Raw genomic sequence first — 57,315 nt, 5'->3', positions numbered from 1 at the left:
GAGCTGGGGATACCCCCGGAGCCCGGCGCACGGCCCGGGACGGCCGACACGGACCTGTCCCGCTTCTTCGCGACGGACGACAGATCCGCCTCCGCGCTCGCGCCCGACAGACCCGCCGCCACGCACCCGCCCAAGGACTCGGCCGACGACCGCCCGACCGAGCCCTCCGACGCCTGACTTCCCTGCTCAGCGCCGCGCGTGACGAGGCGTCAGAAACCCGGCGTCCCGCGCCTGCGAGATGAGCCGGAGCGACCGGCGCCGGCTGTGCCCGGTCGCGCACATCACCGCGAGGACGGGATCGGCACCCTCTTCCTGCGCGGCCCGGTACTCCTGGGCGATCAGCCACCGCCCCTCGATGCCACGCGGCCAGGCGGGCCGGGCCCGGCGCGCTCCGCCCGGCTCCTCGCCCGCCTCACCCACCGGTTCCAGGCCGCAGGCCTCGAAGAGCGGTGCCTCGATCCAATCGGCCAGCATGGTCAAGTCGTCAAGGGACAGGGCCGGTTGGGCTCGTACGTCCTCGACGGAGACGTTCTGCTCGCACACCACGGCGAGGGCGTCGACCCGGGCGCCGTCGGGAAAGGCCAGCCGGACATGGAACCAGGACGTGGCGCCGTCATGCTCCTGCACTTCCCACGCGGGCCACACGGACACCGCACCATCCGTCGGGCAACGATCAGAAAGATTAAGAAAGGATGCGTCTAGCACACACGCAACGTAACCGCATGATCACATTCCATACAAACGGACACGCGCGCCCATCCCGTACGGGTCCGCACCGCACCCTGTCAGCGGAGCATCGGTGGTGCGATCCTGGATGTGTCAGTGGTCTGGCGAATCAGCGATCTCCTGTCGCCTGACGGGTGAGGAGTTCGGCCATGCTGCGTGTCGCCGTCGTCGGCTCCGGTCCCAGCGGGGTCTACACCGCCCAGAGCCTGGTCCAGTCGGAACCCGGCGCACTGGTCGACGTCCTGGACCGGCTGCCGTGCCCGTACGGTCTGGTGCGCTACGGCGTGGCACCAGACCACGAGAAGATCAAGTCGCTTCAGAACAACCTGCGGGCCGTCCTGGAGCACGAGCGGGTGCGGTTCCTCGGCGGAGTGCTCGTGGGTCCCGGCGGACTGTCGGCCACCCGGCTGCGGGAGCTGTACGACGCCGTCGTGTACTGCGTGGGTGCCGCAACCGACCGCCAACTGGGCATTCCTGGCGAGGAGTTGCCGGGCAGCTGGTCGGCGACCGAGTTCGTGTCCTGGTACAGCGCCCACCCGGACGCCACCGCCGCCGGTTTCGTGCGCGGCGCGCGCTCGGCGGTGGTGATCGGCGTGGGCAACGTCGCCGTGGACGTCACGCGGATGCTGGCGCGCGGCACGGCCGAGCTGAGCCGTACCGACATACCGCAGGCCGCGCTCACCGCGCTGGCCGCGAGCGGGATCACGGACATCCACATGGTCGGTCGGCGGGGCCCCTCGCAGGCCCGCTTCACGACGAAGGAGCTACGTGAGCTGGGCGGCCTCCCGGGCACCGAAGTGACCGTGGACCGGACCAATTTGGCGCTCGACCCGGACTGCCTCACCCCCTCCGCACTGCCCGCCGCCCGGCGCCGCAACGTGGAGGAACTCCGCAACTGGGCCGAGCTCCCTCCCCGGGGCGCACCCCGCCGTATCCACCTCCGCTTCTTCCTCCGCCCGGTCGAACTCCTCGCCGAGGCCGGCCGCGTGGCCGCCGTACGCTTCGAACGCACCGCGCCGGACGGCCGGGGCGGAGTGCGGGGCACGGGCCAACTGATCGACATCGAGGCGCAGTTGGTGCTGCGCTCGGTCGGCTATCGCGGGGTCCCGCTGGAGGGGCTGCCCTTCGACGCCGAGCAGGGCACCGTGCCGCACCGGGCGGGCCGGGTCGTACGCGAGGGGCGGACCGTGCCCGGCGAGTATGTGGCCGGCTGGATCAAGCGGGGCCCGACCGGCGTCATCGGCACCAACCGCCCGGACGCCAAGGAGACGGTGACGTCCCTGCTCGCCGACGTCTCCCTGCTCGGAGGCGAGGAGCCGTCCGAAGATCCGCTCACAGTGCTGCGCGCCGAGGGGTTCGAGCCGGTCGAGTGGGGCGGGTGGGAGGCCATCGAGCGGGCCGAGGCGGAGCTGGGGGTCTCGCTCGGGCGGGGTGGTGTGGTGAAACTGCCGGACTGGGACGCCCTGCGCGCGGCGGCACGCGAGGCGCGTCCCTAGGGACGTGCGGGACGCGCACAGAGCAGGTGGGCAGGACACACAGCGGCAACAACCCAGACATCAACAAACTGTTCAAGGCGCCTACGGTCTCGAACTGTTCGTTCTGTTCCCCTTCCCCTCCGCCGCTCAGGAGTGTCCATGGCCACGACCACACCCGTGCATCCCGTCGACGAGGTCCCACCCGTACGGCAACTGGCCGCCTTCGGGCTTCAGCACGTGCTCGCGATGTACGCGGGCGCGGTGGCGGTGCCGCTGATCGTGGGCGGGGCGATGAAGCTGTCGGCCGCCGACCTGGCGTATCTGATCACCGCGGACCTGCTGGTGTGCGGGATAGCCACGCTCATCCAGTGCATAGGTTTCTGGCGGTTCGGCGTACGGCTGCCGATCATGCAGGGCTGCACGTTCGCCGCGGTGTCGCCGATGGTGCTGATCGGCACGACGGGCGGCGGACTGCCCGCGATCTACGGCTCGGTGATCATCGCGGGGCTCGCTATCGCGCTGCTGGCCCCCGTCTTCGGCAGGCTGCTGCGCTTCTTCCCGCCGCTGGTCACCGGCACGGTGATCCTGATCATCGGCCTGTCGCTGCTTCCCGCGGCGGGCAACTGGGCGGCCGGCGGGCAGGGGGCGAAGGACTTCGGCGAGCCGAAGAACATCGCCCTCGCCGCGTTCGTCCTCGCGGTCGTCCTCGGTGTGCAGCGGTTCGCGCCCGCGTTCCTCAGCCGGATCGCGGTGCTGATCGGCATGGCCGTGGGGCTGGTGGCCGCGGTGGTGTTCGGGTTCACCGACTTCAGCGGGGTCGGGGACGCCGACTGGGTCGGCATCAGCACCCCGTTCCACTTCGGTACGCCCACCTTCCACGCCTCGGCGATCGTGTCGATGCTGGTGGTGGCGCTGGTGACGATGACCGAGACGACCGGTGACCTGATCGCCGTCGGCGAGATGACCGACCGCAGGATCGAGCCGCGTTCGCTCGCCGACGGTCTTCGCGCCGACGGCCTGTCCACCGTCCTCGGCGGAATCTTCAACACCTTCCCGTACACGGCGTACGCGCAGAACGTCGGTCTGGTCGGCATGACCCGGGTCCGCAGCCGCTGGGTCGTCGCCCTCGCCGGTGGCATCCTCGTCGTCCTCGGCCTGCTGCCCAAGCTCGGCGCGGTCGTCGCGGCGATCCCGGCGCCGGTGCTCGGCGGCGCGGGGCTGGTCATGTTCGGCACGGTCGCCGCGAGCGGTCTGCGGACGCTGACGCAGGTCGACTTCAAGGACAACCACAACCTCACCGTCGTGGCCGTCTCGGTGGCCGTGGGTGTGCTCCCGGTCGGGGTGCCGACGATCTACGCGCAGTTCCCGGACTGGTTCCAGACGGTGATGAACAGCGGCATCAGCGCGGGCTGCCTGACGGCGATCGTGCTGAACCTCCTCTTCAACCACCTCCCCGCGCGGGGCAGTTCACCCGCCACCGCGCCCGCCGCCGTGCAGGAGCCGGCCGCCTAGCGCAGCAGTCCGGCGGGGACCGTCGCGGCCAGCACGCCGTACCCCGCCGGATTGAGATGCAGCCAGTCGCCGACCTGGAGGGCCGGGAGCAGTCGGCGCGGGTCGGCGGGGTCGCGTACGGCACGGTCGAAGTCGAGCACCGCGTCGAAGCAACCGGCGCCGCGAATCCAGGAGTTGACCGCCCGGCGAGCGGACTCGCGTTCCCCCGCCGGGTCGTCGTAGGTGTTGCCGCCGAACGGGAGGAGGGTCGCGCCGTACACACGGATGCCCTGCGCATGAGCGCGGACGACGATCTGGCCGTAGGCCGCCAACAGGTCCTCGGTGACCTGGTGTTGGGCAGCGGGGGTCGCGTCGGCGGTGCCGATGTCGTTGACGCCCTCGAAGACGATGAGTCGGGTGACCCCGCTGCGGGAGAGGACGTCGCGGTCGAGGCGGGCCAGGACGTTGGGGCCGAGTCCGTCGTTGAGTACGCGGTTGCCGCCCGCGGCCTGGTTCAGGATCGCCACGGACGCGGTGGCGGGGTGGGCGCGGAGGCGGTCGTAGAACTGGTCGGGCCAGCGGTTGTTGGCGTTGGTCGTGGAGCCGCGGCCGTCGGTGAGCGAGTCCCCGAGGATCGCTACGGCCGTGGTGGCGCGCGGCGCGAGGACCTCCACGTCGCTCAGCAGATACCAGTGGTCGACCGGGGTCGCCCCTGGCAGCAGGTCCTGGTCCTCGGTGTGGTCGCCGGTGCGGAGGTACGACGTGGTGCGTGAGCCCGGGTGCGAGGTGAGCGCGAGCGAGGGCTGGCCCGTCGCCAGGTAGGTGGTCACGGTCAGGACGGAAGCGGGACGCAGGTCCACGTCCAGCGGGTCGGAGACCAGTTGGGCGCCCACGGGGACGGTCGCCGATCCGCGTCCGGCGAAGGTGACCGGTCTGCTGCTGCCGGGCACGATTCCACTGGTCCCCGCATTGCCGCCCTGCGGGAGGGCCAGCGTCACGGCGGTGAGCGGGAGCGGGGTGTCCCCGTAGGCGTTGGAGAAGCGCAGGCGCAGTCTCCGGCCGCCGGTGGTGACGCGGAGGGTCTGGCGCAGGGTGGTGTCGACGAGAACCGAGGCGGTTCCCGTGAACGGCGCGGGCGGCAGGTTGGCGGGCTCGGTGAGCTGGGGCATCGCCGTCCAGGTGGTGACCCAGTGCGCGGCGGGCGGGGCCGAACTGCCTTCGGCGTGTGCGGGGTTGGTGGCGACCAGGGCGGACAGTGCCGTGGTGGTCGTGGCGACGATCGCGGTCCGTCTTGTGGGCTGCACGGAACCTGCCTTCCGCTGGCGGGAGTGGGGGGCTGGGTGCGCGCCGGGCGGCGGGCGCGCACCCGGGTGGGGTCAACCGACCGTGCAGGGCGTCCCGTTGAGCGTGTAGGACGTCGGCGCCGCGCTGTTGCCGGTGTGGTTCGCCTGGTAGCCGATGGTCACGCTCGCGTGCGGGGCGATGGTGCCGTCGTACGAGGCGTTGGTGGCCGTCACCGCTCCGGAGGCCGGTGCGTAGGTCGCGCCCCAGCCGTTGGTGACGGTCTGTCCGGCGGGCAGGGTGAAGCCCAACTGCCAGCCGTTGACGGGAGTTGAGCCGGCGTTGGTGATGGTCACGGAGGCGGTGAGGCCGGTGTTCCAGGCGCTGGTGGTGACGGTCACCTCGCAGGGGCCGGTCGCGGGCGGGGGTGTGGTGCCGCCGCCGGTCAGGCCGAAGAAGGTGAGGACGCGGGCGCCCATGCCGTAGGTGTAGAGGTTGTGGGTGACGCCCTGAAGGCTGATCGCCTCGACGGGGGCCTGGTCACCGGTGGCGCCGAAGCGGGTGCGGGTCCAGCCGGTGGCCGGGGAGTCGGTGGCGGCCGGGCTCTGGCCGACGCCCAGCACGTTCGTCCACTGTTTGACCTCCTCGCCGAAGTTGGGGTAGCGCAGCGTGTCGTCGGCGGTGCCGTGCCACAGCTGCATGCGGGGGCGCGGGCCGGTGTAGCCGGGGTCGGCCGCCCGGACCAAGTCGCCCCACTCCTGCGGGGTTCGGATCACGGTGCCGTTGGCGCAGGCGGTGTTCCACTCGGAGCCGTCGGTGGTGGCGAAGCAGCCGAACGGTACGCCGGCGAAGGCGGCGCCGGCCGCGAACACGTCGGGGTAGTCGCCCAGGAGGACGTTCGTCATCATCGCGCCGGAGGAGATGCCCAGGGCGTAGACGCGGGAGGTGTCGGCGGCGTAGGTGCCGGTCACCCAGTCGACCATGGACTTGATGCCGACCGGGTCGCTGCCGCCGTCGCGGTGCAGGGCCTGCGGCGAGGAGACGTCGAAGCACTTGCTCGCGCGGGTGACCGACGGGTAGACGACGATGAAGCCCAACTGGTCGGCGAGCGAGGCGTATTCGGTGCCGGAGTACATCGCCGGGCCCGATCCCCCGCAGTAGTGCACGGCCACGACGATCGCCGGGTGCGCGGTGACGGCCGCCGGGACGTACACGTACATCTGGAGGTTGCTGGGGTTGGCGCCGAAGCCGGTGACCTCGGTGAGGGTCGCGGTGGGGACGGCCTCGGTGCGGGCGGCGGCCGGGGGCGCCATGAGGGTCAGGGCCGCGAGTAACGGCACCAGCGCTCCGAAGAGGGCGATGAGTACCGAACGCGGCGGTTTTCTCAATGACTTGAGGGTGTCGGCGGCGGTGGGGCGCACGTCATCGTCCCTTCCTGATCGCGGCTCGTGCGGCATCTGTCGGGGAGAGCAATCGGCATCGTGGCATGGACATGAGTGCCATGGAAGCGCTCCCACGCTTCGAATAGTTTCTGCACAAGCGTTGACTAGAAAGCGCTTGCACCCTACGTTCCGTTCAGAAGTGTGACCGCGCGGTCCTTCATGGCGTACATCGTTCACGTACACGATCAACCCATCCCCGGAAGGGACGCACCCGCATGCGTACTCGTAGATCAGCTCTGACGGCGATCGCCCTCGCGGCGACGGCTGTACTCGTACTCCCCCACTCGGCATCGGCGGCCGACGCCTCGCCGGTCGGTTTCGGTGCCGGGACGACCGGTGGCGGCAGCGCCTCGGCGGTCACGGTGTCGACGCTGGCCGCCTTCAAGTCGGCTGTCACGGGGAGCAGTTCGAAGGTGGTGAAGGTCAACGGGCTGATCTCGCTGAGCGGTCAGGTCGACGTCGGGTCCAACACGACGGTCCTGGGCGTCGGTTCGGCGTCCGGGTTCACCGGCGGCGGGCTGCGCCTGAAGAAGGTGACGAACGTCGTGGTCCGCAACCTCAACATCAGCAAGTCGGTCGCACCCGCCGACGGCATCACCGTGCAGGCCTCGACGAAGGTGTGGATCGACCACAACGCCTTCTCGTCCGACCTGGACCACGGCAAGGACTACTACGACGGCCTGGTCGACATCAGCCACGCCTCCGACTACGTCACCGTCTCCTGGAACACCTTCAAGAACCACTACAAGGGCTCGCTCGTCGGCCACAGCGACAACAACGCGAGCGAGGACACCGGGCATCTGCGGGTGACGTACCACCACAACTGGTTCGACCAGGTCAACTCCCGTATTCCCAGCCTGCGCTTCGGTACCGGGCACTTCTACGACAACTACGTCGTCGGCGCCGAGACGGCCGTGCACTCGCGCATGGGCGCCCAGATGTTCGTCCAGAACAACGTCTTCCGCGACACGCAGGTCGCCGTCACGACGAACCGGGACAGCGACGTGGACGGCTACGCCAACCTCAGTGGCAACGACCTCGGTGGAGCCGCCACCGAGATCTCGCAGGTCGGCACGTTCACCAGCCCGCCGTACAGCTACACCGCCGAGCCCGCCTCGACCGTCGTCGCCTCGGTGACCGCGGGCGCGGGCACCGGAAAGCTCTGACCACTCCCCCACCTCGGAGAAGGAATCGGGACATGACTTCTTCCATCCGGCCACGCGCGCTCACCGGCGCGGCGGTCACCTTCGGACTCACGGTTGGCATGATCATGGCATCCGGAACGCTGTCCCCGGCCAGCGCCGCCACCTGGCCCACCGCGAGCGGCAGCCAGGCCGTCACCTCGACGATCTCGGTCTCGGGCACCAAGGACTACGGAATGCTGCGCCTCTACGGCAGCGGCGACCTGGGCACCGGCAGCCAGGACGAGGACCAGGGCCCCATCCTTGAGCTGGCCCCCGGCGCGGTCGTCAAGAACGTCATCATCGGCTCGCCGGCCGCCGACGGCATCCACTGTCTGGGCGCCTGCACGCTCCAGAACGTCTGGTGGGAGGACGTCGGCGAGGACGCGGCGACCTTCCTGGGCTCCTCGTCGTCCAACGTGTACACCGTGAACGGCGGCGGCGCGAAGCAGGCCAGCGACAAGGTCTTCCAGTTCAACGGCGCCGGCACGCTCAACGTCTCCAACTTCGCGGCGCAGACCTTCGGTACGTTCGTCCGCTCCTGCGGCAACTGCAAGACGCAGTACAAGCGGACGATCAACCTCAACACCATCGAGGCGACCTACAAGGGCAGCCGGATCGTCGGCATCAACACCAACTACGGCGACAGCGCGACCCTGAAGGCCATCACGATCGTCGGGGACACCAGCAAGAAGATGATCCCCTGCCAGAAGTACATCGGAAACAACACGGGCGCCGAGCCGACCACCAACGGCACGGGGGCTGACGGCACTTACTGCAAGTACGCGTCCTCGGACATCACCTACAAGTGAGCCCCCCACGGTGACAGCGGCCGTACGGAGCGCCCCCGCACGGCGCTCCGCGCGGCCGCTCGGGCTAGGCCGGGTTCCCGAGCACGGCCGCGGTCAACTCCCGCCGGTGGCGGGTGTACGCGGTGCGCAGGGCGGGGCCCGGCCAGTCGGCGGGGAGGAGTTCGGGGGGCAGGACCGGGTCGGCGAGCAAGTGCCGTACGGCGGCGGCCAGGACGGTGAAGCGGTCGGCCGGGTGGTCCGCGGTGGCGGTGATCCGGTCGAGCAGGGCCTCGGCCGTCTTCGCCCAGGCGTCAAGTGGCCAGAGGGTCGCGGCCAGTTGGCGGGCGGGTTCCTCGGGGCGGGTGGTGAAGTGCCGGGCGACGGCTCCGAGTTCGTGCGGTCGGGGTCGTAGGAGATTGGCCGGGCGGAGCCAGACTCCCTCGCGGAGTTCCGCGAGCCGGAGGGCGGTCAACTCGGTGCGCAGTTCGGCGCGTTCGGCCGGGCCGCGGCCGGTCGCGGTGACGACGGTCATCTCCCAGTCGCCGCCCCAGGGTCGGGTCTCGGGGTGCACGGCGGCGTCCTGGCGGCGCTGGCGGTCCAGGAGGCGGTCACTCAGGCGGTAGACCGCGTCCGCGCTCCGCAGGTCACCGGCGGCGACCATCCGGCTGAGCGCGGCGCGGAGCGTGGAGCCGGCGACACCGAGCGGTTCCACGGCGCGCAGCAGATCCCGTACGGGCAGCTCGGGCGGATGCGTGCCCAGCAGCAGGCTGAGGACGACCGACCGGGCGGACAGCGGGCGCAGATCCACCTCGCCGGTCCCTTCTGACACGTTCATCCGCATGGCCTCGTACTCTACGGCGCGGTTCTCGTGTTACATCATTGATGCGACCGCAGGGATAGTGCAACACTGCCGGTATGGCCCAGACACTCGCGCACATACCGCCGCAGCCGCGGAACGCCACGCACGACGTCACCAACCAGCCCCCGCCCCTGCCCCCGTACGACTCCTCCGAGGACGCGGCCCTGCTGGAGGGGCTGCGCCGGGAGGGCGGCGGCTGGGCCGAGGAGGACGTCCGGCGGCTCGGGCGGGCGGCGGGCAGCGAGGAGGCGCAGGAGTGGGGCGAGCAGGCGAACCGGCACGAGCCGGAGCTGCGCACGCACGACCGCTACGGCAACCGGATCGACGAGGTCGAGTTCCACCCCAGCTGGCACCGGCTGATGGGCGTCGCCGTCGCCGAGGGGCTGGCCGGAGCGCCCTGGGCGGACGAGCGTCCCGGCGCCCATGTGGCCCGTACGGCAAGGGGGTTGGTGTGGGGACACACCGAGGCCGGGCACGGCTGCCCGACGTCGATGACGTACGCCGCCGTCCCGGCCCTGCGTGCCACCCCCGAACTGGCCGCCGTCTACGAGCCGTTGCTGACCAGCCGGGTGTACGACCCGGTACTGCGCGTGCCGACCGAGAAGCGCGGGCTGCTCGCCGGGATGGGCATGACGGAGAAGCAGGGCGGCTCCGACGTCCGCACGAACACCACGGTGGCCACCCCGACAACCGAGCCCGGCGTGTACACCCTGCGCGGTCACAAGTGGTTCACGTCCGCGCCGATGTGCGACGCGTTCCTCGTACTGGCACAGGGGCCTGACGGGCTGTCATGCTTTCTCGTGCCGCGCGTGCTGCCCGACGGCAGCCGCAACACCTTCCGCATCCAGCGGCTGAAGGACAAGCTCGGCAACCGGTCCAACGCGTCCTCGGAACCCGAGTTCGACGGGACCGTCGCCTGGCTGGTCGGCCCCGAGGGGCGCGGTGTGAAGACCATCATCGAGATGGTCAACTGCACGCGCCTGGACTGCGTGATGATGTCGGCGACCCTCATGCGCAAGACGCTCGTCGAAGCGGGTCACCACGTGCGGTACCGGTCCGCGTTCGGCGCCCGTCTGCTCGAACAGCCCCTGATGCGCAATGTGCTGGCCGATCTGGCGCTGGAGTCGGAGGCCGCCACGACGCTCACGCTGCGACTGGCCGGTGCGGCCGACCGCTCGGTGCGCGGGGACGACGCCGAGTCCGCGTTCCGCCGTATCGCCACCGCCGTAGGCAAGTTCTGGGTCACCAAGCGCGGTCCGGCCTTCACGGCGGAAGCCCTGGAGTGCCTCGGCGGCAACGGCTACGTCGAGGACTCGGGCATGCCCCGCCACTACCGCGAGGCCCCGCTGCTCTCCATTTGGGAGGGCTCGGGGAACGTCAACGCCCTCGACGTACTGCGGGCGTTGACCCGGGAACCCGGCACGGCGGAGGCGCTGTTCTCCGAACTCGCCCTGGCCCAGGGCGCGGACGCCCGTCTGGACACGTCCGTGAGCCGTCTGAAGGACGAGTTGAACCAGGCCACCGAGACGAGCGCCCGCCGCCTCGTGGAGCACATGGCCCTCACGCTCCAGGCCTCCCTCCTCGTACGGCACGCCCCGGCCGCCGTCGCCGACGCCTTCTGCGCGACCCGGCTGGCCGGCGACTGGGGACACTCCTTCGGCACCCTCCCCGACTCCGCCGACCTCGGCACGATCCTCGCCCGCGCTCTGCCAGCGGAAGATTGACCCTCGGTCACCCCCCGATTCCGCTTCGTTGTCAGTGGCGTGGTGCAGACTCGCGATCAGTCGGGCACTTCGTCTGGGGAGGGCAACGTGTTCACGGGGATCGACGAGGTCGGCTGGGCCTCACTGCACCACGCGTACGGCAGCGCGGAGGACGTGCCCGGACTGCTCCGGGGACTGGCCTCCGCGGACCCCGTCGAGCGGGCGAGCGCGCTCGACGGGATGTACGACGCGGTGCACCACGAGGGGATCGTCTACGACGCGACGCTCGCCTGCGTTCCATTTCTGTTCGCGCTCGCGGCCTGCGAACAGGTCGCGGACCGGGACGGGTTGGTGGAACTGCTGATCAGCATCGGCCGGGGACACGGACCGGCGGAGGGCACGGGCGACGAGGGCACATCCGGGACGGACGCGGGCCAGGGAAACACGGCGGCGGACGCCGGCCATGGAGGTGCGTCGGCGGACGCGGCCGTCCGTGCGCGGGCCGAGGAGTTCGCCGCGCTCCTCGGGGACCGGGACCCCGGTGTGCGCCGCGCCGCGGCCGAGGCGCTGGTCCGGTTCCTCGACCGACCCCCGCGCGTGCTGGGCCTGTTGCGGCAGCGCATCGCGGTGGAGCGCGACGACCGGGTCCTGCTCGCCCTCACGGAAAGCCTCGGCCTGTTCGTACGACAGCACCCAGCCCACTCCCCCGAGGCGCTCGACATCCTCCTGACGCTCGGCACCCCGCCGTACGACCCCGGGCTACGGCTCGCCGCGCTCGGCCAACTCGCGGGCTGAGCACCGGAACTGCTCCCCGCCGACCTGGTCCCGACCGTCGTCGAACTGCTCGGGGAGCGGTCCGAGCGACGCCGCTCGGGACTCTCGGCACCGGCCGAGGACGACTCGGACCCGGACTCGCTGGCGGGCCGGTTACGGCGGCTGCGGCCCTCGGACGAGGAGGGCGCGCTGCTGCTGCGTACGCTGCACACCGCGCTCGGCGACCGGGTGAGCGACCGGATCGCCCTGCTGGAAGGGCAGTTGACCAGCCCCGACCCGGCCGACCGGTGCAACGGGATGTGGATGGCGGCCGGCTTGTTCCGCGAGTGGCGCGCCGACTACACCGTGCCGGTCGAGCTGATCGGTGAGCAACTGAGCGCGGAGGCGCGGCCGTTGCTCGGTGCGGCGGTGTCGGACCGGTTGCGCGACGCCGCGGTGTCCGTCCTCGGGGATCTCTTCCACCTGGCCGCTCCGGCCGCCGACCACCTCCACGCGCTGGTGACCGCACGCGCCGACCTGTGGATCCACCGCTGGCAGCGCAGAGCGCCGACCCTCGGCGGCCCCCTCAAAGCCCTTGCCCGCAGCGGCGATCCACGGGCGACACCCGTGCTGGCCCAGGTCCTCGTCCAGCCGGTCCCGCCCGACGACCTGGGCAACGTGATCATCCACCTCGGCCGCTCCGCCGCCCCGCTCGCCCCGGCGCTGCGGCACCGGCTCGGCCTGGTCCCCCTCGACTCCCCCGACACGTACGACCGCGCCGTACCACTGCTGTCGGCGCTCACCGCGCTCGGCGATCGGGAAGCGGTGCCGGAGGTGCTGCGGTTGTTGGGCGGGATGGCGGACGGGGTGCGGCTGAGACACCGGGTCGTGGAATCCGCGGTGCGGGCGCTCGACGTGATCGGGGGTGGCGCGGAGGGGGTCGTGCCGGTGCTGCGGGGGTTGCTGGACTCCGAGTGCGCCGGTGTCGCCGCGGGTGCGCTGTGGTCGGTTGAGGGAGACGCCTCGGCCGTACTGCCTGTGCTGATACGGGAGTTGGCGGGGGCGGACGCGGAGCGGCGCCGAGCCGCCGCAGAGGTACTGGGGCGGCTGGGGGCGTCCGCGCGGGCGGCGACACCGGGGCTGGCGCGGATGCTGGGGGCGGAGGGCGTGTGGGAGCGGCTCGCGGGCGCGTGTGCGCTGTGGCGGGTCGGCGGGGAGGTGGAGCGGGTGCTGCCGGTGCTCCGTGCGGCCTGGGTGGAGCAGCCGGGGGTGCGGGGTGCCGTGGCCGCGTGTCTGGTCGACATGGGGGCGGCGGGGGCGCCTCTGCATGACCTGGTGGAGGCGGAACACGCTTCGCCGCGACGGCATTTGGCGCGGTCGGGTGGGCATGGGAGCCAGGATGTGCTGGAGGACGAGCGGTTGTTGGGGGTGTGCCGGGAGGTGCTGGCGGGGTGAGATCCGGCGGGGGCGAGGGTGGAGGGTTGGTGCGGGGCCGGGCGAGGTCTGTCGGGGTGGAAGCTGAGCGGGTGACTGGAGGCGCGGGCCGGGCGAGACCTGACGGGGCTGCTTCCCCTGGACGTCAGGGCGACTTGCGACCGGCCCGGCCCCACGTCAGGGCGACTTGGGACCGGGCGGGCGTCTCCGCCGAGCGGGACGAGTGCCCCTGCCTGCGATCCGTAGGTCAGGGGTACTCGGGCAATCACCGTGGCGCGCCGGGGTGTTCAGCCCGTCTTGCGTCCCCACAGGGGGCCGAAGCGGGCCCACTCCTCGTCCCACTGCTCCATGCGCCGGCGTTCCAGCCGGCCGCGGAGGGCCCGGGCGCTGACGAGGGGGACGGCTGCCGCGCCGACGCCCAGGAAGGTGCCGATCAGGATGGCGCGCAACTGGGCCTGGGAGGCGGTGGCGGGCTTGGTGACGAGGTGGCCCTGCGGGTCGGTCCAGACGGTCACCGGGGTGCCGATCGCGCTGCCGGAGGCGACGCGTATCTGGCCGGTGTGCGAGGAGCCGTCGATGGCCGACCAGCGGACCTTCGCCCAGACCAGTTCGCTGCTCGCTCTGCTGGAGTTGGCCGGGGCGGGTCCTGGCGCGTCCTGGGTCACCAGAGCCACCACGGGCTTCCAGTCGACACGTTCCTGAGCCAGTTCGTGTTCGACGGACCGGGCCGCCGTCAGACCGGCGAGCACACCGGCGAGGACGGCGAGCAGCCAGGCGCCGAGCACGATCCACGATTCCACCGCATCGGCACGGCGCTTGAGCGGATTCCGCCGCCACCGCCACAGCCACACCTTCGGACCTCGGAACGCCATCGAAGGCATCCTCCTCATGAACGCACTGACATGCCGAACCGCCCTCCCATACGGGAGACGCCTCCTCGATGCTCACGACGAATACCCCGACTCGACGTTCCCATGGCAGCCCGGGCTTGCGCAGGCACTTGGCGAGAGGCCTCCGCGAAGCGGCCCCCGCGGGCCGATATCGCCATCCTGACCTGCGGTGATTCCGGTCCCGGGGGTGACTGTCAGTGGTGGGGTGCACACTGGCGAGTGGTGGGGGCGAAATAGCCAAAAACGCAGCGGAGGTGATCTGAATGACAGAGGTTCTGCTCGCGGTGGGCACACGAAAAGGCCTGTTCATCGGGCGTAGGCGCGGTGGCGTCTGGGAGTTCGACAAGAGTCCGTACTTCAACGCGCAGGCGCTGTATTCGGTCGCCGTCGACACCCGGGGCCCGACGCCGAGACTGCTGGCCGGTGGTGACAGCTCTCACTGGGGCCCTTCGGTGTTCCACTCCGACGACCTGGGGCGCACCTGGGCCGAGCCCGCCCGTCCCGCGGTCAAGTTCCCGAAGGACACCGGGGCTTCGCTGGAGCGGGTGTGGCAGCTGCACCCGGCGGCGGCCGAACCCGACGTGGTGTACGCGGGCACGGAGCCGGCCGCGCTGTTCCGCTCCGAGGACCGCGGCGAGAGCTTCGAGCTGGTCCGCCCGCTGTGGGAGCACCCGACCCGTTCGCGGTGGGTGCCGGGCGGCGGCGGGGAGGGACTGCACACCATCCTCACCGATGAGCGCGACCCCCTTGCCGTGACGGTCGCGGTCTCGACGGCCGGGGTGTTCCGCACGGGCGACGGCGGCAGGAGCTGGGAGCCGTCCAACTCCGGTGTCTCCGCGGTGTTCCTGCCGGACCCGAACCCGGAGTTCGGGCAGTGCGTGCACAAGGTCGCGCAGGACGCGGCGACCCCGGACCGGCTGTATCTGCAGAACCACTGGGGGGTGTACCGGAGCGACGACGCGGGCGCCCACTGGACGGACATCGGCGAGGGGCTGCCGTCCACGTTCGGTTTCGCGGCGGCGGCCCATCCTCATCGCGGCGACACGGCGTATGTGTTCCCGATCAACGCCGACGCGGACCGGGTGCCCGCCGAGCACCGGTGCCGGGTGTTCCGTACGGCGGACGCGGGCCGGAGCTGGGAGCCGCTGTCGGCGGGGCTGCCGACCGAGGACCACTACGGCACGGTGCTGCGGGACGCGCTGTGCACGGACGGCGCGGACCCGGCGGGCGTGTACTTCGGCAACCGCAACGGCGAGGTGTTCGCGTCCGACGACGACGGCGACAGCTGGCGGCAGTTGGCGTCCCATCTGCCCGACGTGCTGTGCGTGCGGGCGGCGGTGATCGCGTGAGGGCGGAAGCCGCGACGGGGGCAACTCCCGGGTGGGGATGCTTCGTTCGGAGGAGTCGACGGTTCGGTCGTTCCCGGTCGGGCTCGGGCCACCGGTTGATCGCCGGGCCCTGTACGGCAGTAGGGTGACGCCCGTGGCACCACGACCGTTGCATGAGATCGTCGAACCGGGCTGGGCGAAAGCCCTGGAACCCGTGGCCGGACGCGTCGCCGAGATGGGGGACTTCCTGCGCGCGGAGATCGCCGCCGGACGCACCTATCTACCGGCGGGACCGAATGTCCTCCGAGCCTTCCAGCAGCCCTTCGACGACGTCCGCGTCCTGATCGTCGGGCAGGACCCGTATCCGACTCCGGGGCACGCCGTGGGGCTGTCGTTCTCGGTGGCCCCCGAGGTACGTCCGCTCCCGCCGAGCCTGCTGAACATCTACCAGGAGCTGAGCACCGACCTGGGGCTGCCCCAGCCGTCCAACGGCGACCTGACGCCGTGGAGCCGGCAGGGAGTGCTCCTTCTCAACAGGGCGCTGACCACTGCCCCGCGCAGCCCGGCAGCGCATCGCGGCAAGGGCTGGGAAGAGGTCACCGAGCAGGCGATACGGGCGCTGGCCGCGCGCGGCAAGCCGCTGGTGTCGATCCTGTGGGGGCGTGACGCCCGCAACCTCCGCCCCCTGCTGGGCGATCTGCCCTCGGTGGAGTCCTCGCACCCGTCCCCGATGTCCGCCGACCGTGGCTTCTTCGGCTCCCGCCCCTTCAGCCGCGCCAACGACCTGCTGGTCCGGCAGGGGGGACAACCGGTGGACTGGCGCCTGCCGTGACCGTCCCGGGGTTTCTCGCCGTGGACTCGGGAGGCTCCGGCCTCCGGGTCGTCGTGGGTGAGGTCGGCGGTGGCCGGACATCCGGCCCGCTGTCCTCCGGGGAACCCGTTCGGACCGGTGCGCGTGGGATCGACGCCGGGCATCTCATGGAGCAACTGGTGCCCCTGGTGCGGGCGTTGGCCGAGGCGTCCGAGCCCTTCGAGCCGTCCGATGTGGGCACAGCTGTGATCGGGGCCGCCGGGCTCGCCACTCTCGGGGACGGGTTGCGGGAGGAGTTGCCGGGGGCGTTGGCGCGGGAGTTCGGGGTGCGGACCGTCGCGCTCGCCGCCGATGCCGTCACCGCTTATGCGGGCGCCCTCGGGTCGCGGCCCGGTGCCGTGGTCGCCGCCGGGACCGGGCTCATCGCGATCGGCACCGATCTCGTCGGGTGGCGGCGGGCCGACGGGTGGGGGCATCTGCTGGGTGACTGCGGCGGCGGGGCCTGGATCGGGAGGGCGGGGCTGGAGGCGGCACTGCGTGCCCATGACGGGCGCGACGGCGGTTCCGAGGCGCTGTTGAGCTGCGCCGAGGAGCGGTTCGGGGCGATGGCGGGGCTGCCGGGCAAGCTGTATCCGCGGCCGGACCGGCCCGCCGTGCTCGCGGCGTTCGCGCCCCAAGTCGCCGAGTGCGCCGCGGACGATCCGGTGGCCGCCGGCATCCTTCGGGGCGCCGCCCGGCACATGGCCGAGTCCGCCGCCGCCGTCTGCCCGGCGACCGGGGAGCCCCAGGTCGCGCTCACCGGCGGGCTGTTCCAGCTGGGCGAGCCTCTCCTCGTACCGGTGCACGAGGAGTTGGCGAAGCGGCTGCCGCACGCGCGGCTGGTCGCGGCGGAGGGTGATCCCCTGGACGGTGCCGTGCGGATCGCGCGGGATCTCGCCGCGGGCGCCCTCGCGTTGCCGGGTGACGAGCTGATGCTGACCGTGGTGGCACCAAAAGGGCGAGGCGATCACTTCTGATCTGTACGTAACTCATCAGACAAAACAGGACGGATACCGCTCACCTGCACCCTCCCCGAACAGGGGAGCCCAAGAAGCCAGTAACATGCCTCGCCATGAGCTCCCCCACTGGGCCCGCGTCCGGCCTGCCAGTACGAATGCCGCGACCTCGCCAGCCCGGTCGGCACCGCCGACCCGAGCCGCTGGCGGCTCCCGAGGGCGCGCCCGCGCTCGTCCTCGCCGTGCCGGGCACGCCCAGCGCCGCCACGCGCAGCCTCGCCGAGGAGGTCGTGAGCATCGCGCGCTCCGAGCTGCCCGGTCTCGACGGCCGCATCGGTTATCTCGACGGGGACGACTCCGAGTTCCCCACGCTGACCTCCGTGCTCGCGCACGCCGCCGAGGAGCGCACCGCCCGCTTCGAGCAGGCCAGGGCCGCCGGCGCCGACGTCAAGGAGCCCGACGGGCCGGTGGCCGTCGTCGTGCCGCTGCTCGCCGGTCCCGACAGCGCGCTGCTGCGCCAGGTCCGCCAGGCCGTCATGGACAGCCGGGTCGCCGCCGATCTGACCGATGTGCTCGGCCCGCACCCGCTGCTCGCCGAGGCGCTGCACGTGCGGCTGTCCGAGGCGGGTCTCGCCCGTGCCGACCGTGCCCGGCTGTTCACCGTGGCGACCGCCGCGGACGGCATCATCCTCGCCTCCGTGGGCGGCGAGGAGGCCGTGCAGGCGGCCGGTATCACCGGCATGCTGCTCGCCGCGCGCCTCGCCGTGCCGGTGATGGCCGCGGCGCTGGACCAGGAAGGTTCGATCTCGGCGATCGCGGAGCAACTGCGTTCCTCGGGTTCGCAGCAACTGGCGCTCGCGCCCTATCTGATCGGCCCCGAGATCGACCCGGGTCTGCTCCAGGCCGCCGCCGCCGAGGCGGGCTGTTCCGCCGCCGAGGCACTCGGCCCGTACCCGGCGATCGGCAAGCTCGCCCTCGCCAAGTACACGACGGCACTGGGCATCGCCCCGCCGCAGCCGCAGGGCGCTCCGGCTCGCTGATCCACCCCGCACACGTATCGCCGTAGCGCCGAAAGGGCCCCTCCTCACGCGGGAGTGGGCCCTTCGGCGTGTCCGGGGACGGACGGAGCGCGCTCGGTCAGTCGAAGACCACGCAGGACGCGGCGGGCACCTTGACCGAGCCGCCGCGGCGCGGAAGGCCCGTCGCCGGGTCGAGGGTGAACCATGTGACGTCGCCGGAGCGTTCGTTGGCGACGTACAGGTGTCCGCCGGCCTCGGTGATCGCGCGCGGCCAGTGGCCCTCGCAGGGCACCGTGCCGATCAGCCGCAGTTCGTCGCCCTCGACAGCGAGCACGGACAGGACGTCCTCGCCCCGGGTCGCCGTCCAGACGAAGCGGCCGTCCGGGGAGGCCACGATGCCCGAGGGGTAGGCGGCGTCGCCGTCCGGGAGGCCCGGCAGGACCGGCACCTCGGTCAGCGGCTTCAGCGAGCCGCTCTCGGCGTCCCAGCGGCAGACGGTGACGGTGGGGGTGAGTTCGTTGAGGACGTAGGCGTGGCTTCCGTCGGGGTGGAAGGCCAGGTGGCGGGGGCCGGAGCCGGGCCGCAGCGCGATCTCGCGGTGGAGCACGGGGCGGCCGTCGTCCAGCGTGCACACCCGCACGGAGTCGGTGCCGAGGTCGACGCTGACCGCCCAGCGGCCGCTCGGGTCGGGCTGGATCTGGTGGGCGTGCGGGCCCTGTTGGCGCAGCTGGTGCGGGCCTGCGCCGGTGTGCCGGAGCTGTCCGGAGGGGCGGTTCGCGAGCGTGCCGTCCGCGCGGACCGGTACGGCGGTGACGCTGCCGGAGCCGTAGTCGGCGGTCAGGACATGGCCGTCGAACAGACTCAGATAGGTCGGTCCCGAGGCGCCGACCCGCACCGGCGACCCGAGCGGTTCGGGCTTGTCACCGTGCACGCGGTACGCGGCCACCGCGCCCTCGGCCGTCTCGCTCACGGCGTAGAGGGTGGCCCCGTCGGGAGCCAGGGCGAGGTACGAGGGGTCGGGGACGCCGTCGACGCCGCTCAGGACGGTCAGCGCGCCGCTGTCCGCGTCCACGGCCGCCGTGACGACACCAGGGCCGCCCGCCGCCGTGAACGACCCGATGAAGGCCCGCCGTCCCCGCGTGTCGCCGTCTGCCACCGCTGTCCCCTCTCGGTCCGTGCTCCGGTCCGTGCTGTCGGGGGTGACGGTAGCAGTCGATCAAGAGCGGTCTAGACCAGAGTGCCGAGCCCGTTCCAGCGGGGCATGCCGGAGCCCTCGCGCAGGGGCTCGGCCAGCTCCGCGAGGGCGCGCTCCAGGCCGTGGAGGTGGGCCAGCGCGGGTTCGGCGGGCGCCCGGGTCGCGGTGGCCGAGAGCCGTGACGTGTCGCCGTCGGTGAGCGCCTCGACCGCGGTCTCGACGCGCCAGCACGCGGCGGCGAGGCGGGCGTCGTGCGAGGCCTCCGGGTCGGCGGCCACGGCGACCAGGCCGCGGATCTCGCGGGCGCAGTCGTCGAGCAGGGCGAGCACCCGGCGGGCGCGGCGCTTGCGGCCCAGCACGGGGTTCAGCGGGTGCACGAGGGGCGCGACGGACAGCCGTACCCGGCCGAGGAGTTGTTCGAGTTCGGCGACGCGTCCCGCGGGGTCGGCCGCCGCGGAACCGGCGAGACGGGCGGCCGCCTCGGCGGTGCAGGTGTGGACGCAGCGCAGGGCGCGCTGGATCCAGGCGTCCGTGGTGGTGTGGGTGGTCACCGGCAGGACGAGCAGGACGGCCAGTACGGCACCGAGCGCGCCGACGCCGGTCTCCGCGAACCGCAGCGCCAGCAGCGCGGGGTTCAGGACGCCGAGGAGGCCGTAGAGGAGCTCTGCCATCAGGGTCACCGAGAGCATCATCCAGGTGTAGGAGACGGCGGCCGAGTAGAAGATGCCGAAGACGCAGGCGGCGACCAGGATCGCGGTGGGGACGGGGGCGCCGTGGACCGGTACGGCGACCAGCAGGCCCAGGGCGATGCCGAGGACCGTGCCGAGGACGCGGCGGAAGCCCCGGACCAGGGTCTCGCCGCGCGAGGCGGTGTTCACGAAGATCCACCAGGTGGCGCCGACGGCCCAGTACCAGCGCTGCCCGGACACCAACTGGCCCACCACGAGCGCGAATCCGGCACCGGCGGTCGCCTGGACCGCCTGCCGGGTGGTCACACGGGCCAGGCCACGACCGGCGGTCGGGGCAGGCACGGCGGCCGGGGACAGCCGGTGTTCGTAGCACCAGAAGCCGAAGCGGACCGTCGCGGCGGCGAGCACCGAAAGTCCGACTGCCGCGTACAGCCTGGGCAGTTGGTCCGTGGTCGCGTGCAGGAACTGGGCCACGAAGAAGGTCATGAACGCGAAGACGCCGAGGCTGTGGCCGCGCGGTCCCCAGCGGCGCGCGTACACGCCGGCGCCGACCACGGCGAGGAAGGTGAGGTCGCGGGCGACGGGGTGGTCGTGCAGTTCGGCCGCGGCGGCGAGCAGCGGCAGGCCCACGCAGGGCAGCAGCGCGGTGGTGACGGCCTGCCCGCGCACGGTCGCGTCCGTCACCGTGAACAGGGCGAGCAGCGCCGCGAGGCCACCGGTGACGGCACCCGCGAGGGACTGCCCGGTCAGCCCGCAGACGACGACCGCGAGGCCGATGCCGAGCACGGCCCGGCCGGCGAACCGCAGCCGTACGCGCCCCGGGTCCGGAGCCACGAACACCCTTTTCAGCACTGCTTCCCGCCCCCTGAGCACACCCGGACACCGACATGGAAAAGGCGCCGCGGAGGTCCGCAGCGCCATCGACATGCCCATGAGAGCATCATCGGGCCGAGTGGCTCAAGTCGATCCCCTTCGACTGGTCCATTGGCCTAGTCACAGCGTGCTGGGCCATTGGTACAGTCGTGCCTCATGAGCGTGGACGAACTCGACACCCGGATCCTGAGGCTGCTTCTGGAGCAGCCGCGTACCAGCGTGCGTGAGTACGCCCGTCTGCTCGGGGTCGCCCGGGGCACGCTCCAGGCGCGCCTGGACCGGCTGGAGCGGGACGGGGTGATCACCGGCACAGGCCCGTTCCTCTCCCCCGCCGCGCTCGGCCACCCGGTGCTCGCGTTCGTGCACATCGAGGTCACGCAGGGGCATCTCGACGAGGTCGGGGACGCCCTGGCCGCCGTGCCGGAGATCGTCGAGGCGTTCTCGATCACCGGCGGCGGGGACCTGCTCACCCGGGTCGTGGCGCGGGACAACGGTCACCTGGAGGACGTGATCCAGCGCCTGATCAGCCTGCCGGGCGTGGTCCGTACCCGCACCGAGATGGCGCTGCGCGAGCGCGTCCCGCACCGCCTGTTGCCGCTGGTGGAGTCGATCGGCCGGGCGGCCGGCACGTGACCCTTGGCATCCTGACCCCATGAGCAACCTCGGCGCCCTCTCGGTCATCTTCGATCTCGACGGAACACTCGTGGACAGCGAGCCGAACTACTACGAAGCCTGTCGGCAGACCCTCGCCGAGCACGGCGTCCCGGACTTCACCTGGGCCCAGCACGAGCGCTTCGTCGGCATCAGCACCCAGGAGACCCTCGTCCTCCTGAAGGAGCGCTACGGCCTGAAGGCCCCGGTGGAGCAGCTGCTCGCGGAGACGAACCGCCGCTATCTGGCGCTGGCCCGGACCGCGACGCGCGTGTACCCGGAGATGCGGAAGTTCGTGGAGCTGCTGGCGGCCGAGGGCGTGCCGATGGCGGTGGCCTCGGGGTCGTCGCGGGAGGCCATCGAGGCGGTCCTGGCCGGCACCGGGCTCGACGCGTCGCTGCGGACCGCGGTCTCGGCCGACGAGGTGCCGCGCGGCAAGCCCGCACCGGACGTCTTCCTGGAGGCCGCACGCCGGCTGGGCGCGGCTTCGGCCGACTGTGTCGTCCTGGAGGACGCGGCTCCGGGCGCGGCGGCGGCCCACGCGGCCGGGATGCGCTGCATCGCGATCCCGTACGTGGCGGCGCAGGCCGACGCCCCCGAGTTCGCGACGGCGGGGCTGCTGCTGCGGGGTGGGCAGGCGGAGTTCAGCGCGCGGGGGGCGTACGACTGGCTGGCCTGACGTCCGGTCCGTGCACGGGCGCCGCGAGAAACCCGAATGCGCCCGCTTGTTCGGTTCTGGGACCATGCCGGAATGATCGACCGACTCGAACCACTGGTCATCCGGCACACGTTCCGCATCCCTCTCCCCACGAGCCCCTCGGGTGAAGCCACGAGCTTCTCGGGTGAAGCCGCAAGCTTCTCGGGTGAAGCCACAGGCCTCTCGGGCGAAGCCGCAAGCCGCGTGACCGAAGGCGCCGTCGCCGCGCGGCAGTTCGACGCCGCGCTGCTCTCCGTCGGCTTCAAGCTCTCCCCCGGCCTGCTGGCACGGCTGTCGGGGCTGCCCGAGGAGACGGTCGTCCGGATCGCCGCGCGCACCCTGCGGACCGTCCGCGAGCTGGTCGGCGACCACGTCCGGCACAACGCCTACTTCATCGACTTCCCCGCCAACGTGCCCTCCACGGAGGACTTCTGGATGGAGTGCCTCCTCGGGGCGCTCCGCGACGAGAAGACCCGCGCCGGGACGCTCGACCAGCTGTGGTCCGGCGTGGTCAACCTGCTCAGCCTCCCGGCCTACGGCAGGTATCAGCACACGTACGCCGAACTGCTCGCCGCTCAGGACGAGTTGATCGCGGCGGCGAGCGACCGCCTCACCGTGCTGCACGCGGGCGGCGAACTCGCCGACGAACTCAGCGCCCTGTACCTGGCGTTGGCGGGCAGCACGACTCCCCTAAGCGAGGAGCACCGGGCCGATCTGCGCGCGCTGGCCGAGCGCTGCGCGGACGGGCCACAGCCGGAGACGATCCCGGTGCGGGAGAACCGCGCGATCGTCAACCAGGCCCGCCTGACAGCGGGTTCGGCGCTGCTGCTGGACACCGTGACCGATGTGCTGCGGCTGGCCTGCGCGCTGTCGGACGGTGATGTGACGCTGGTGGAGCCGACCCGTTTCCGGTCGCCGTCGCGTCCGGTGCGGCGGGCGCTGCTCTCGGGCCTGGACTCGGTGATCGCCGCGTCCCCCGCCAAGCTCGCCGACGTGCACGCGCACCGCGAGGCGTGGAAGCGGCTCGGTGAGCGGCTGCACCCGCACGAGTATCCGCAACTGCCGCGTGCCGCCGAGGTGTTCGCGGTCGCGCGCGGTGAGCTGAGGGCCCGGTCGTTCGACAGCCGGGTCGAGGAACTGCTCGCCCGGCACGACGTGCTGGGGGCGACGGAGCTGCTCACGTCGGCGCCGGGCAAGCTGTTCCGCGCGCTGGACCGGCTGTTGCGCATGGCGCTCACGCAGGAGGAGCGGGACGCCGTGGTGGCCGCCGCCGAGCGGGTCGCGCCCGAGGTGTCGGGCCGGGTGGTGCTGTCGGTGCGCGAGCATCTGCACAACAGGGCCCGGGAGAGCGGGGAGTTGCGGGTCTTCGTGAACCGGCGGGGCCGCGCCTGGGTGACCGACGACGAGCGACCGATCGTATGGCCGGCCGAGCGTGAGCGGCTGATCGCGGCGCTCGACGACGAGACACGGCGTCGACTGCCGTCTCCTGAGCGGCTGTTGGTCGATCCGGAGGTGCTCGACGTGGCTCTGCCGCTGAGCGGGAAGGCGACGGCGGCCGGGCTCGGTGTGCTGCCGCGCGGGTCCTTGTCCGTGGTCGAGGGCGAGTTGCTGCGGTTCTTCGTGTACTGGAAGGAGACCGAGCAGCGCACCGACTTCGACCTGTCGGCGCTGATGCTGAACGCGGACTACTCGACGCACTCGTGGCTGTCGTACACCGCGCTCACCGAGGTGGAGGGCGAGCACTCCGGTGACATCACCGAAGCGCCGGACGGGGCCTCGGAGTTCATCAATCTGCGGCTGGGCGCCGTACGCGGGGCGTTCGTCGTGCCGCAGGTCAACATCTTCTCGGGCGAGGGCTTCGAGGAGGTCGAGGAGTCGTTCTTCGGGTTCATGCTGCGTGAGGGCGAGCAGCGGGGGCGGCCGTTCGAGCCGAGGACCGTGCGGATGAAGTCGGAGCTGCGCGGTGCGGGCCGGGTGGCGCTGCCGCTGGTGTTCCTGCGCGGACAGGACGGCACCTGGCGGGCGAAGTGGCTGCACCTGTACCTCAGGGGCACCCCGTCGGCGAACCGGGTGGAGCGGAACCGGGTGACGGTGGCGAACCTGCTGCGCGGGATCGTCGAGCGCGAGCAGCTCACCGTGCGCCATCTCGTGGACCTGATGACCGGGGAGGCGACGACGGTGACGCTGTGGGACGGGGCGACCATCCCCGACGAACCGGTCACATACATCGGTCTGCGCCGCCCGGACGAGCTGCCCGGCGGATCTCTTGTCATCACTCTCGAAAACCTGCGCGACCTGGTCCCCGCCTGACTGCTAACGTCGTCCCCGGCGAGGCCATGGACGGACTTCCTTCTCAACTCCTTTGAAACCAGTGCGTCCGCTTTCCTCGCCCTCGACGTTCCGTGAGGGGTGCCCCAGGGCGCCCCTCACGTTCTTTTTCCGCCGAAACCTCACTTCACGGACTTGTGGGACAATCCTCATGCGCGGACGAAAGGCCGGTTCAGTGAGCGGAACGCACGACGGGTCCGACTACGACAGTCTGCGGCCCGACCGATCAGGTCAGGCCGAGGCCTTCGATGCCATCGGGGACCGGTACGACGAGGCCTTCCCGCACAAGGAGGGCCAGGTCGGCGCCGGTGACTGGCTCATCGAGTCGCTCGGTCCGGGCGCCCGCGTGCTGGACCTCGGCTCCGGCACCGGCGTGCCGACCGCCAGGCAGCTCGCGGACGCGGGCTTCGAGGTCGTCGGCGTGGACCTGTCGGCCCGGATGGTGGAGCTGGCCCGGGAGTACGTCCCCGCCGCCACGTTCCATCAGCTCGACCTCGCCGACCTGCGCCCCGGCGGCCCCACCGACCTGGGCCGTTTCGACGGTGTCACCGCCTTCTTCTCCCTGCTGATGCTGCCACGCGCGGAGATCCCGCTCGCCCTGCGCACGATCCACCACCTGCTGAATCCGGGCGGACTCTTCGCCCTGTCGATGGTGGAGGCCCATGTGGACGACTTCGAGATCCCCTTCCTCGGCCACACGATCCGGGTCTCCGGCTATCTCCTCGACGACCTGCACAAGATCCTCAACACCGCGGGCTTCGAGATCGTGAAGGAGACCTCCTACACCTACGCCCCGGCGGTCGCCGACGTCCCGCCGGAGGAACAGGTCTTCCTCTGCTGCCGACGGCGCGACTGAGGCCCTGGCACCGACCCGGCGGCCATGCCGCACCAGTGGACGGGACGAACGTGTGACGGAGCATCCCAGCCCTCGCGAAGGCCCCGCCGGAACCGCCCGGCGAGGCCCCTCGGCGAGCGGCCCCGCACCCGTCGTACCGCTCGGCCGGACGCCCGTACGGCAGCTGGAGCGGCTCCAGTACCTGGACGTGGCCACCCGGCGGATCGCCCGCGGGATGGACCTGGACGAGACGCTGCGGGAGCTGCGGTGGGCGGCGGTGCCCGCCTTCGCCGACGCGATCGTGATCCACCTGCACGATCCGCTGCCCGTGGGGGACGAGAAGTCGGCCGCGCCCGTCGTCCTGCGGCTGCACAGCATCGACCGGGCGCCGGAGGCCAGGAATGCCCTGCTGATGCCGCACGCCGTGTACGAGAACGTGGCCGAGCGCGTGCAGCCGGCCCTCACCGGACGGCTCGCGAAGCTCCTGCTGGCCGGTCGGCCGGCGTTCGGCGACACCCCGGACATCCACCCCGCCGTGGCCGAACTGCTCGGCCCCGCCGCGAGCGCGCGGGGCACGCTGCCGCCGGGCCGGCGCCTGATCATCGCCCCGCTGCACGGCCGCCACCACGTCATGGGCACCGTCGTCCTGCTGCGCCGCCCCGACCGCGCCGCGTTCACCGCCGACGACCTGCTCGTCGCCTCCCAGCTGGCCACCCACACCGCGATCGGCGTCCAGAAGGCCGTGATGTACGGCCACGAGGCCTCCGTCGCGGACACGCTCCAGCACACGATGCTGCCGTCCTCACTGCCCGAGTCCACCGGCATCCGGCTGGCCAGCCGCTATCTGCCCGCCTCGAAGACCGCGCAGGTCGGCGGCGACTGGTACGACGCGATACCGCTGCCCGGCAGCCGGGTCGCGCTGATCGTCGGTGACGTCATGGGCCACTCCATGACCTCCGCCGCGATCATGGGCCAGCTGCGCACCATCGTGCAGACCCTCGCCGGCCTCGACCTGCCCCCGCACGAGGTCCTGCACCACCTCGACGAACAGGCCCAGCGCCTGGGCAGCGACCACATCGCGACCTGCCTGTACGCGATCTACGACCCGATCTCGCACCGCCTGCTCATGGCCAACGCGGGCCACCCGCCCGCCGTCCTGCTGCGCCCGAACGGCCACGCTGAGGTCCTGCACGTCCCGCCGGGGGCCCCGATCGGCGTCGGCGGTGTCGTCTTCGAGTCCGTCGAGATGCCCGCGCCCACCGGCACGACGCTGGTCCTGTACACCGACGGCCTGGTGGAGTCCCGCGACACGGACGTGGGCACGGGCGTGGAGGCCCTGCGCACCCACCTCCGCTCCACCCCGCACCGGCACCGCCACGCCTCGCTGGAGCGGCTCTGCGACCGCATCCTCACCGCCCTGGCGCCGGGCCCCCGCGACGACGACATCGCCCTGCTCACCGCCCGCTTCGAGGGCTTCCCCCCGGACAGCGTCGGCTACTGGCACCTCGACCCCCACCCCCTCACCGCGGGCCAGGCCCGCCGGCTGACCCGCAGGGTGCTGCACCGCTGGGGCCTGGACGCCCTCCTCGACACCACGGAACTCATGGTCAGCGAGGTCGTCACGAACGCCGTACGGTACGCCTCGCGCCCCATCTCGCTACGGCTGCTGCGCACCGACGTGCTGCGCTGCGAGGTCACCGACGACTCGCCCCAGGTGCCCCGCATGCGGCAGGCCGCGCCCGGCGACGAGGGCGGCCGGGGCCTGTTCCTGGTCGACCGGCTCGCCGAGCGCTGGGGGGCGACACGGCTGAGCACCGGCAAGGTCGTGTGGTTCGAGCAGCAGATCCCGAAGTTCTAGTCCGCTCAGGGGAGTTGACGGTCAGAGCGGGCCGACGCCTGTGCCGCCCTTGAGGCGTTCGAGGTCGGAGGGGCGGACCTGGATGACGAGGACCGCGATGAGCGCGGCGACGACGGTGAAGATCGCCGCCGTGACGAACGCGGCCGAGACCCCGGCGGTGAGGACGTGATCGCCCCAGACGCCCGGGAGTTGGCCGGTGCGCCGGAACTGGAGGCGTTCGGCCGGGGTCGCCTGGGACAGGAACGCGGGGATGCGGTCCTTCGCCTCGTTGCGGCTGGCCGTGCCGAACATCGTGACCAGGATGGACAGCCCGAGCGAACCACCCACCTGCTGTGTGACGTTGAGGAGTCCGGAGGCCGCGCCGGTCTCCTGGACGGGCACGTCGGACAGGGCCATCAGGGTCAGCGACACGAACTCCATGCCCATGCCCAGGCTGAACACCAGCATCGGGCCGAGGACGCTGCCCAGGTACGTGGAGTGCACGTCCGTCAGCGTCAGCCAGGACAGGCCCGCCGCCGCGAGGACCGCGCCGACCACCATGAACGGCTTGGGTCCGTACTTCGGCAGGAACCGCGAGGCCAGGCCCGCGCCCACCGCGATCACCGCGCTGACCGGCAGGAAGGCGAAACCGGCCATGAGCGGGCTGAAGCCCAGCACGTCCTGCACGAAGAGCGTGAGGAAGAAGAACATGCCGAAGATCGCGGCGGCGAGGCAGAGCATGATGCCGTACGTCCCGGCCCGGTTGCGGTCGCGGAACATGTGCAGCGGGGTGATCGGCTGCCGGGAGCGCCGCTCGACCAGCACGAACAGGGCGAGGACGACCACGGCCGCGCCGAACGAGGCCAGGGTGAGCCAGTCCCGCCAGCCCTCCTGCGCGGCCCGGATGAAGCCGTAGACCAGGAACACCACGCCCACGGTGGAGGTCAGTGCGCCGGTGATGTCGAAGTGGCCGGGGTGGCGTGCGGACTCCTTGATCCAGCGCGGGGTGGCGAGGACGATCAGCAGTCCGATCGGGACGTTGACGAAGAGGACCCAGCGCCAGTTCAGCCACTCGACGAGGATGCCGCCCATCAGCAGTCCGATCGCACCGCCGCCGGCCGAGACACCGGCGAACACCCCGAACGCCCGGTTGCGTTCGGGCCCTTCGCGGAACGTGGTGCTGATCAGGGCGAGGGAGGTCGGCGAGGCGATGGCACCGCCGACGCCCTGGAGGGCGCGTGCGGCGAGGAGTTGACCGGAGTTCTGGGACAACCCGCCGAGCAGCGAGGCGAGTACGAAGAGCAGCACCCCGAACACGAACACCCGCCGCCGGCCGAGGATGTCACCGGCCCGGCCGCCGAGGAGCAGCAGACCGCCGAAGGTGAGGGTGTACGCGTTGACGACCCAGGCGAGGCTGGTCGTGGAGAAGCCCAGGGCGCTCTGGATGTGCGGCAGGGCGATGTTCACGATGGTGATGTCGAGGACCACCATCAGCTGACAGGACGCGATCACCAGCAGCGCCATCGTGCTGCCGCCACCGCCGGTGTCCGGGGTGGTGGTCTGCGCTGGGGAGGCGTGCTGAGGGCTGCTGCTCATGGGGAACCGCACTCACGGGAGTCCGGCGGACGGCTCCGTCCGCCGCGTGTCCACCGTTCGACCGTACGCCCGGCCCCTGCTCCGCACCACTCGATCATCGGGGGCGCAGGCGCTAGGTTCACACGTGACGGGACGTGGGGAGACGCTCTGGGTCGCCTGGGTCGTCGCGGACGGACACGGACGCTGTCCGAGCACACTGAACGCCTTGGCGGGAGAAGCGACATGACCAACGTGGACGTACACCAGCATCTGTGGACCCCCTCGCTGGTGACGGCTCTGCGCGCCCGCCGCGAACCGCCGTTCCTCGACGGCTGGACGCTGTTCCTGGACGGTGAGCCGCCGTTCGAGGTAGCGCCCGCCGACCACGACATCGCCCGGCGCGCGGACCTCGCCGCCGCCGACGGTCTCGGCCGGGTCCTCGTCTCGCTGTCCGCCCCGATCGGCGTGGAGTGGCTGCCCGCCGCCGAGGCGCGGCCCCTGCTCGACGCGTACCACGACGGCGCGGCCTCCCTCCCCGAGCCGTTCGGCGCCTGGGCCGCGGCCTGCGTACGGGACATCGACGCGGCGGCGACCGCCAAGGACCTCGACCGGGGCTTCGCCGGTCTGCAACTGCCCGCCAACGCCCTTGCCGACGCGGCCGGTTACGCCCGCTGCGCCCCGCTCCTGGACCTCCTCGAAGAACGCGGCCTCCCGCTCTTCGTCCACCCCGGCCCCGCACCGGGCTCCTCGACGGACCCCGCCTGGTGGCCCGCGATGGTCCCCTACGTCCAGCAGATGCACGCCGCTTGGCACGCCTTCCGCGCCTTCGGCCGCCCCCGCCATCCGCGCGTGCGCGTCTGCTTCGCCCTGCTGGCCGGCCTCGCCCCGCTCCACGGCGAACGCTTCACCGCCCGGTCCGGCCACCAGCAGCCGACCGACCCCGGCATGTTCGTCGAGACCTCGTCCTACGGCCCGACCGCCGTGGACGCGATCGTGCGCGCCCTCGGCGTCGACGCCGTGGTCCAGGGCTCGGACCGCCCTTACGCGGAGCCGCCCCGGCACCCCGGGTACGGCCTGGGCGGAGCCGCGGCGTACGCCTTCCGCATCGCCAATCCGCGACGGCTCCTCACCGGGGAGGGGTGACCCGCTCCGATGTGACGGTGTGTCAGTTCGCCGCGTTCATGAGGTCGAGCGCGCTCTGCTGCCGGGCCGCGTCGGTCGAGTCCAGCGGTCCGGCCCAGTGCAACCCGTACGCGTCCAGGGAGTTGCGGTCCTTCGCGTACGCGCTGTCTGCCTGACGCTTGAGGTAGGCGGTATAAGGGCGGTCGGACAGGCGGGAGTTGAAGGCGCTCAGACCTCGGACGTACGCCCCTTTGAAGGACGGCCCGTCACCACCGCAGCCGCTGGCCTCGCACGGTTCCCGGAGGATGCCACCGGAGTTGAGGGCCGCGGCGGTGGTCGAGGCGTCCCCGATCTGGCGGCCGGTGGTGAGGAGAGACGAATCCCCCGTCGCCCGGTACAGCTCCGACAGACCGCCGAGCAGCACGCCCTGGTTGTACGACCACGTCGTGTCGCCGTTGTTGCCGCAGGTCGACAGGTTGATGCCGTCGTTGACCAGATGGGAGCCGTTGATCATGCCGGTGCCCTTGAACCACGACCACTCGGCGTTGGCCCGGCCCAAATACGCCGAGTCGCCCGCGATGCGGTTGTGCAGGGCGGCGTTCAGCTCCAGGTAGAGGGAGTTGGCGATGGCGTTCTTGTAGGTCTTCGCGGTGCTCCACCACACCCCGCCGCCGCAGGTGGTGTCCCAGTAGCGGGCCATGTAATCGGCGTCCGCGCGGGCGGTGTTGAGGTAGCGGGAGTCGCCGGTGAGGTCGTAGGCGTCGACCCAGGCCAGTCCCCACCAGCCCGTGTCGTCGATGTAGTCGTTGGTGAAGTTGCCGCCCTGGGCGGAGAGGTTGCGGTCGTAGGTGGTGGCGATCGCGTACGTGTAGCTGCCCATGCCGGTGACGCGGGCGTTGTCGATGACGGCGGTCAGGGCGTTGGCCGAGTTCCACCAGCCGGTGGTGTCGAAGAGGCCGGTGCCCTGGTTGTACGACTGCATCAGCGCCGTGGCGGCGGCCGTTGCCCGGCTGCCCGCGTTCCACGTCGTACGGGCCCAGGACGTACAGGCGATCTCGGCGCGGTCCCCCGCCTTGCCGCAGGCGCGCAGCGCGCCGACGCCGCGGGCGTTCCAGTCGTCGACGTTGTACATCAGGGTGCGCCAACCGCCCTGCCCCGCGGGGACGGTGGTGTCGCCGAGCTTGCTGCCCGAACTCCAGGTGCGGCCGCCGTCGAAGGAGCGGTCGAGCCAGACCTCGTCGCCGGGGCTGCCGTTGGTGATCGAGGCCCAGCCCATCGCGTCGGTGTCGTCGAAGTGCAGGGCGATGGCGCGGGAGTAGATCGTGGCGGTCACCGGCTGCCGGTCCCCCGGGGAGAGGGCCGGGTCGCGGGCGTCGCAGTACTTGTTGCACACGCTCGCCTGTGCGTCCGCGACCGCGGTGCCGCCCAGGGCCGGGACGAGAAGGGCGAGGGCGGCGGTCAGGCCGGCTCCGGTTCTGCGGACGCGCACTGCTGTGGATGTCATGCCGGCTCCATCGGGGTGGGGGGATTGCGGGCGGTCAGCCCAGGCGCCACTGCTGGTTGGCGCCGCCGTTGCAGGACCAGAGTTCCAGCGGGGTGCCGTTGACGTTGCCCGCGGGCTGGTCGCCGCCCGTGACGTCGAGGCAGAGGCCGGACTGGGTGCCGGTGATCGTGCCGTTGGGGTTGACGGTCCATTTCTGGTTGCCGCCGCCGTTGCAGCCGTAGAGCTGGACCGTCGTGCCGTTGCCGGTCTGGTTGTCGTAGGCGTCCAGGCACTGGGTGCCGCCGTAGAGCCGGAGTTCACCGGCGGCGGTGAGGGTCACGGCCTGGTTGGCGCCGCCGTTGCAGTCCCAGATCTCGATCTTGGTGCCGGGGGTGGTCTCGCCGTTGTAGGCGTCGAGGCAGCGGTTGGAGGAGGCGCTGATCAGCGGGCGGGTGCCGCCGACGCTGGTGCCGCTGCCGACGGAGACCCGGTACATGACCGAGCCGTGGCCGGGGACGCTCGCCGAGATGGAGCCGCTGGTGCTGCTGACGATGTGCGACCAGAGGTTGTTGAGCTGGTACGAGGAGGCGGAGGGGAGTCCGGCCGCCGTCGCGGAGGTGGTGATGGTGGCGGCGGCGGAGTTCTCGTTGAAGAGGACCACCGAGACGTCCCCGTTGGCGAGGGGCTTGGTGAGGACGTGCAGGCCACCGGAGTTGGAGATCTCGGTGCCCTGTTTGCCCAGCGAGTCCTGGTCGACGGCGATGACGTCCTTGTTGCCGTAGAGCGAGAGGGTCGCCGCGGTGGCCTTGCGCAGGTCGGTGCCGGCGATCAGCGGGGCGGCCACCTCCGACCAGAGGCTGAAGTGCGAGCGGTCCTCGGTGAACGACATGCCGTTGCCGACCTCCAGCATGTCGGGGTCGTTCCAGGCGCCCGGTTTGGCGTAGGCGGCGAGTTTCACGTTGGCCTTGTAAATGGAGGTCACCGTCGAGAAGTTGACGTTGATGTCGTCGGTGGTGCGCCAGCTGTTGCCGACGCCCGCGCCCCAGGTCCACACGTCGGCGAGGCCCCAGTTGCAGAGGCTGTAGACGATCGGGCGGCCGGTGTTGGCGAGGGCGTCGCGCATCGCGGTGTAGCGCTGCTGGTCGGGCACGTTCTGGTGGTTGCAGTTGTCGTACTTGAGGTAGTCCACGCCCCACGCGGCGAAGCTGTTGGCGTCCGTCTGCTCATGGCCGAGGCTGCCCGGGTAGCCCGCGCAGGTGGCGGTGCCGGCGCTCTCGTAGATGCCGAGTTTGAGGCCCTTGCCGTGGACGTAGGCGGCGGTGCCGCTGATGCCGTCGGGGAACTTCACCGGATCCGGGACGAGTTGACCGGCGGAGTTGCGGGCCGAGGTCATCCAGCAGTCGTCGATGTTGACGTACTGGTACCCGGCGTCCTTCAGCCCGGAGGAGACGAGGTAGTCGGCGGTCTGCTCGACGAGTTGCTCGGTCACGTTGCAGCCGAAGGAGTTCCAGTCGTTCCAGCCCATCGGGGGTGTCCTGGCGAGGCCGTTGTCGAGTGCCTGCGCGGGCGGCGCGGCGCGCAGCACCAGCAGGGCCGGGACGAGGGCGAGCAGCAGCGCCATCGTGAGGGCGGCGCTCAGACGTCTGGTGACGAGGCACGGGACGGTCATCTCGATGTCTCCTGTTTCGCCGTGTGGGGCCGGACGAACTCACCTGTGGAAACGTAACCATCGTGAAGGTTCCATCAGCCCGGCTTCACCGTCAATGGACCGGACCTAAATCCTCCGGGAGTGAACTACCCGTGCTGTCAGATGCGTTGACGACCTCCTGAGTCAATGACAACGTTTCCATCACCCGCACCCTTGGAGGCCCCATGTCCCCGCGTCCCTCCCGGCGAGTGATGATCGGCTCCGGCCTGGCCGCCCTGGCGGCGACGGCCGCCACGCCCGCGATCGCGGCCGAACGGCCCAGCCCCGCACGGGCGTTGTCGCGCGCCAGGGCCCTGTACGCGGCGTTGAGAAGACACTTCGACGCGACCGACGGCTCCGGCCTGGTCCGCGAGCAGATCCCGGCGGCGGCCGGCGACAACGCGTACTCGTACGAATGGCCCTTCTCGCAGGTGCACATCGCCGCGCTCGATCTCACCGTCGTGGACGCCGGGTTCGAGCCCGAGCTGGCGCGGCGCGCGGCGGCGCAGGAGCACCACTGGAACGCCGCGGGCGGCACGACGAAGCTGCCCGGGTACGCCTCCTACCCGGTCGCGCCGTACGGGGCGGGCGGTGACATGTTCTACGACGACAACGAGTGGGTCGGGCTGGCGAAGGTCCAGCGGTACCTTCAGACCGGGGACGCCGCCGCGCTGGCCCGTGCGAAGGAGATCTTCGCGCTGGTCAGGTCGGGCTGGGACACCGACAGCGGGCATGCCGCGCCGGGCGGGGTCTTCTGGACGCAGGCCGACTGGAGCCACGACCGCAACACCGTCTCGAACATGCCGGGCGCCCAACTCGCCCTGCGCCTGCACCAGATCACCGGCGAGGCCGACTACCTGGACTGGGCGAGGCGCTTCTACGACTGGACGAACAGCCATCTGCAGAGCCCCGGCGGCCTGTACTGGGACCACCTCGACCTACAGGGGACGATCGAGAGGACCGTCTGGTCCTACAACCAGGGCGTCCCGGTCGGCGTCGCCGTGCTGCTCCACCAAGTCACCCACGACCGGGCCTACTTGCGCCGGGCGGAGCAGATCGCCGACGCCGCGTACGCCTACTACGTCACACAGGGGCGGCTGTTCACGCAGCCGGTGTTCTTCAACTCGATCTTCTTCAAGAACCTCTTGCTGCTGGAGTCGGTGACCGGGAAGGACACCTACCACCGGGCGATGGCCGCCTACGCCGACCAGGTGTGGGACACGATGCGTGATCCCGCGACCGGTCTCGTGCACTTCGACACGTCCGGCGGCACCCAGGCGATCCAGCAGGCGGCCCTGGTGCAGCTCTACGCCGTGCTCGCCTGGCCGCGCGCCAAGTGGCGGATTCTGTACTGACGTTACGGGTGTCCGATCTCCCCGGTGCCGCGTGCGATCAGCTGCACCGGGAGGACGGTCCGGTGGGAGGGGCTGTCGTCACCGTCTATGCGGTCCAGCAGGATGTGGGCGGCCCTGCGGCCGAGTTCCTCGGTGTCGGAGGTGACGACGGTGACCGGGGTGGGGAGCATGTCGGCGAGCTTGAAGTCGTCGAATCCGACGACGGCCACGGAGACGTGGAGGTCGCGGCAGGCGCGCAGGACGCCCTCGGTGAGGAAGCCCGTGGTGGAGAAGACCGCGGTGGGCGGGTTCGCGGAGGTGAGCAGGGCGCGGGTGGCGCCCTCGGCCTCCTCGGTGGTGCCGCGGCGCAGGGTGACGACGAGGTCGTTGTCGGGCTCGATGCCGCTGCGGCGCAGGGCCTTGCGGTAGCCGCGCAGCCGTCGGCCGGTGCTGTAGTACGAGGGCGCGACGAGGATCGCGATACGGCTGTGGCCCTGGTCGACGAGGTGCTGGGTGGCCTTGCGGCCGCCGTCCTCGTTGTCGACGAGCACCACATCGGCCTCGGCGCCGGTGGCCGGCCGGTCGACGAAGACGATGGGGACGTGGTCGTGGCCGTTGATCTCGTTCAGGAAGGTGTGGTCGCCCTGGTCGGGGACGATGATGAGCCCGGCGACCCGGCGGCCGATCAGCTCGCCCACGGCCCTGCGCTCGACCTCGGGGTCCTCGTCGGCGGTGCTCAACAGGACGGCGTAACCGGCCTCGTTGGCGACCTCGACGGCGGCCTTGGCGAGGGAGGCGTAGAACGGGTTGGTGAGGTCGCCGAGGAGCAGGCCGATGGTCATGGAGTTCTGGCCGGGGCGCAGGGAGCGCGCGATCTCGTTGCGCTGGTAGCCGATCGCGGTGATCGCCGCGTTGACGCGCTCGGCCGTCTCCTCGCGGACCGTGCCGATGCCGTTGACGACGCGGGAGACGGTGACGACGGCGACACCGGCCCGCTCCGCGACGTCGCGCATCGTGGGCCTGGCGTTCTGACGGTGCGGGGGGCGACTTCTCACGTGAGGTGACGACCAACCTTCCATCGCGTACCGGGGGCCGGGACCGACCTCAGGATACGTATCGGGTCCCGGCCCACCGCTCGGTCCGGGGCGCTAACCGTTGTTCTTGATCACATCGTTGATCTTGCCGGTCATGGTCTGGAGGTCGGACAGCGGTTTCTTCCCGTTGAGGATGTCCGGCCAGTACGCGGTGATCAAGTCGTTGGACTGACTTGCCCACTGGGTGGTGAAGCGCACGCCGATGGTGGTCGGGGTGTTCAGCCCCGTCTTGACGGTGGACGCGACGGTCGTCTGCCCTGCCTTGTCGAGGGCCCCGAAGTAGGCGTTCTGGGCGGAGAGATAGGCCGGGGCCGCGACCGGGGAGTCCGGCAGCACCTTGCTCCACACCGTGGAGTCGAGGTACTTGAGGACCTTGAAGGTGGCGTCCGCGTTCCGGGTGTACGACGGGGTGCAGATGCCCACGGCGTCGTAGAGGGTGGCGGGCTTGGTCACCTGGGGCAGCGGCGCGAAGCCGTACTTGATCTTCGGCTTGTCGGTGAGGAACCCGGCGGCCAGCCACTGGCCGCTCCACAGCATCGGGATCTGGCCGGCGGCGAACAGACCCTGCTGGTTGCTGATGTCGTAGCCGGGCGGCGCGATCGCTCCGCTCTTGATACCGGCGACGACCTTGCCGACGCCCTCGGTGTACGTCGCGTCGATGGTCGCCCTGGTGGGCTGGTGCACGTTGTCGGCGAAGGGCTTGCCGCCCGCGGACAGGGCGTAGGTGCTCATCGAGAACGGCCCGTCCGTGGACGTCAGCGCGTCGGCGACCAAGCCGTACTTGGCGCCCTTGGCGTGCAGCTCGGCCGCCGCGTCGAACATCTGGTCCCAGGTCCAGCCCGCGGCGGGCACGGTGAGGCCGGCGGCCTTGAAGGCGTCGGCGTCGTACCAGATGCCGTAGGTGTTCAGCAGGGAGGGGACGCCGCCGATCTTGCCGTCGGCGGTCTTCCAGTTCTTCATCGTGGACGAGACGAAGCTGCTCGCGCCGAAGTCGCCGGAGCCGGAGAGCCGGGAGGCCCAGTCGGTGAGGAGGCCCTGGCTGGTGTACTGCTGCTCGGTGTCGTTGCCGCACCAGAACAGGTCGGGGAGCTTCTTGGCCTGGGTCAGGGCCGCGAGCTTGTCGCTGTAGTTGCCGTTCGGGGTGTCGACGCGCCTGACCGTGATGTTCGGGTCGTGGAAGCCGGTCAGGGCCTGGTCGATCGCCTTGTTGGTGGCGGCGGACTCCCAGGTCATGAGGGTGACCGTGGACTTGCCGTCCGACTGTTTCCCGGACGAGCCGCCGCAGGCCGCCGTCGCGAGCAGTCCCCCCGCCGACAGCAACACTCCGGCGCAGCGGATCCATCGTTTCATCGTGGCCTCCTGATACCTGGCTGGCATACGGCTCGTGGGTGGGACGGGTCCGATTCGGCGCCGGTCAGCGCTGGTTGACGGTGCCCAGGGCGCTCAGCCCCTGGATGAAGTAGCGCTGGGCGACGAAGAAGACGATCAGCGGCGGGAGCATGTAGAGCAGGTTGGTGGCCATGTAGAGGTTCCAGTCCGGGGTCTGGCCGGCGAACTGGGTGACGAAGGAGGCCATGCCCACGCTCAGCGGCCACTTCTGGGACGAGTACAGGTAGATCAGCGGGTTGAGGTAGTCGTTCCAGGACATCTGGAAGGCCAGGATCGACATGGTGATCCAGGCGGGTTTGGTGATCGGCAGCATCACGCTCACGAAGATCCGCACGTGTCCCGCGCCGTCGACCTTCGCCGCCTCGTCGATGGAGTGCGGGATCGACAGGAAGTACTGCCGGGCCAGGAAGATGAAGAGCGGGTTGCCGCCGAGGAAGGCCGGGACGATCAGCGGCAGCCAGGTGTCGTACCAGCCGATGTCCTTGAAGAGCTGGAACAGCGGGATGATGCCGACCACCGGGGGCAGCAGCATGCTGCCGACGAAGACGTAGAACCAGACCTTCCGGCCGGGGAAGCGCAGCCGGGCCAGCGCGTAGCCCGCCATCATCGACGTCATCACCCCGCCGATCACCGAAAGCCCGGTGATGACAAGGGAGTTGAGCAGCAGGCGAGGGAAGTGGATGACCTTCGGGCCGTCGATGAAGTTCTTGAAGTGGAACTCGTGCGGCAGCAGTTTCGGCGGGACCTCGAAGACCGCCGAGGGTCCCTTCAGCGCGACGGTGAGCATCCACAGGATCGGCAGGATCATCACCGAGCCGATCAGCAGCGCGGTCGCGTACCAGGACGCTGTGCGTACGGCCCTGCCGCGCGGTGTCGCCGGTGGGGCGGTCGGGGTCGCCGTCGTCGGCGCCCTCGTGACGTCATCAGACGTGGTCACTGTAGGTCCAAATCGACGAGAAGCGGGCGGTGGCGGCGATCACGACGACGATGACGAGGAACAGCACCCACACCTGGGCGGAGGCGTAGCCGAACTGGGAGACCTGGCCGAGCCGGGGGAAGCCGTTGTCGTAGATCGACAGCATCAGGGTCCTGGTGCTGAAGCCGGGGCCGCCCTGGTTGTCCGGGGAGAGGATCTTCGGCTGGTTGAAGGCCTGGAGGGCCGTCACCATTTGCAGGACGACCTGGAGGATCATGATCGGGCTGATCAGCGGCAGCGTGATCCGGAAGAACACCGTGCGGGAGCCGGCGCCGTCGAGCCGGGCCGCCTCGTACAGCTCGGTGGGGACCGCCTGGAGCGCGGCGAGGAAGATGATCATCGTGGAGCCGACGCTCCACAGCATGACGATCACGATCGACGGCATCGCCGAGTCGTCCCCCGACAGCCATTCGCTGGTCGGCAGGTGGAACCACTTCAACACCTGGTTGGCCAGGCCGACTTGGGGGTTGAAGACGAACTTCCAGAGCGTGATGGTGGCCACCACGGGCAGCACGACCGGCAGATAGCACAGGGTGCGCAGCAGGCCGACGCCCCGCATCCGCTGGTTGCAGAACACCGCCAGGGCGAGCCCGATGGCCAGCGACAGCGGCACGTACAGCACGACGAGCAGCAGCGTGGCGCGCACCGAGGGCCAGAAGGACGGGTCGGTGGTGAACATGCGATGGAAGTTGTCGAGGCCGACGAACTTCGGGTCCGTCAGGCCGTTGTAGGTGGTCAGCGCGAAATAGCCGGACCGGAAGAGCGGGTAGACGACGAACGCCGTGAAGCCGATGAGCGCCGGGGCCAGGAACACATACGCGGCCAGGGTGTCCGAGGACCGCTTCGGCGGTCGTCGCCGGAGGCGTCCCAGGCGTCCGGGACTCCCCCGGCCGGGCGGCCTGTCCCCGGGCGCCACCGCCGTGCGCGTCTCTTGGTGCGGAGCGGCTGTCACACGCGCTCACCTTCTTCCTCCGAGGAGTTGACGCTCACTCGGATCGGGCGGACCCGATCGTCTGGTGGTCGTCGGCCCGCTCAAGGTAACGTTTCCATTCCCTGGCGATCACACGGTGGCGCACGTCACATGAGGGAGTCAAGAGGCGCGATGGTAACGTTTCCCGGATCAACATCCGGAACAGTGTGGGCAGTTCCGGAGTCGCTGAGCACCCTCGGGCGAAGGCTCGCCACCGGGCTGCGGGGCGGTCCGGCGGGCGACATCGTGGAGCGGTGTCTGACCAACACGTGGACCACGTCGATGAGTTGGGGCAGTCCTTCGTCGTACGCCCCGGAGGTCTTCGTGAAGACCGGTGACATCCCGGCGATGTGGCTGCGGGACAGCACGGCGCAGGTCCGTCCGTACCTCGCGGTGTCCGCGGACCCGGAGGTCGGTGACGTCCTGGTCGGGGTCTCGCGCCGGCAGATCCGCTGCGTGCTCGTGGACTCGTACGCCAACGCCTTCAACGACGGTCCCACCGGCGCGCACGGCGAGCCGGCCGACCGGCCCGCGCCGGGCGACTGGGTGTGGGAGCGCAAGTACGAACTCGACTCGCTGTGCGCCCCGTTGCAGCTGGCGTACGCGATCCGGCGGGCGACCGGCCGCGAGGACCATCTCGACGAGGCGTTCCACCGCGCGGCCCGGCTGATCGTGCGGCTGTGGCGGGCGGAGCAGTCCCACGCGGACTCGCCGTACCGGTTCGTGCGGCCGTCCGGTCCCTTCGCCGGGGACAGCCTGCCGCTCAACGGCCTTGGTGCGGACGTCGGTTGGACCGGGATGACGTGGTCGGGCTTCCGGCCGAGCGACGACGCGTGCGCCCACGGCTATCCCGTCCCGGCGAACGCGCTGGCCTCGGCGAGCCTGCACGGCCTGGCCGAACTCGCGGCGGCGGTCCTCGACGACACCGAACTCGCCGACGAGAGCCTGCGGTTGGCCGATGAGATCGACGCCGGAATCCTGGCGCACGCGGTCGTCGAGGCCGACGGTGATCCCGTCCTCGCCTACGAGGTCGACGGCCTGGGTGCCGCGCTGCTGGGCGACGACGCGAACCTCCCCAGCCTGCTGAGCCTCCCGCTGAGCGGCTGGTGCGCGCCCGGGGACCCGCTGTACCGCGCGACCCGGCGCCTCGCGCTCTCCGACGCGAACCCCTCGTATTTCAGCGGGAGTCACGCCTCCGGCATCGGCAGCACGCACACGCCGGACCGTCACATCTGGCCGCTGGCCATCGCCACGGCAGGACTGACCGGCGACGGGGACGAGGCGGCGCGAGCCCTGGCGACCCTGGCCGCCACCACCGCGGGGACCGGGCTGATGCACGAGAGCTTCCACGTGGACGCGCCCGACCGCTTCACCCGGGACTGGTTCGGCTGGGCCAACGCGATGTTCTGCGAGCTGGCGCTCGAAGTGTGCGGGGGCGGGGTGCGGCACTTCTTTCCGGTGCACCCGCGGGCACTGGCCGGCGGGGCGGGCGACGGCGGACTGGACTGACCTGCCGTCGCCGTCCCGCCCCTGCCTGAGGGGCCCGCGCCGCGAACTCCCTGTGCCACGGCCGGTGTTCATGGCCGGACCGCAGGGCGGACGGGTCGGCGGGTTCTGCGGGTTCAGGTGGTGCTCACAAGAACGCAGCGCACGACCGGGACCGTGTCACCTGCCCGCAGATCGCCTGCTCGCAGTGAACCTCGCGGCGGAGTACGGGAGGGTCAGGCGTCCTTGATCGTCGCGGTGACGGGCGTGCCGATCTCCACCGTACGACTGACCGTGCACAGCCGTTCGTGCGCGACGGTGACGGCCCGGGGCAGGATCGCGCGGGCCCGGTCCCCGGCCTCCCCCTCCGGGAAGGTCACGGCGAAGGTGACCGCCAGGTCGGTCAGCCGGTTGCCGAGGTCGTCGTTGACCTTGTTGCCGGTCACGGTGACGGTGAACCCGTCCGGCTCCGCGTGCCGCGTGGTCGCCACGTCGACGTCGGCGGCGGTGCAGCCCCCGATCGCGGCGAGCAGCAGCTCGACCGGGGTGAACTCGGTATCGCCACCGGCGGCGGTACCGAAGTCGATCGTGCCGCCGCGCGCGTTGGTCGCGGTGAAGCGGCCGGGGGCGGTGCGGTCGACGGTGACGAGGCGTTCGGGGTTATCGCTCATGGGGTGATCCTCGCAGAGCACCCCGCCGAAGGGCGTGCACCGGTGCGGGCAGGACCTGCGTGTGCTGCCCGCACCGGCCGCGTCACGAGACCTGTGAGGCGTCGACCAGGACGACTCGGTGGTTGTACTGGATGGTGTAGTACTGGGCCGCGCCGGTGACGTAGGTGTCGCCCGAGACGAAGAAGTCGTCGGCGCTGACCGGGGGTTGGGTGGCGACGTAGGCCTGGCCCGCCGGGAAGCCGTAGACGGTCAGGGGTTGCTGGGTGGACGGGGAGAGTCCGGAGGGGTACTCCGAGGCCTGCGGGTAGCCGGAGCCGTAGAGGGTCGCGGGCTGGTCTCCGGAGTGGAGGACCTTGGCGCCGGGCGCGGCGCAGGTGTTGCTGCCGCCGGGGTTGTGGAACCACACCTTCGAGCCGCTGAACCAGATGGCGGTCCAGTCGCCCTGGACGTCGGCGACGACGAACTGCTGGCCCGCCTGGACGGTGCTGCCCCAGTCGTGGATCGAGTCGGTGCCCGCGGTCGCGCCGGGGTGGATGGCGGGATCGGCGAAGAGGGGTGCGTCCGCGCTCGGACCGGTGCGCACCGGAAGGAAGTTGGCGGGCGCGGTGCTCTCGGTGCAGGCGGCGGTGGCACCCGTGGGGTCGTCGGCCGGGCAGACCTGGACCGTCTGCTGGTTGGTCGCGAACCTGGGGCTGATGGTGATCGCCGAACCCACCCTCGGCGTGTGCCGGGAGGCGCTCTGCGCGTGCCGCGCCCTCGACGGGGCGACCATGTCCATGAACCTCGTCCAGTCCCAGTACGGACCGGGGTCCCAGTGCATGGCCGGCACGTAACTGTCCCGCGGGCCGGGCACGTTGTCGTGCCCGATGATGTGCTCGCGGTCGAGCGGGATGTCGTACTTCCCGGCGAGGTACTTCACCAGATCGGCCGTCGCCCGGTACTGCGCCTGCGAGTACCAGGTGGCGCCGTGCGCGGCATAGCCCTCGTGCTCGATGCCGATCGAGTGCATGTTGAACCAGTAGTTGCCGGCGTGGAACGCGATGTCCTTGGTGTGGGTCATCTGCGTGACGGCCGCGTCCGAGGCCCGCATGACGTAGTGCGCGGAGTCGCCGGAGCCCACGGTCTGGAACGTCTTGATCGCGGCGTCGTAGGACGACTCGGTGTCGTGCAGGACGATGTACTTGATCTGCACGCCGTCGTCCGGGCGGCCCGCCACCTGTCCGTTCGAGGCAGCCGCGGCGAGGAACGTGCAGTCCACCGTGGGCGGGCACTCCGTGTCGGTGGCCGTCGCGGCGGTCTTCAGCTTCAGTGCGGACAGCTGCCGGGTCTCCGGGTGGACGGCGCCCTGCGCCGCGAGCCGGACGCGCTGTCCGTCGACGGTGGTGCGCGCGGCGCCCGAGGCCACGGTCGTGAAGACGCGGTCGGCGAAGAGCTGCGCGGCCTTCCGGTCCGAGGACTGGCTGTACTCGGCCACCGCGCCGTACCAGTCGGCCGGGTCGGCGGACCCCTTGCCCGTCAACTCCCGCTGGTACGAGGCGAGTAGCGCGGCACCGGCGCGGATGTTCTCGCGGTCGTCGGTGCGCAGCCTCGCCGCCGGGGCGCCGGTGAGCCTGGCCGCCGCGTCGAGGGTGTGCAGGGCCGGGTCCGCCGTCAGCTCGGCGAGATCACCGCGGCCCGCGGCACCCGCGGCGCCTCCGGACACCATCTTCGGGGTGACGTCCGTCAGGTTCATCGGGCCGTAGCCGCCCGAGGTGTTGTACTGCCCGTCGTGGTCGTCCCACTGCGACTCCTGGTACGACACGGCCAGGAGCACGGGCAGCGGTACGCCGAACTCCTTGGCCGCGTCGGCGAAGGAGGACTGCCGGTCACCGTCCGAGGACTGCGCGGCCTGAGCCGTCGACGGCAGCACGGCGAAACAGCCGGCGGCCACGGTGCCCCCGGCCAGGATCCCGGCCAGCACCTTCCGACGGGATCTTCTACGCGAGGATTGCTGCAAGATCTTCCCCTGTGTGTGTTCCCCTGAGGCAGACGTGCGGTACGACGCCTGCCCGAACCACTGTGCAGAAGCTTCCACCATCACCCTTGGGACGTCACAACTCCCCCAGGCGGAAGGCGAGTCGGCGTCTTCGTCAGCCCCGGTGAACACGGCCAGGTGACCCCGGCAGCAGCCATGCCAAGACCGCCGTCCTGGAGAGGGGACCTTGGCCGCCCTCGACGCGCCGAGTCCTGCACCGAGGACTGGAATTGAAACCGTTCAATTCCTTCGCTAGTGCCTCGCGCGGCGTCTCCCTCCGGGGGCGGTTGTGAAGTAGCCGTGTCACGAAAACATTTGCACGACGATTGACCCCGACCTCACCAGGCTCTACGTTACCCACGCCTCTCATGAATGAATCGATTCATCCCATTCCGTGCGAGTGAGGAGTCGTAGTGATCAGCAGGAGGAACATGCTCGCGGGCGCGGTCGCCACGGTCGCGGCAGCGGCCATGGACAGCGTGCCCGCGATGGCCGCGCCGGCATCCGGACCGGCCCGGGCAGCCACACAGGCACAGCGCGACGGGCTGCGCGTCACGGCACCAACCGTGGAGTACGTCCAGCACCCGCTGGGGATCGACACGCAACGCCCGCGGCTGAGCTGGCCGTTGGCGTCCGACGGCGTGGACGTGCGCCAGAGCGCCTATCAGATCCGCGTCGCCACCAGCGCGTCGGGTCTGTCCCGCCCGGACGTCTGGGACAGCGGGAAGGTCACGTCCGGCGAGTCCGTTCTCGTGTCCTACGGAGGTCCTGGTCTCAAGCCCCGTACGCGCTACCACTGGTCCGTACGCGTCTGGGACGCCGACGGGCACGTCTCCGGCTGGAGCGCGCCCTCGTGGTGGGAGACCGGGCTGATGGACGCCCAGCAGTGGAGCGCCGAATGGATCTCCGCACCGGCGAGCCTCGTGGACGCGCCGTCCTTCGAGGGCGGTTCCTGGATCTGGTTCCCCGAGGGTGATCCGGCGAGCAGTGTTCCGGCGGCCACCCGTTGGTTCCGCCGTACCGCTCAGCTGCCCGACGGCATCACCTCGGCCACACTCGCCATCACCGCCGACAACGTCTATGCCGTCTCGCTGAACGGAGTTGAGGTCGCCCACACGGACCTCGACACCGACAACGAGGACTGGAAACGCCCGGCGGTGATCGACGTACTGGCAAGCGTGCGGGCCGGCGACAACGTTATCGCCGTCGCCGCCACCAACGCGACCGAGGGCCCGGCGGGGCTCGTCGCGGTGCTGGTCGTCCGGACAGCCTCCGGCGAGGAGAAGGTGTTCACCGACGCCTCCTGGAAGGCCACGGATCAGCAACCGGCCTCCGGATGGCGGGAGTCGGGGTTCGACGACGCGGACTGGCCGGCGGTCCGGGTGGCGGCGGCCTGGGGCGGCGGACCGTGGGGGCGGGTCGTCCCCGTGTCGTACGCCGTCACGCAACTGCGGCACGAATTCCGGCTGCCCCGCAGGAAGGTGGCCCGCGCCCGCCTGTACGCCACGGCACTCGGCCTGTACGAGAGCCACCTCAACGGCAGCCGCGTGGGCCTCGACCAGCTCGCGCCCGGCTGGACGGACTACCGCACCCGCGTCCAGTACCGGACGTACGACGTCACCGAGCTCCTGCGGCCCGGCGCCAACGCCATCGGGGCGTATCTGGCGCCCGGCTGGTACGCGGGCAACGTGGGCATGTTCGGGCCCGGCCAGTACGGTCAAGTTCCGGCGCTTCTGGCCCAGTTGGAGGTGGAGTACGCGGACGGGACGAGCGAGCGCATCGTGTCTGGCGCCGACTGGCGGGCCACCGCGGGACCGATCGTCGCCGCCGATCTCCTGAACGGCGAGACGTACGACGCACGCAAGGAGACCCCCGGTTGGGCCTCACCCGGCTTCGACGACACCGGCTGGCTCGCCGTACGAGGCATGGGGGGCGTCGGCGACATCGGTCCCGACCTGATCGTCGCGCAGGTGGACGCTCCGGTGCGGGTGGAACGGGAGCTGACACCCAGGTCCGTGACCCAACCCAAGCCCGGTGTCCACGTGTTGGACCTGGGCCAGAACATGGTCGGCTCGGTACGACTGCGCGTGTCGGGCGACGCGGGCACGACCGTCCGGCTCAGACACGCCGAGGTGCTCAACCCCGACGGCACCGTCTACACCGCGAACCTGCGGACCGCGGCGGCGACCGACACGTACACCCTCAAGGGCGGCGGGAAGGAGGAGGTCTACGAACCCCGGTTCACCTTCCACGGTTTCCGGTACGTCGAGGTGACCGGATTCCCCGGCACGCCCTCGGCGAGGACCGTCACCGGACGCGTCATGCATACGTCCGCCCCCTTCACCCTCGACTTCGAGACCGACGTACCGATGCTCAACCAGCTGCACCACAACATCACTTGGGGCCAGCGCGGCAACTTCCTCTCCGTCCCGACCGACACACCCGCACGCGACGAGCGCCTCGGCTGGACGGGAGACATCAACGTCTTCGCGCCCACGGCCGCGTACACCATGGAGTCGGCCCGCTTCCTGTCCAAGTGGCTCGTCGACCTCCGGGACTCCCGGACCTCGGAGGGCGCCTTCACGGACGTGGCACCGATGGTCGGCACGGTCGGCAACGGCACGGCCGGCTGGGGCGACGCGGGTGTCACGGTCCCCTGGTCCCTCTACCAGGCGTACGGCGACCGCCAGGTCCTCGTGGACGCCTGGCCGTCCGTCCGGACCTGGCTGACGTACCTGGAGAGGAACAGCAGCGGTCTGCTGCGCCCGGACCAGGGATACGGCGACTGGCTGAACGTCGACGACGAGACCCCCAAGGACGTCATCGCCACCGCGTACTTCGCGCACAGCGCCGACCTCGCGGCCCGCATGGCGCGGGAACTCGGTACGGACGCCGCCCCCTACCTCGATCTCTTCGAGCGGATACGAACGGCCTTCCAGAAGGCCTACGTCACCTCCGGGGGCAGGATCAAGGGCGATACGCAGACGGCCTACGTCCTGGCGCTGTCGATGAACCTGCTGCCGGACGCGTCACGGAAGGCGGCGGCCGACCGTCTCGTCGCCCTGATCGAGGCCAAGGACTGGCACCTGTCGACGGGATTCCTCGGCACGCCCCGGCTCCTGCCCGTCCTCACCGACACCGGCCACACCGACGTCGCCTACCGTCTGCTGGAGCAGCGCTCCTTCCCCAGCTGGGGCTACCAGATCGACCGGGGCTCCACCACGATGTGGGAACGCTGGGACTCCATCCGGCCCGACGGCAGCTTCCAGGACGCGGGCATGAACTCCTTCAACCACTACGCCTACGGCTCGGTGGGGGAATGGATGTACACGAACATCGCCGGCATCTCGGTGGGCAGGCCCGGCTACCGCGAGATCGTCATCCGCCCCCGCCCCGGCGGCGCGGTCACCACCGCCAGCGCCACGTTCACCTCGGTCTACGGCCCGGTCTCCACCCGTTGGCGGCAGCGGTCCGGCGGGTTCACGCTGACCTGCGCGGTGCCGCCGAACACGACCGCCGAGGTGTGGATCCCCGCGTCCACCCCGGACGCGGTGACCCGCACGCACGGGACCTACCTGCGCCAGGAGGACGACTGCGCGGTGTACCGGGTCGGCTCCGGCACCCACCGCTTCACCGCCTGACCTAGGCGGTACGGCTGCCCGGAACGGTCACCGGCCCGGGCAGCCCGACCCGCGGCGGCACCCGGCGATCGGAGACAGCGTCAGGACACTGCGAACAGAGACAGCGCCCGGCCCCGGCGAAAAAGCCGACACGACGCCACGGCGACTGCGGCTGTCGCTCCCCGAACCTCTCCACAGGGCTAATGTCCGTCGGGTGAGCACAGACGATGCGCACCGGCGCTGGACCCGTTCCATGCCGGAGGCCTACGAACGTCACCTGGTGCCGGTCTTCTTCCGCCCCTTCGCCGCCGACCTGGCCGCGAGGGCGGCAGCGCTACGACCCCGAAAAGTCCTCGAACTCGCCGCCGGAACAGGGGCGTTGACCTCGGCTCTGCTGACCGCGGTGCCGACGGCCTCGGTGGTGGCGACCGACCTCAACGAAGCGATGGTCACCGCGGGGTCCGCACGGGAACCGCGCGCGGAGTGGCGGCAGGCGGACGCCGAACACCTGCCGTTCGAGGACGACGGCTTCGACCTCGTCCTCTGCCAGTTCGGGGTGATGTTCTTCCCCGACAGACCCGCCGCCTACGCCGAGGTGCGCCGGGTCCTGGCCCCGCGGGGACGGTTCCTGTTCAACAGCTGGGGCCCGCTGGCCTCGCACGCGTTCGGGGCCGCCTTCCAGACCGCCCTGGAACAGCTGATGCCCGACGGAGCACCCTCATTCCTGAAGGAGGTGCCCCACGGCTACTTCGACCCGGCCGCGGTCGCCGCGGACCTCGCGGCCGCCGGACTGACCCTGGCCGGCGCCGAGGAGATCACGCTGGACGGCGTCGCGGAGTCGGCAGCCTCCGTCGCCACCGGGTTCCTCACCGGCACACCCGTGAGCGCCGCCGTACAGGCGCGCGAAGACGCGCGGGCCCTCCAGGCCGCCGTCACGCAGAGGATGACGGACCTACTCGGCACCGGCCCCGTCACCGCGCCGATGACCGCGACCGTCTATACAGCGCACCCGTAGGCGAGCAGGCGAGGTGGCCGCAGGCGTACGGCCGGGCCGCGTATGGCGGGGGCGTATGGCGGGCGGCGCGAGGAGAATCGACGGCCACCGCCAGGACGATCCGGCTCATCCCAGGAAGCTCAGCCGCACGTGACGGTTGACATTGTCGATGTTCGTGTCGACCAGGCACACCGACTGCCACGTCCCCAGCTCCAGCCGTCCGCCCACCACCGGCAGCGTCGCATGCGGCGGTACGAACGCCGGGAGGACGTGGTCGCGGCCGTGGCCGGGGCTGCCGTGGCGGTGCTGCCAGCGGTCGTCGGCGGGGAGGAGGGTGTGGAGGGCGGCGAGGAGGTCGTCGTCGCTGCCGGCGCCTGTTTCTAGGATCGCGATGCCGGCGGTGGCGTGCGGGACGAAGAGGTTGAGGAGGCCGTCGCGGCCGGCGGCCGCGTCCCTCAGGAATGCCTCGCAGTCGCGGGTGAGGTCCATGACCCGCTCCCTCGAACCGGTGGTGACGTTCAGGACTCGGGTGGTGAAGGCGGCAGACATGTCTCCATCCTGGCCCATGCGGCGGACTCGCCGCCCGCTTCGGGCCGCCCGGAGCGTGATACGAGTGGTCCATTCCGCGAGACACCGTTGACCGTGGCACGCCATCTGACCTATTTTCTGCCGCATGTTGCGTTCAGTTCTGCTCACCACGCGCGGTCACATCGACCTGCTGCGGGTGGCCTCCGCCGCGTGTCGCCGCGGCTGCTGACGCCTTCTTCCGCCTCACCCCCGCTCTCTTCCCGCACTCCGTCGCGTCCGCTCACATCGTGGTGACGCGGCGGCGTTGAGGCGTACCCCCTTCCTCACCGGACGCTCTCTCCCACCCGTGGAGCACCCATGAGCATCAGCCATGCCCCGCCCGACTCATCCGGGCCCGATATTTCCCCCATATCCGCATCGAAGGCCGAGACCGGCGAACCCGCTCCGCTCGATCTCGTCCCCCTCGTCCCGACCTCCTCGCGCCGCACCCGTGTCCCCCGCTGGCTGCGCCGCACCACCGGCCCGCTGGTGCTGCTCGCGCTGTGGCAACTCCTCAGCAGTACGGGCGTGTTGACCTCCGACGTGCTCGCCTCACCGGGGCGGATCGCCCACGTCGGCTGGGATCTGGTCGACAGCGGTTCACTGACCTCAGCGATGACCACCTCGCTCCAGCGGGTCGCCGTCGGGCTGCTCCTCGGGACCGTCATCGGTACCGGACTCGCCCTGGTCTCCGGCCTGTTCAGGATCGGCGAGGATCTGGTCGACGCCCCGGTGCAGATGCTGCGGACCGTGCCTTTCGTGGGTCTGATCCCGCTGTTCATCATCTGGTTCGGCATCGGCGAGGCCCCGAAGGTCGCCATCATCACGCTCGGCGTGACCTTCCCTCTCTATCTCAACGTCTACGCCGGAATCCGGGGCGTGGACAGCGAGTTGATCGAGGCCGGCGAGTCGCTCGGGCTGTCCCGCTGGGGACTCGTACGGCATGTCGTGCTGCCGGGGGCGCTGCCCAACGCGATGACCGGCCTGCGCTACTCCCTCGGCATCGCCTGGCTGGCACTCGTCTTCGCCGAGCAGATCAACGCGGACGCCGGGATCGGCTTCCTCATGGTGCAGGCACGGGACTTCCTACAGACCGACGTGATCGTGGTCTGCCTGATCGTCTACGCCTTCCTCGGCCTGCTGGCCGACTTCCTCGTCCGCACCCTCGAAAGGCTGCTGCTGCAATGGCGACCGACGTTCACGGGCCGGTGACCCCCCGGCCGGCGACCCCCTCGCCGGTGGCCGCGCAGGCGGTACGCGTCGAGGGGCTGACCCGCTCCTTCGACGGCCGTCCCGTCATCGGCAAGCTCCAACTCGACGTACAGCAGAGCGAGTTCGTGGCGCTGCTGGGCCGCAGCGGCTGTGGCAAGTCCACGCTGCTGCGCATCCTCGCCGGGCTCGACCGGGACATCAAGGGCACCGTCCTCGTGCCGCGCCGGAAGGCCGTCGCGTTCCAGGCGCCCCGGCTGATGCCGTGGAAGAAGGTGTGGCGCAACGTCCTGCTCGGACTGCCCGGGAAGCCCGAACGGGCCGTGGCGGAGCGGGCGTTGGCGGAGGTCGGGCTCGGGGATCACGCCGACGCGTGGCCCAAGACGCTGTCCGGTGGTGAGGCGCAGCGTGCCTCACTGGCCCGTGCCCTGGTGCGCGAGCCGGATCTGCTGCTGCTCGACGAGCCGTTCGGGGCGCTAGACGCGCTCACCCGGATCAAGGCCCAGCGGCTGGTGGGCGAGCTGTGGCAACGGCGGGGCTGCGCCGTCCTGTTGGTGACGCACGACGTCGAGGAGGCGGTGCTGCTCGCCGACCGGGTCCTGGTGATGGACGACGGCGTCATCGCGCACGAGCAGCGGATCGACCTCGACCGGCCCCGCGACATCACCGACCCCCGGTTCGCCGAGCTGCGCGCCGGACTCCTGGAACGCCTCGGCGTCGACACCGCCGCCGAAGCCGCCTGAACTCCCCTACGCACCAACCCAGTCACCGAGAACGGATCCCCCATGCGACGACGCCTCGCCCCCGCCGCCCTGCTCCTCCCCCTCGCTCTCCTGCTCGCCGCCTGTGGCGGGAACTCGGCCGCCGAGACCTCCACCGGAACCGACGGCAAGGGCTCCCTCACGCTCAACGTCGGTGACCAGAAGGGCGGTTCGGAGGCGGTACTGCGGGCCGCCGGTGAACTCAAGAACCTGGACTACAAGATCAAGTGGTCCACGTTCACCTCCGGGCCGCCCCTCCTGGAAGCCGTCAACGCCAAGGCCGTCGACATCGGCGGTGTCGGCAACACCCCTCCGGTGTTCGCGGCGGGTGCCAACTCGAAGATCAAGGTGGTGGCCGCCTGGCACGGCACGTCCGAGGGTGACGCCGTCCTCGTGCCGAAGGACTCGAAGCTCTCCCGGCCCCAGCAGCTCAAGGGCAAGTCCATCGCCGTGGCGCAGGGTTCGTCCGCGCACTTCCAGCTGGTCGCCTCGCTCAAGGCGGCCGGGCTCTCGCTGAGCGACGTCAAGGTGAAGTACCTCCAACCGGCCGACGCGCTGGCCGCGTTCACCTCCGGGAAGGTCGACGCGTGGGCGGTGTGGGACCCGTACACCTCACAGGTCCTCCAGGCCAAGCAGGGGCGCATCCTGACCTCCGGCGAGGGCGTGACCAACGGCCTCTCCTTCCAGGTGGCGGCTCCCGGCGCGCTGGCGGACAAGAAGAAGGCCGCGGCCATCAAGGACTACCTCGACCGGCTGCGCCGCGCCCAGAACTGGGTGTTCACGCATCAGGAGGAGTGGGCCAAGGTGTGGTCGAAGGACACCGGGCTGCCGTACGAGGTGGCGCTGGCGTCGGTGAAGCGGACCAACTCCACCCGGGTCTCGGTCGCCGTCGACAAGCCGCTCATCGCCTCCGAGCAGCGGATCGCCGACACCTTCACCCAACTCAAGCTGATACCGCGGAAGGTGGACTTCGCCGACTTCGTCGACACGCGCTACAACGGCGACCTGCCGGCCTCCTCCTCCGCCCCGCGCACCACGGGAGGTTCGTGACATGAGCGTGCGTCTGCACTGGTTCCTGCCGACCGGCGGCGACGGCCGTACGCTCGTCGACCGCCACGCCTACGGCCCCAACCGCGCGGGCACGGTGCGCGGGGTACGGCCGCCTGACATCGAGTACCTCGCCCAGATAGCCAAGGCGGCCGAGCAGTTGGGCTTCGAGGCGGTGCTGACGCCGACCGGCACGTGGTGCGAGGACGCCTGGCTGACCACGGTCGCCCTCGCGCAGCACACCGAGCGGCTGAAGTTCCTGGTGGCGTTCCGGCCGGGGGTGATCTCGCCGACGCTGGCCGCGCAGATGGCGGCGACCTATCAACGCGTCACGCGGGGGCGGCTGTTGCTCAATGTCGTCACCGGCGGCGACTCGGCCGAGCAGCGCCGGTTCGGCGACCATCTCGACCACGACCGGCGGTACGCGCGTACCGACGAGTTCCTCTCGGTCGTACGAGGGGTGTGGCGCGGGGAGCCGTACGACTTCGACGGCGTCCACTACCAGGTCGAGGGCGGGCTGACGGCGCTGCCGCCCGACCCGGTGCCGCAGGTGTTCTTCGGCGGATCGTCGGCGGCGGCCGGGCCGGTGGCCGCCCGGCATGCGGACGTGTATCTCACCTGGGGAGAACCGCCGGCGCAGGTCAAGGAGAAGATCGACTGGATTCGCGGGCTCGCCGAGCGGGAGGGACGGGACGTGCGGTTCGGGGTGCGGCTGCACACCATCTCGCGGGACTCGTCGGCCGAGGCGTGGGCGACCGCGAACCGGCTCCTCGACGACCTCGACCCGGACACCGTTGCCGCAGCACAGTCCGCGCTCGGGCGCAGTGAGTCGGTGGGGCAGCAGCGGATGCTGGCCCTGCACGGCGGCTCGCGGGACAAGCTGGAGATCCATCCCCACCTGTGGGCGGGCGTCGGTCTCGTCCGGGGTGGTGCGGGAACCGCCCTGGTCGGCAGCCACGCCGAGGTCGCCGACCTGATCGAGGAGTACCACTCGCTGGGCGTCGAGCACTTCGTGCTGTCCGGGTATCCGCATCTGGAGGAGGCGTACTGGTTCGGGGAGGGCGTGATTCCCGAGCTGGCGGCGCGCGGGCTGGTCGAGGGGAGGGCGACGGGCGGCCTGCCGTTGCTCGTGAGCAGCGGGCGCTGAGCCGGCGGGAAGATCCACGGCGGCGGCGCTGTTCGTACAAACGTGAACAACACGCGTGAGGTCGACGTGGTCGTCATCGGCGCCGGGCAGGCCGGCCTGGCCGGCGCCTATCACCTGCGGCGCACCGGTTTCGAGCCGGAGCGCGACTTCGTGATGCTGGACCACGCGCCCGCGCCGGGCGGTGCCTGGCAGTTCCGGTGGCCGTCGCTGACGTACGGCAAGGTGCACGGGATGCACACGCTGCCGGGCATGGAGCTGACGGACGCCGATCCGGACCGGCCGTCCGCCGAGGTGATCGCCGAGTACTTCGCCGCGTATGAGCGCGCCTTCGACCTGCGGGTACGGCGGCCGGTGGATGTGAGGGCCGTGCGGGAGGGCGTCGGCGGGCGGCTGCTCGTCGAGACGTCGGAGGGGGCGGACGGGTCGGCCGGTCCGGACGGGTCGGACGTCACGTGGTCGACGCGGGCGCTGATCAATGCGACGGGGACGTGGGACCGGCCGTTCTGGCCGCGCTATCCGGGTCAAGAGACGTTCCGGGGGCGGCAGTTGCACACCGCGCAGTATCCGGGGCCGGAGGAATTCGCGGGGTTGCGGGTGGTCGTGGTGGGCGGGGGCGCGTCCGGTACCCAGCATCTGATGGAGCTCGCTCCGTACGCGGCCTCGACCACGTGGGTGACCCGGCGTCCGCCGGTGTTCCGTGAGGGGCCGTTCACCGAGGACGTGGGGCGGGCGGCCGTCGCGCTGGTGGAGGAGCGGGTGCGGCAGGGGTTGCCGCCGAAGAGTGTGGTGTCGGTGACCGGGCTGCCGCTGAACGACGCGATCCGGCAGGCGCTCGCGGACGGGGTCCTGGACCGGCAGCCCATGTTCGACCGGATCACGCCCGACGGCGTGGACTGGGCCGACGGCCGCCATGTGGACGCCGATGTCATCCTCTGGGCAACCGGCTTCCGCGCCGCGATCGACCACCTGGCCCCGCTGAAGCTGCGCGAACCGGGTGGGGGAATCCGGATCGAGGGGACACGAGCGGTAGCCGATCCGCGGGTCCACCTCGTCGGCTACGGACCGTCGGCGAGCACGATCGGGGCGAATCGCGCGGGGCGCGCGGCTGTGCGGGACATCAGGCGGTTGTTGGCGGGGGAGGCGGTGGGGGCAGCTGTGGGGTGACGGGTGGAGAGGCGGGGTGAGGAGTCCGGGCGGGGAGACCGGGCTGGGAGTTGGTCCACGGTGGGCGCTGTCCAGCCCGAGGCACCGTCGTCAGCTGAGCCCGCTCGTCGGAGGACGGGGGGCGATGGCGAGTGGGCAGTCGGCGTCTCCGGCTCGCGCTCTCCCGCCGTGGCACCGCTGTGGGCTGAACCCGCTCTTCGCAGGACAGCGGGCGCTGGCGAGTGGGCAGTCGGCCTCTCGGCTTGCGCTGGCCCGCCGGGGCACCGTCGTGGGCCGGGGTCCCTGGGGAACGTCCGGCGCTGGTGTCCCGGAGCCCGGTTCCCGTCCGGCGCCGTCCCGCCCGGAGACTACACGGGCCGGAGACCTCACGGGCCGGGCGCGGCAACCCCGCCGTGGCACGCTTGCCCGCACTCGTCCGGGAGCCGAGCCTGTGGGCTGTGTATCGCCCGGCAAGCGCCAACCGACCGGGTCTTGCCTCCTTGCCGAACTACACGCGCGACACGCACAACGCGCCAGTCGGGCAGGGCTCGTCGTCGTGCCCGGCATCAAACGACTTCCCGTCAGAGTGGCGGGGGTCGCCTGATGCCGTATGTGGTGGTCACTTCTTGGGCTGGGTGCTGGACTTCTGGGCCGCGTTGAACTCCGCGACATTGCGCTGGTGCTCTTCGTAGTTGGCTGTGAAGCGGGTGTCGCCGGGCTTGACGGTGACGAAGTAGAGCCAGTCGCCCGGGGGTGGGTTGATCGCGGCGCGCATCGCGTCCTCGCCCGGGTTGTCGATGGGGGTGGGCGGCAGGCCCATGCGCTGGTACGAGTTGTACGGGCTCTCGACCCGGGTGTCGGTCGAGGACGTCTTCAACGTGGCGCGGTTCAGCGCGTAGTTGATGGTGGAGTCCATCTGCAACGGCATCCCCCGCTCCAGCCGGTTGAAGATGACCCGGGCCACCTTCCCCATGTCGGCCTTCGTGTCCGCCTCGGCCTGCACGATGCTCGCGATGGTGACGGCCTGGTAGACGTTCATCGCGTTGCGCTGGGCACCGGCGGCGACCGGGGCGCCGTTGAACTTCTGGTTGGCGGTGTTGACCATGAACGCCAGCAGTGACGCGGGCGTCGACCTCTTCTCCAGCGGATACGTCGCCGGGAAGAGATAGCCCTCGGGGTTGCCCTCCGCGTCGTTCGGCAGCTTCAGGCCGGCCTTCGCGATCGACTTCTTCGTGCTGCCGACCGGCAGCGCGAGGGCCTTGTCCACGGCTTCGTAGATCTGCCCCGAACGCCAGCCCTCCGGGATCACCAGGGACGTCGGACGGGTGTCCCCCTCGCTCTCCAGGCTCAGCAGCGGCACCGCCACGGCGGTGCCGGCCACGACGGCCCCCGTCGCGATGAGGGCGACCCGGCCCCTGCGGGTCAGTCGAATCGTGCTCCGTGGCGGAGTGTTCATCTGCATGCGGGCACGGTAACCCGCATATGGTCACAAAACCGGCATATCTTCAGCTTGTCGGTTCCAGTTGGGCATCCCGGCGTACGAGCGCCGCGTACCGTCCGTCCTGATCGAGCAGTTCCTCGTGCGTACCCCGCTCCGCGACCTGCCCGGAGTCGAGCACCACGATCTGGTCGGCACTGCGGATGGTGGACAGCCGGTGCGCGATCGTGAGGGTGGTGCGGTTGGCCGACAGGGCGTCGATGGCGTCCTGGACGGCGGCCTCGGTGCGGTTGTCCAGCGCGCTGGTCGCCTCGTCCAGGATGAGGACCGGCGGGTCGCGCAGGATGGTGCGGGCGATGGCCAGGCGCTGCTTCTCGCCGCCGGAGAACCGGTGACCGCGCTCGCCCACGACCGTGTCGTACCCGTCGGGCAGGCCCGCGATGTGCTCGTGGATCTGCGCGGCGCGCGCCGCCGTGTACAGCTCCTCGTCGGTGGCATCCGGCTTGGCGAAGCGGAGGTTGTCGGCGACCGTCGCGTGGAAGAGGTACGTCTCCTGGGAGACGACCCCGACGGCACGCGCGAGGGTGTCGAAGTCCAGGTCGCGGACGTCGACCCCGTCCAGGGTGACCCGACCGCCCGTCACGTCGTAGAGCCGGGGCACGAGATAGCCGAGGGTCGACTTTCCGGCGCCGGTGGGGCCGACGATCGCGAGGCTGTTGCCCGCGGGGACGGATATGTCGATGCCGTCGAGGATCGGGCCGCTCTTGTCGTCGTAGTGGAACTCGACGTCCTCGAAGCGGACTTCGCCCTTGATGGTGTCGAGGTGGACCGGGTTCTCGCGCTCGGTGATGTCGATCGGCAGGTCGAGGTACTCGAAGATGCGGGCGAAGAGCGCCAGCGAGGTCTGGATCTGGACGCCGGTCGACAGCAGGCTGACGGCCGGGCGGAACAGGCCCTGCTGGAGCGAGACGAAGGCGACGATCGTGCCGATCGAGGCGCCTGGGCCGCCCAGGTGCAGGGTCATGCCGGCCGTCCAGTAGATGACGGCGGGCATCGCGGCCATGACGATCGAGATGACGGCCATGCGCCAGCGGCCGGCCATGTTCGACCGGATCTCGAGGTCGACCAGGCCCTCGGACTCCTCGGAGAAGGAGCGGGTGAGCGAGTCCGACCGGCCCATCGTGCGGCCGAGCAGGATGCCGCTGACGGACAGCGACTCGGTGACCGTGGCGGCCATCTCCGCCATCTGGCGCTGGCGCTGGGTGGCGATCTTCTTGCGTTCGTTGCCGACGCGGCGGCTTATCCACACGAAGACCGGGAGCAGCAGCAGGGAGACGACGGTCAGGCGCCAGTCCAGGGCGATCATCGCGACGATCGTGGCGACCACGCTGGTGAGGTTCGAGACCAGGGAGGTGGCCGTGGAGGTGACGGTGGCCTGCATGCCGCCGATGTCGTTGGCTATGCGGGACTGAACCTCGCCGGTGCGGGTCCGGGTGAAGAAGGCGAGCGACATGCGCTGGAGGCGGCCGTAGACCGCTGTGCGCAGGTCGTGCATGACGCGCTGGCCGACCGTCGTGGAGATCAGGGTCTGTAGCACGCCGAAGATGCTGGTCAGGACGGCGCTCAGGATCATGCCGAGCGCGAGCAGGCTCAGCAGTCCGGTGCGGCCCTGCGGGATGGCGGTGTCGAGTGTCGCCTTGAGGAGGAACGGGGTGGCCACGGTGACCAGGGACGCGGCGCCGACCAGGAGGCCGACGACTGCGAGCCGGGCGCGGTAGGGCTTGAAGAGCCGGAGGATGCGGCGCACCTGCCGGGGTTGGTCGGTCGAGGTGCCGGGGGACGGTGTCCAGTTGATTTCGTCGCGGGGCATGGTCTCCTACGGAGGGTGAGGCGATCAGGACTGGTCAAGCGCTCAAAGCTCATGGAGCAATGAGACTTGGTGGAGCATAGCTCATTGTTACCTATACTCACAATGAACAAGGTCCTGATATTGTTCCCGCATGACCACCCCCGATTCCGACGGCCTGCTCGCGGAGCAGTTGCTGCGGCTCACCCGCCGGGTGCACCGCATCCAGAAGCACCATCTGGAGCAGCGCGACCTCGGCATCACCCCCGCCCAGTCGCGGCTGCTGCGCACCCTCGCGCACTTCGACTCCCCACCGCGCATGGCCGACCTCGCCGAGCGGCTGGAGGTGGTGCCTCGCGCGGTGACGACCCTGGTCGACGGCCTGGAGGCGAGCGGCAAGGTGCGGCGGGTGCCCGATCCGTCGAACCGCCGGGTGATCCGCATCGAGATCACGGACGA

The 57,315-nt window shown here is 71.0% G+C and carries 45 protein-coding genes and 2 pseudogenes (2 of these 47 only partly in view); 28 read left to right on the top strand and 19 right to left on the bottom strand.

Going from position 1 to position 57,315, the window contains the following annotated elements:
• Positions 1-177: the final stretch of a TetR/AcrR family transcriptional regulator gene (locus ACIRB1_RS26745; RefSeq protein WP_403467253.1), read on the top strand. Its footprint begins 570 nt before the window's first position; the window shows 177 of its 747 coding nt (coding positions 571-747); its start codon lies beyond the left edge, outside the window; it ends in the stop codon at positions 175-177.
• A gap of 9 nt (positions 178-186) precedes the next feature.
• On the opposite strand, the gene ACIRB1_RS26740 is transcribed toward ACIRB1_RS26745, so the two are convergent.
• Positions 187-651, bottom strand: a complete 465-nt coding sequence (locus ACIRB1_RS26740; RefSeq protein WP_403467252.1) for a DUF6214 family protein — start codon at positions 649-651, stop codon at positions 187-189.
• Positions 652-875: 224 nt separating this feature from the next.
• Between ACIRB1_RS26740 and ACIRB1_RS26735 the strand changes: the two genes are divergently transcribed.
• Together ACIRB1_RS26735 and ACIRB1_RS26730 are read left to right on the top strand one after the other, a co-directional pair.
• Positions 876-2,222 carry an FAD-dependent oxidoreductase gene (locus tag ACIRB1_RS26735; RefSeq protein ID WP_403467251.1) on the top strand — a complete coding sequence of 449 codons (1,347 nt, stop codon included), beginning with the start codon at positions 876-878 and terminating at the stop codon, positions 2,220-2,222.
• A 138-nt stretch (positions 2,223-2,360) separates the two neighbouring features.
• Positions 2,361-3,713, top strand: a complete 1,353-nt coding sequence (locus ACIRB1_RS26730) for a nucleobase:cation symporter-2 family protein (protein WP_403467250.1) — start codon at positions 2,361-2,363, stop codon at positions 3,711-3,713.
• Here ACIRB1_RS26730 and ACIRB1_RS26725 read toward each other — a convergent pair.
• Positions 3,710-4,996 carry an SGNH/GDSL hydrolase family protein gene (locus tag ACIRB1_RS26725; RefSeq protein ID WP_403467249.1) on the bottom strand — a complete coding sequence of 429 codons (1,287 nt, stop codon included), beginning with the start codon at positions 4,994-4,996 and terminating at the stop codon, positions 3,710-3,712. The two genes, ACIRB1_RS26730 and ACIRB1_RS26725, sit on opposite strands and share 4 nt — an antisense overlap.
• 72 nt (positions 4,997-5,068) lie before the next feature.
• The gene (locus ACIRB1_RS26720; RefSeq protein ID WP_403467248.1) at positions 5,069-6,394 is read right to left on the bottom strand and encodes a PHB depolymerase family esterase; all 1,326 of its coding nucleotides are present in this window, start codon (positions 6,392-6,394) and stop codon (positions 5,069-5,071) included.
• Positions 6,395-6,630: 236 nt separating this feature from the next.
• Between ACIRB1_RS26720 and ACIRB1_RS26715 the strand changes: the two genes are divergently transcribed.
• Together ACIRB1_RS26715 and ACIRB1_RS26710 are read left to right on the top strand one after the other, a co-directional pair.
• A complete protein-coding gene (locus ACIRB1_RS26715; RefSeq protein ID WP_352179294.1) occupies positions 6,631-7,581 on the top strand; it encodes a polysaccharide lyase family 1 protein in 951 nt (316 codons plus the stop codon).
• A 32-nt stretch (positions 7,582-7,613) separates the two neighbouring features.
• Complete coding sequence (locus ACIRB1_RS26710) at positions 7,614-8,408, top strand: pectate lyase (protein WP_403467247.1); 795 nt, start codon at positions 7,614-7,616, stop codon at positions 8,406-8,408.
• Positions 8,409-8,472: 64 nt separating this feature from the next.
• Here the strand turns inward: ACIRB1_RS26710 and ACIRB1_RS26705 are convergent, their stop codons facing one another.
• Complete coding sequence (locus ACIRB1_RS26705; protein ID WP_403467246.1) at positions 8,473-9,228, bottom strand: PaaX family transcriptional regulator C-terminal domain-containing protein; 756 nt, start codon at positions 9,226-9,228, stop codon at positions 8,473-8,475.
• 74 nt (positions 9,229-9,302) lie between these two features.
• Between ACIRB1_RS26705 and ACIRB1_RS26700 the strand changes: the two genes are divergently transcribed.
• On the top strand, positions 9,303-10,970 hold the full coding sequence (locus tag ACIRB1_RS26700) for an acyl-CoA dehydrogenase family protein (RefSeq protein WP_403467245.1): 1,668 nt from the start codon (positions 9,303-9,305) through the stop codon (positions 10,968-10,970).
• 87 nt (positions 10,971-11,057) lie between these two features.
• Positions 11,058-13,157 (top strand): annotated as a pseudogene (locus ACIRB1_RS26695) (HEAT repeat domain-containing protein).
• 266 nt (positions 13,158-13,423) lie between these two features.
• Here ACIRB1_RS26695 and ACIRB1_RS26690 read toward each other — a convergent pair.
• Positions 13,424-14,008, bottom strand: coding sequence for a hypothetical protein (locus ACIRB1_RS26690; RefSeq protein WP_352179299.1), 585 nt, complete (start codon positions 14,006-14,008; stop codon positions 13,424-13,426).
• Between the two features lie 281 nt (positions 14,009-14,289).
• Between ACIRB1_RS26690 and ACIRB1_RS26685 the strand changes: the two genes are divergently transcribed.
• From ACIRB1_RS26685 to ACIRB1_RS26670, 4 genes are all read left to right on the top strand, one after another.
• Entirely contained in the window at positions 14,290-15,375 is a 1,086-nt protein-coding gene (locus ACIRB1_RS26685) for a WD40/YVTN/BNR-like repeat-containing protein (RefSeq protein WP_403467244.1), read from the top strand.
• A gap of 133 nt (positions 15,376-15,508) precedes the next feature.
• Positions 15,509-16,186 carry a uracil-DNA glycosylase gene (locus tag ACIRB1_RS26680; protein WP_352179301.1) on the top strand — a complete coding sequence of 226 codons (678 nt, stop codon included), beginning with the start codon at positions 15,509-15,511 and terminating at the stop codon, positions 16,184-16,186.
• Positions 16,183-17,181, top strand: coding sequence for an N-acetylglucosamine kinase (locus ACIRB1_RS26675; RefSeq protein ID WP_403467243.1), 999 nt, complete (start codon positions 16,183-16,185; stop codon positions 17,179-17,181). The genes ACIRB1_RS26680 and ACIRB1_RS26675 overlap by 4 nt, the downstream gene beginning before the upstream one ends.
• Positions 17,182-17,276: 95 nt before the next feature.
• On the top strand, positions 17,277-18,200 hold the full coding sequence (locus tag ACIRB1_RS26670; protein WP_352179303.1) for a hypothetical protein: 924 nt from the start codon (positions 17,277-17,279) through the stop codon (positions 18,198-18,200).
• Positions 18,201-18,297: 97 nt separating this feature from the next.
• Here the strand turns inward: ACIRB1_RS26670 and ACIRB1_RS26665 are convergent, their stop codons facing one another.
• Both ACIRB1_RS26665 and ACIRB1_RS26660 read right to left on the bottom strand, forming a co-directional pair.
• The gene (locus tag ACIRB1_RS26665; RefSeq protein WP_403467242.1) at positions 18,298-19,335 is read right to left on the bottom strand and encodes a lactonase family protein; all 1,038 of its coding nucleotides are present in this window, start codon (positions 19,333-19,335) and stop codon (positions 18,298-18,300) included.
• Positions 19,336-19,406: 71 nt separating this feature from the next.
• A complete protein-coding gene (locus ACIRB1_RS26660) occupies positions 19,407-20,915 on the bottom strand; it encodes an FUSC family protein (RefSeq protein WP_403467241.1) in 1,509 nt (502 codons plus the stop codon).
• A 177-nt stretch (positions 20,916-21,092) separates the two neighbouring features.
• Here ACIRB1_RS26660 and ACIRB1_RS26655 point away from each other — a divergent pair, with 177 nt between their 5' ends.
• The 5 genes from ACIRB1_RS26655 to ACIRB1_RS26635 all read left to right on the top strand — a co-directional run bounded on the left by ACIRB1_RS26655 (position 21,093) and on the right by ACIRB1_RS26635 (position 27,305).
• The gene (locus ACIRB1_RS26655; protein WP_352179306.1) at positions 21,093-21,569 is read left to right on the top strand and encodes an Lrp/AsnC family transcriptional regulator; all 477 of its coding nucleotides are present in this window, start codon (positions 21,093-21,095) and stop codon (positions 21,567-21,569) included.
• Positions 21,570-21,588: 19 nt separating this feature from the next.
• Entirely contained in the window at positions 21,589-22,266 is a 678-nt protein-coding gene (locus tag ACIRB1_RS26650) for an HAD family hydrolase (protein WP_403467240.1), read from the top strand.
• 72 nt (positions 22,267-22,338) lie between these two features.
• Entirely contained in the window at positions 22,339-24,594 is a 2,256-nt protein-coding gene (locus ACIRB1_RS26645) for a hypothetical protein (RefSeq protein ID WP_403467239.1), read from the top strand.
• Positions 24,595-24,763: 169 nt separating this feature from the next.
• The gene (locus ACIRB1_RS26640) at positions 24,764-25,468 is read left to right on the top strand and encodes a class I SAM-dependent DNA methyltransferase (RefSeq protein WP_403467238.1); all 705 of its coding nucleotides are present in this window, start codon (positions 24,764-24,766) and stop codon (positions 25,466-25,468) included.
• A 52-nt stretch (positions 25,469-25,520) separates the two neighbouring features.
• Entirely contained in the window at positions 25,521-27,305 is a 1,785-nt protein-coding gene (locus tag ACIRB1_RS26635) for a SpoIIE family protein phosphatase (RefSeq protein ID WP_403467237.1), read from the top strand.
• Between the two features lie 21 nt (positions 27,306-27,326).
• On the opposite strand, the gene ACIRB1_RS26630 is transcribed toward ACIRB1_RS26635, so the two are convergent.
• Positions 27,327-28,808, bottom strand: coding sequence for an MFS transporter (locus ACIRB1_RS26630; protein WP_352179624.1), 1,482 nt, complete (start codon positions 28,806-28,808; stop codon positions 27,327-27,329).
• 294 nt (positions 28,809-29,102) lie between these two features.
• Between ACIRB1_RS26630 and ACIRB1_RS26625 the strand changes: the two genes are divergently transcribed.
• Complete coding sequence (locus ACIRB1_RS26625) at positions 29,103-30,002, top strand: amidohydrolase family protein (RefSeq protein WP_403467236.1); 900 nt, start codon at positions 29,103-29,105, stop codon at positions 30,000-30,002.
• A 22-nt stretch (positions 30,003-30,024) separates the two neighbouring features.
• Here ACIRB1_RS26625 and ACIRB1_RS26620 read toward each other — a convergent pair whose 3' ends face one another.
• Together ACIRB1_RS26620 and ACIRB1_RS26615 are read right to left on the bottom strand one after the other, a co-directional pair.
• Entirely contained in the window at positions 30,025-31,485 is a 1,461-nt protein-coding gene (locus ACIRB1_RS26620; protein WP_403467235.1) for a glycoside hydrolase family 76 protein, read from the bottom strand.
• A gap of 34 nt (positions 31,486-31,519) precedes the next feature.
• On the bottom strand, positions 31,520-33,133 hold the full coding sequence (locus ACIRB1_RS26615) for a glycoside hydrolase family 27 protein (protein ID WP_403467234.1): 1,614 nt from the start codon (positions 33,131-33,133) through the stop codon (positions 31,520-31,522).
• Between the two features lie 203 nt (positions 33,134-33,336).
• Here ACIRB1_RS26615 and ACIRB1_RS26610 point away from each other — a divergent pair, with 203 nt between their 5' ends.
• A complete protein-coding gene (locus tag ACIRB1_RS26610) occupies positions 33,337-34,506 on the top strand; it encodes a glycoside hydrolase family 76 protein (RefSeq protein ID WP_352179314.1) in 1,170 nt (389 codons plus the stop codon).
• 2 nt (positions 34,507-34,508) lie between these two features.
• On the opposite strand, the gene ACIRB1_RS26605 is transcribed toward ACIRB1_RS26610, so the two are convergent.
• The 4 genes from ACIRB1_RS26605 to ACIRB1_RS26590 all read right to left on the bottom strand — a co-directional run bounded on the left by ACIRB1_RS26605 (position 34,509) and on the right by ACIRB1_RS26590 (position 38,896).
• A complete protein-coding gene (locus tag ACIRB1_RS26605; protein WP_352179315.1) occupies positions 34,509-35,540 on the bottom strand; it encodes a LacI family DNA-binding transcriptional regulator in 1,032 nt (343 codons plus the stop codon).
• 93 nt (positions 35,541-35,633) lie between these two features.
• A complete protein-coding gene (locus ACIRB1_RS26600) occupies positions 35,634-36,929 on the bottom strand; it encodes an ABC transporter substrate-binding protein (protein WP_403467233.1) in 1,296 nt (431 codons plus the stop codon).
• Positions 36,930-36,993: 64 nt separating this feature from the next.
• Positions 36,994-37,905 carry a carbohydrate ABC transporter permease gene (locus ACIRB1_RS26595; RefSeq protein WP_352179317.1) on the bottom strand — a complete coding sequence of 304 codons (912 nt, stop codon included), beginning with the start codon at positions 37,903-37,905 and terminating at the stop codon, positions 36,994-36,996.
• Positions 37,892-38,896: a sugar ABC transporter permease gene (locus ACIRB1_RS26590; RefSeq protein WP_352179318.1), complete on the bottom strand. Its 1,005-nt coding sequence runs from the start codon at positions 38,894-38,896 to the stop codon at positions 37,892-37,894. Before ACIRB1_RS26590 ends, ACIRB1_RS26595 begins: the two co-directional genes overlap by 14 nt.
• A 183-nt stretch (positions 38,897-39,079) precedes the next feature.
• Here ACIRB1_RS26590 and ACIRB1_RS26585 point away from each other — a divergent pair, with 183 nt between their 5' ends.
• Positions 39,080-40,423: a glycoside hydrolase family 125 protein gene (locus ACIRB1_RS26585; protein WP_352179319.1), complete on the top strand. Its 1,344-nt coding sequence runs from the start codon at positions 39,080-39,082 to the stop codon at positions 40,421-40,423.
• Positions 40,424-40,635: 212 nt separating this feature from the next.
• On the opposite strand, the gene ACIRB1_RS26580 is transcribed toward ACIRB1_RS26585, so the two are convergent.
• Complete coding sequence (locus ACIRB1_RS26580; RefSeq protein WP_403467232.1) at positions 40,636-41,070, bottom strand: OsmC family protein; 435 nt, start codon at positions 41,068-41,070, stop codon at positions 40,636-40,638.
• A gap of 82 nt (positions 41,071-41,152) precedes the next feature.
• Complete coding sequence (locus ACIRB1_RS26575; RefSeq protein WP_403467231.1) at positions 41,153-43,030, bottom strand: N-acetylmuramoyl-L-alanine amidase; 1,878 nt, start codon at positions 43,028-43,030, stop codon at positions 41,153-41,155.
• Between the two features lie 467 nt (positions 43,031-43,497).
• Here ACIRB1_RS26575 and ACIRB1_RS26570 point away from each other — a divergent pair, with 467 nt between their 5' ends.
• Positions 43,498-46,725: an alpha-L-rhamnosidase gene (locus tag ACIRB1_RS26570; RefSeq protein ID WP_403467230.1), complete on the top strand. Its 3,228-nt coding sequence runs from the start codon at positions 43,498-43,500 to the stop codon at positions 46,723-46,725.
• 232 nt (positions 46,726-46,957) lie between these two features.
• Positions 46,958-47,719, top strand: coding sequence for a class I SAM-dependent methyltransferase (locus tag ACIRB1_RS26565; RefSeq protein ID WP_352179626.1), 762 nt, complete (start codon positions 46,958-46,960; stop codon positions 47,717-47,719).
• Positions 47,720-47,824: 105 nt separating this feature from the next.
• Here the strand turns inward: ACIRB1_RS26565 and ACIRB1_RS26560 are convergent, their stop codons facing one another.
• Positions 47,825-48,247 (bottom strand): secondary thiamine-phosphate synthase enzyme YjbQ, encoded by a 423-nt coding sequence (locus tag ACIRB1_RS26560; RefSeq protein ID WP_352179322.1) that lies wholly within the window; start codon positions 48,245-48,247, stop codon positions 47,825-47,827.
• A gap of 124 nt (positions 48,248-48,371) precedes the next feature.
• Here ACIRB1_RS26560 and ACIRB1_RS26555 point away from each other — a divergent pair, with 124 nt between their 5' ends.
• The 6 genes from ACIRB1_RS26555 (at position 48,372) to ACIRB1_RS26530 (ending at position 53,593) form a co-directional block, all read left to right on the top strand.
• A complete protein-coding gene (locus ACIRB1_RS26555; protein WP_350495123.1) occupies positions 48,372-48,455 on the top strand; it encodes a putative leader peptide in 84 nt (27 codons plus the stop codon).
• A gap of 128 nt (positions 48,456-48,583) precedes the next feature.
• The gene (locus ACIRB1_RS26550) at positions 48,584-49,477 is read left to right on the top strand and encodes an ABC transporter permease (RefSeq protein ID WP_352179323.1); all 894 of its coding nucleotides are present in this window, start codon (positions 48,584-48,586) and stop codon (positions 49,475-49,477) included.
• Positions 49,450-50,217: an ABC transporter ATP-binding protein gene (locus tag ACIRB1_RS26545; RefSeq protein WP_403467229.1), complete on the top strand. Its 768-nt coding sequence runs from the start codon at positions 49,450-49,452 to the stop codon at positions 50,215-50,217. Before ACIRB1_RS26550 ends, ACIRB1_RS26545 begins: the two co-directional genes overlap by 28 nt.
• 42 nt (positions 50,218-50,259) lie before the next feature.
• Positions 50,260-51,285, top strand: a complete 1,026-nt coding sequence (locus ACIRB1_RS26540; RefSeq protein ID WP_352179325.1) for an ABC transporter substrate-binding protein — start codon at positions 50,260-50,262, stop codon at positions 51,283-51,285.
• 1 nt (position 51,286) lies between these two features.
• On the top strand, positions 51,287-52,429 hold the full coding sequence (locus tag ACIRB1_RS26535) for an LLM class flavin-dependent oxidoreductase (RefSeq protein ID WP_352179326.1): 1,143 nt from the start codon (positions 51,287-51,289) through the stop codon (positions 52,427-52,429).
• A gap of 42 nt (positions 52,430-52,471) precedes the next feature.
• Positions 52,472-53,593 carry an FAD-dependent oxidoreductase gene (locus tag ACIRB1_RS26530; RefSeq protein WP_403467228.1) on the top strand — a complete coding sequence of 374 codons (1,122 nt, stop codon included), beginning with the start codon at positions 52,472-52,474 and terminating at the stop codon, positions 53,591-53,593.
• Positions 53,594-54,191: 598 nt separating this feature from the next.
• Here the strand turns inward: ACIRB1_RS26530 and mltG are convergent.
• Both mltG and ACIRB1_RS26520 read right to left on the bottom strand, forming a co-directional pair.
• Positions 54,192-55,034, bottom strand: coding sequence for an endolytic transglycosylase MltG (mltG, locus tag ACIRB1_RS26525; protein ID WP_352179328.1), 843 nt, complete (start codon positions 55,032-55,034; stop codon positions 54,192-54,194).
• A 43-nt stretch (positions 55,035-55,077) separates the two neighbouring features.
• Positions 55,078-56,880 carry an ABC transporter ATP-binding protein gene (locus ACIRB1_RS26520; protein ID WP_352179329.1) on the bottom strand — a complete coding sequence of 601 codons (1,803 nt, stop codon included), beginning with the start codon at positions 56,878-56,880 and terminating at the stop codon, positions 55,078-55,080.
• A 130-nt stretch (positions 56,881-57,010) separates the two neighbouring features.
• On the opposite strand from ACIRB1_RS26520, the pseudogene ACIRB1_RS26515 reads away from it, so the two are divergent.
• Positions 57,011-57,315, top strand: a pseudogene (locus tag ACIRB1_RS26515) (MarR family winged helix-turn-helix transcriptional regulator) (its annotated part continues 145 nt past the right edge of the window); the annotation flags it as partial.

The organism is Streptomyces sp. NPDC096013, assembly GCF_044763565.1.
Classification (GTDB): Bacteria; Actinomycetota; Actinomycetes; order Streptomycetales; family Streptomycetaceae; genus Streptomyces.
Note: the sequence above shows the minus strand (reverse complement) of the source record. Positions and strands in the feature narration are given on the sequence as shown.

What these genes read in the sequence shown, in the direction of transcription:
- ACIRB1_RS26735 (WP_403467251.1), top strand. Translation starts at nt 876, where the DNA reads ATGCTGCGTGTCGCCGTCGTCGGCTCCGGTCCCAGCGGGGTCTACACC.
- ACIRB1_RS26730 (WP_403467250.1), top strand. Translation starts at nt 2,361, where the DNA reads ATGGCCACGACCACACCCGTGCATCCCGTCGACGAGGTCCCACCCGTA.
- ACIRB1_RS26715 (WP_352179294.1), top strand. Translation starts at nt 6,631, where the DNA reads ATGCGTACTCGTAGATCAGCTCTGACGGCGATCGCCCTCGCGGCGACG.
- ACIRB1_RS26710 (WP_403467247.1), top strand. Translation starts at nt 7,614, where the DNA reads ATGACTTCTTCCATCCGGCCACGCGCGCTCACCGGCGCGGCGGTCACC.
- ACIRB1_RS26705 (WP_403467246.1), bottom strand. Translation starts at nt 9,228, where the DNA reads ATGCGGATGAACGTGTCAGAAGGGACCGGCGAGGTGGATCTGCGCCCG.
- ACIRB1_RS26700 (WP_403467245.1), top strand. Translation starts at nt 9,303, where the DNA reads ATGGCCCAGACACTCGCGCACATACCGCCGCAGCCGCGGAACGCCACG.
- ACIRB1_RS26690 (WP_352179299.1), bottom strand. Translation starts at nt 14,008, where the DNA reads ATGGCGTTCCGAGGTCCGAAGGTGTGGCTGTGGCGGTGGCGGCGGAAT.
- ACIRB1_RS26685 (WP_403467244.1), top strand. Translation starts at nt 14,290, where the DNA reads ATGACAGAGGTTCTGCTCGCGGTGGGCACACGAAAAGGCCTGTTCATC.
- ACIRB1_RS26670 (WP_352179303.1), top strand. Translation starts at nt 17,277, where the DNA reads ATGAGCTCCCCCACTGGGCCCGCGTCCGGCCTGCCAGTACGAATGCCG.
- ACIRB1_RS26655 (WP_352179306.1), top strand. Translation starts at nt 21,093, where the DNA reads ATGAGCGTGGACGAACTCGACACCCGGATCCTGAGGCTGCTTCTGGAG.
- ACIRB1_RS26650 (WP_403467240.1), top strand. Translation starts at nt 21,589, where the DNA reads ATGAGCAACCTCGGCGCCCTCTCGGTCATCTTCGATCTCGACGGAACA.
- ACIRB1_RS26645 (WP_403467239.1), top strand. Translation starts at nt 22,339, where the DNA reads ATGATCGACCGACTCGAACCACTGGTCATCCGGCACACGTTCCGCATC.
- ACIRB1_RS26640 (WP_403467238.1), top strand. Translation starts at nt 24,764, where the DNA reads ATGCGCGGACGAAAGGCCGGTTCAGTGAGCGGAACGCACGACGGGTCC.
- ACIRB1_RS26630 (WP_352179624.1), bottom strand. Translation starts at nt 28,808, where the DNA reads ATGGCGCTGCTGGTGATCGCGTCCTGTCAGCTGATGGTGGTCCTCGAC.
- ACIRB1_RS26625 (WP_403467236.1), top strand. Translation starts at nt 29,103, where the DNA reads ATGACCAACGTGGACGTACACCAGCATCTGTGGACCCCCTCGCTGGTG.
- ACIRB1_RS26620 (WP_403467235.1), bottom strand. Translation starts at nt 31,485, where the DNA reads ATGACATCCACAGCAGTGCGCGTCCGCAGAACCGGAGCCGGCCTGACC.
- ACIRB1_RS26615 (WP_403467234.1), bottom strand. Translation starts at nt 33,133, where the DNA reads ATGACCGTCCCGTGCCTCGTCACCAGACGTCTGAGCGCCGCCCTCACG.
- ACIRB1_RS26610 (WP_352179314.1), top strand. Translation starts at nt 33,337, where the DNA reads ATGTCCCCGCGTCCCTCCCGGCGAGTGATGATCGGCTCCGGCCTGGCC.
- ACIRB1_RS26600 (WP_403467233.1), bottom strand. Translation starts at nt 36,929, where the DNA reads ATGAAACGATGGATCCGCTGCGCCGGAGTGTTGCTGTCGGCGGGGGGA.
- ACIRB1_RS26580 (WP_403467232.1), bottom strand. Translation starts at nt 41,070, where the DNA reads ATGAGCGATAACCCCGAACGCCTCGTCACCGTCGACCGCACCGCCCCC.
- ACIRB1_RS26565 (WP_352179626.1), top strand. Translation starts at nt 46,958, where the DNA reads ATGCCGGAGGCCTACGAACGTCACCTGGTGCCGGTCTTCTTCCGCCCC.
- ACIRB1_RS26560 (WP_352179322.1), bottom strand. Translation starts at nt 48,247, where the DNA reads ATGTCTGCCGCCTTCACCACCCGAGTCCTGAACGTCACCACCGGTTCG.
- ACIRB1_RS26555 (WP_350495123.1), top strand. Translation starts at nt 48,372, where the DNA reads ATGTTGCGTTCAGTTCTGCTCACCACGCGCGGTCACATCGACCTGCTG.
- ACIRB1_RS26550 (WP_352179323.1), top strand. Translation starts at nt 48,584, where the DNA reads ATGAGCATCAGCCATGCCCCGCCCGACTCATCCGGGCCCGATATTTCC.
- ACIRB1_RS26545 (WP_403467229.1), top strand. Translation starts at nt 49,450, where the DNA reads ATGGCGACCGACGTTCACGGGCCGGTGACCCCCCGGCCGGCGACCCCC.
- ACIRB1_RS26540 (WP_352179325.1), top strand. Translation starts at nt 50,260, where the DNA reads ATGCGACGACGCCTCGCCCCCGCCGCCCTGCTCCTCCCCCTCGCTCTC.
- ACIRB1_RS26535 (WP_352179326.1), top strand. Translation starts at nt 51,287, where the DNA reads ATGAGCGTGCGTCTGCACTGGTTCCTGCCGACCGGCGGCGACGGCCGT.
- mltG (WP_352179328.1), bottom strand. Translation starts at nt 55,034, where the DNA reads ATGCAGATGAACACTCCGCCACGGAGCACGATTCGACTGACCCGCAGG.
- ACIRB1_RS26520 (WP_352179329.1), bottom strand. Translation starts at nt 56,880, where the DNA reads ATGCCCCGCGACGAAATCAACTGGACACCGTCCCCCGGCACCTCGACC.